The sequence below is a fragment of the Deltaproteobacteria bacterium RIFCSPHIGHO2_02_FULL_44_16 genome (assembly GCA_001798185.1).
Classification (GTDB): domain Bacteria; phylum UBA10199; class UBA10199; order 2-02-FULL-44-16; family 2-02-FULL-44-16; genus 2-02-FULL-44-16.
Genome location: MGRM01000005.1, coordinates 1 through 57671 on the forward strand (window position 1 = coordinate 1; position 57671 = coordinate 57671).

The window sequence follows — 57671 nt, forward strand, 5'->3', positions numbered from 1 at the left end:
CTCGGAATGAACACGAGGACGGGAAGTTTTAATTTGGCCACCCTTGGGGTGGCTCACAGCCGCCAAGCCTCCCTCGGAATGAACACGAGGACGGGAAGTTTTAATTTGGCCACCCTTGGGGTGGCTCACAGCCGCCAAGCCTCCCCCTTTGGGGGAGCGTTATGACGTTTAAGACATCAATAAATTGATCAAGGTAATCACAGCAAAAACAAGGACGAGGCTGCCAAGGCCGATCATGCCGATCTCTGTTGGAGTCATGGATCCAAAGGTTTTCGGAAGAGGGCGAGGTTCTGGATATTCCTGCGGTCCAACATTGCGCTCTACTTTTTCCCAATCACTCACCGCATCTGACGGTTCTTCCTCCACTTCTAATTTCTCTTCTGCTTCTTCTTCGAGAGGATTCGCGGTTGTCTCCACAAGGGGAATTTCCTCGGGTCGCACTTGAAGAGGCATGCGCTTTAAAGGCTCAGCTTCAAGCTGAGCGAGATTGATTTCTTGGGGATTACGAAACATCAGAACAATCGTTCCAAAAGCGATGCGATCTCCATCGTGAAGATATTCTTCTACGATACGTCGATTATTGAGAAAAGTTCCATTTTTGCTGTCAAGATCACGAACAATAATACCACCCCATCGCTTCGCGACTTTCGCATGTTGTCGTGACACGACATGTTCATGAATCGGGAAAGAACACTCTGGATCGCGTCCGATAATCAACTCTTGAATATCATCGGTGAGATGAATGCGTTTTCCTTCTTCTGAACCATTGAGCACTTCAAGACTCGGAACGGTTTCTCGATCAAGAGCTGCAAGCACGGTCTTCAGAAGTTTTACTTCCAACACATCACTTTCAGTGACCTCCTCTTCAACAAGCGCTGCCTCAGCATGTGCTGTTGTCGTAAATCGAAGATCATAGGTATCAATCGTAATCATATCGGAGTGCCGCAGAAGATGTTTTTCTTTGGAGGCAATTTTTCTTCCATTCAAAAGCGTTCCGTTTCCGCTTCCAAGATCAACGAGTAAAAAACGATCACCCTGAGCAACAACTTCGATGTGATGGCGTGAGATACCAGGGGAGAGCAAACGAATGATATTGTCATCATTGCGGCCAATCGTGATCCGAGGTTCGAGACACTCGTGGACTCGTTCTCCTTCTTTGCCTCGTTCGCTGATGATTAGTCGTGGCATGCGATATTTTCGCTCGCGATATAACGTCGAGCCACCTCTCGTTCGGTATTAAAACGGACATCGGCGACATTCAAAAAGCGACAAAAGGTTTTTCCCGCTTGCGAAGACTTTCCTTCCTGTTGATAGAGTGTTGCTAAATTATACAACGTCCGGGCATGTCGAGGATCAATGGTGATCGCTGTTTCCCAAACATCTTCTGCCTTGCTCTGCTCGTCTTGATAGAGATACGTGAGCCCCAGATTGAAATAAGCATCGACAAAATTGGGATTCATTTCTTTCGTTTTGGTAAAGGCCTGTTCTGCTTTTTCGTACGATTTTTTTTCTCCTTCTTCATCGCCACGCGCTTGCGCTTCTTCCGCAAGTTTGAACTCTACCATGCCAAGTTGAAACCATCCTGCTTCATGGAAATTGTTGAGGGTTGTCACACTTAAAAATTCAGTGCGCGCTTTTGGATATTCTTTTTCGTGAAGATAAAAAAGACCGAGTTGCATGTGAGCTTCAATCGAATTAGGATCAATTTCAATGGCTTTTTGAAAAGCATTTTGCGCTTTGTACGGTTCATTTTTTGCCAGATGGAGATTGCCGAGCTTTAACCATGGATCAAGAGCTTGCGGATCATCGCTAATCGCAAGGCGATATCGAATAATCGCATGCTCATAATCTCCGAGTTCTCGATAGAGATCAGCTAACTGAATATGGACATACGGAAGATTCGGATCGAGTTCGGTTGCTTTTTTGAGAGAACTTTCCGCAAACGGAATGTAACTTTTATCTTTACTCTCTTTTGTTTTTTGAATGTAGGCGAGTCCTAAGTTGTAGTGAGAGTCTGGACGGGTGCCATCTTTCTTGATTCCTTTTTGAATGATCTCAATGGCTTTATCTGTTTTCCCTTGCGCTAAGTAGACAGCGCCTAAGTGGCTGTAGGCTGCTGCATACTTTGAATCGAGGGCGATCGCATGTTGAAACTGTTTTTCAGCGTCGGTATAAGCGCCGCGTTGTTTAAACACCACGCCGAGATTGTTATACGCTTCCACATATTGAGAGGAGAGTTCGATTGCCGTTTTGAATTCGAATTCAGCTCGGTCTAAATCATTTTCTGCAAGCGCCACGATACCTTGGTTATTATGATATCCCGCCCGAGTGGAAGGAAGTGTGTTTTTTTTCCCACATGAGAGCGAAAGCAAGAAGAGTCCAATCATAAAAACACGTAACAAGAGTAATATCTTCCTGTCATTCCCGCATGTTGTTAGCGGGAATCTCATGGGATCCCCGCTTTCGCGGGGATGACAGCAGTTCATATTGTCGTTATGTTTCATTTTTCTGATCCTTGTGGTTCAAGGCATGAATCTAACTGAGTTGCTTTTCTCATGGCTTGTTTGGATAGAGCGCGCTTTTCACGCGCATTTGCCATCAGGGAGAGTTCATACCAGGAAAGAGCATCTTCGGGAATAAAAAGAGTTGCCTGTTCAAAGGCTGCTTCAGCTTTTTTTGTATTCCCCTCTTTTTTTGCCTGTATTCCTTCCACAAAGGCAGCATGGCCCTGTAAAAAACGATTTTCAAGAGGAAGATGGAGATCACTTTTCGCAAGAGCTTTCGGTTTTTTGGGAAGCGATCGCGGTGAAGGAGTTCGCTTGGCAAGATTTACCATGCGTGCCAGTTCTTCTTCTGCTTTTTGAACATGAAGGGCGAAATTGTCTTGATTCTGTTTTTTGTAAAGCCCCCAAAAAATATGAGTATCCACAACTCCCTGATACCCGAGAGGAGACTGATAGTCTGCACGCTTCGCTTCCTGAAACCATACGAGCGCTTGTTCAATTTTCTCAGGAGCATATGTTTCTAATGTTTCTCTTCCTTGAGTATAGTTTTCATAACATTCGGTGGAGATTGTGGCGTCACGAATACGATCAAATTGAAGAGCGTCATAAGGAGTATTGAAAAAAACGAATAATTTTTTTGCGCTGTCAGCAATGTGGGGAAAAAAATCTCGATGTTTGGGATAGGGAAATGTCAACGCATGTTGACTCGCAAGCTTCCCTCTTTTCTCTTTTACCGAAATGTACAAGCGTAAGACCCCTTGTTGAACTTGGAAAGAGCCATCAATGATAAAGTCAGGTTGCAGGGTTGATGAGAGACGGGCGGTGATTCCACTGAAAACTCTTATTTTTCCGCCGGTGCGGAGAAGATCAGCAAGAAAATTGCGAATCCCTAATGAAAGCCAGGCATCTTCCGGACGTTCGGTTTGATTCTTAAATTCCTGAACCAGAATGCTGGGCCCAGAGGGGAGAGATTGGAGTTCTTGCTCTGTCATGACCCGAGGCCAATCAATACAACGTGCATTGGCAAACGTTTGTCCCGGAGCAGAGAAGAGAAAGAAGAGGGAAAGAAGGAGGGTGACGATGAAAGAAAAAGGCATAGAAAAAACTATCTCTATTTCTTCAATGAAAATCAAGAGTTCACTTGCTCTTCCCTGGACCTTCATTCTTATCTATGCTATTTCCTTTTTTCATGGCTCAAGAAGAAAAGCCTCAAAAAGGGACTCCCCTTTCGGTGAATCCAGAAGATCGAACCGTTATTCGAAGAGATGGTGGTTCTGAAGAGACTCCTTCACGACCAAAAATCTATCTTCCTCCGTATGTTGTGGTGGTGGATGGTCCTCGTGTCGGGTCGCGATTTCCACTCCGAGATGACCCGAATATTATTGGCAGAGCTATTGGGGTGAGTGTTCGTTTGGATGATCAGAGTGTTTCCCGGCAGCATGCGGAGATCACCAAAGCAAAAGGGGGATGGATCGTCAAAGATTTGGGAAGTAAAAATGGGACTTCTGTCAATGGAGTCCTTCTCACAGATCCCGTGATCATTGGTCACAAGGATCTGGTAAAAACAGGTATTTATATTTTACGTCTTATTGCTCAGGAAACTCCTCTTCACGAAGAGATGACGCTCCCTCCTGAACTCGCTTCAGCCGATAAAACCTTGATGGGCAATGCGCCTCCAGAAGCCCCAACGGCAAGCGCGATTTCTCAGATGAAAAAAGAAAAAAAGAATGACATTGACGAAGAAAGTGTAGAAGTAAGACCGTCTTCGCGCATGAAAAAAATCCTGATGTGGGGTGGGGGAGCTGTGGTGATTGTGCTCCTTGCAACTTTTCTTTCAAAATCACTCTTTAAGTCCTCATCCAAAATAAAGGAAGGGCTGCAAACCCCTGCGATGGAAGAGCCCCTGGCATCGGAAGAGATTGCCTCATTGACTCCTCCTGAGGCAACAGCACCACCATCTCCGCCAGTATTACCGACAGAGCCTGCGACTCCGTCATTCCCAGAACCGCCGGGGATGACTCCGACTCCAGGACAAGAGATGCCTTCTGCTTCAGCTCCGGCAATGCCGCCTTCGGTATCAGTTCCGCAAACGGCGGAAGCCGCAAAAATTCCTCTTTTTCTCGATTTTGTTTCCAGTCCTCTTCCTGCAAAAATTCACTTTTTGGAAAAAGAGCTCGGGGTCACACCTCTTCGCGTCAATATGTCGCTTGAGCCAAACCGTACCTATGCGGTGCAAGCTGTTTTTGAAATGCCTGAAATAAAAGAAACGTACACACAACAAGTTGAGTTTACGGTCGATCCTGAAAAATCGATGGTTCCTCTTCTTTTTCGCGGACCGATCGGTATCATTCGCATTGATCAACTTCCGCGAGATGTAGAGCTCTATTTAGAAGGAAGTTTTGATCACGATCAATTTCGTCAACGTTCATTGAAATTCGATGACATTGTTTTGCAGAAACCGATGTATATTCCTTATGGCTCTTATCGCGTTGAACTTCGACGCGCGCGAAAGCTGAGCGAGACATCGCAAACGTTTGTGCAGGATATTATTCTTCGGCGAGATTTTATTCTTTCAAAAGAGAGTCCAACCTTTTTTGTCACGGTTCGAGATGAAGACCTTTCGGTCTTTCCTGTTGATATTCGATCCCTGCCGCTCAATGCTGATGTTTTTATTGATGGGAAAAAAGTCGGCAAAACTCCATTTCAAGGTATTTTCCCGCTTGGTGAACATCGCCTTTCGCTTCGTAAGGAAGGTTTTTTTGAACATACCGAAATTTTAAAAGTCGATATCAATACTCCTTATGCAACAGAAGTAGAGCTCAAAACTTCTCTTGCAGGGGCTCATGTGAATAATGCCCGCGCAGCGCTTCGACAAAATCTTTATCAAGAAGCGATTAATGAGTTAGCTGAAACGTTGAAAACGCAACCGACTCCATCAGAAGAAGCGCTTTCGAATTATCTTTTAGGGAAAGCCTATCTTGGCGTTGGAGATGCAACACGAGCGCTTGGCTATTTTCAAAAAGCCAAAGAATATGAAGATCAGAAATATCCAGCGTTGCTCGGCATGGTGAATGCCTATGCGGTGCAAGGTCAAACCAAAGACGCTCTTCCGCTTCTCGTCGAAGTTTTACTCAAAGCAGAAACAGAAGAGGTAAAGAAAGAAGCCAATGCTCTTTTTCAAAAAATTTCACCCTTTCGCTCAGTCATTTATATTTATTCTGAACCTGCGGGAGCAAAAGTGATTGTGAATGATAAACCGATCGAAAAGATAACGCCGGTCATACTTCATGAATTGCCACTTGGAAATTATCGTCTTCGTCTGGAGAAGGCGGGATACCAAGCAACGGATCTGAATTTAACCCTCTCGGTGAATGAGTTTAATCCTGTTATTGTGACTCTCAAACCCTTACCCCAATAAGATCTACGGTCAATAGTCTATATCCATGGTCTCAAAAGGGGGCTTGACCTTTTTCTCAGAAGGTTCCATCTCTTCAGCATGTCAGAACATGAACTGGATATGGAACGTAAAATTCTTCGCATTTTGAAAACTCGTTTCCGAGGAGAAGGAGGAGAGGAGTTTCAGAAACGCGCTCATCGTTTAGCGGAATCTCTGTTGGAGATGGGACTTCTTCAAGAAGCAAAAAAAGCTTTTGAACGCCTCTTGAAAATCAATCCGAGTGATAAAGCAGCACGAAGTGCTCTTACCGAGATTCGGGAATTTTTGAATTGAGGATCTTATGCTGCATCTCTTGAGAGTTTTTTCCTTTTTTCTTTTTGTTTTTTTGTTTACGGCTGCGTCAGCCGAGCTTCGTCAAGCTGATATGAAACTTCAAGCTCCTCCAACACAAGCTGCAGCGCTTCTTCAGCAAGTTGATATTTTAAGTCTTTATTTTTCTTCAACCCATATTGCGTATGCACCGCATCTTCTCCAAGAGAAACTTATTGAGATCGAAGCCACCGTGCTTGATCCTTCACTTCTTTTGGATCAAAAAAAGCTGGAAAATATTTTAATGCGGCAGATTCAAGTTTTTTTGAGAGAACTGAAAATTCGTCTTTCGCTCTATGCGCCGATGGTGGCAAAACACTTTGATGAAAACACCGATATTCGATTTGTGATCAACCAAGGAGTGCATCGGAAACCTCTCGGAAGTTGGAGAGAAGGGAAGCTTTCCCTCTATGGCCAACCTTTTCCTGTCGAAACGGTGGCATCGGCTCCTCCACAAAAAGAAACGGTTTTTCAGATCAACGAAGCTCGTGTGGTGCAGGATGAGGGGAAGTTAGAGCTGTGGCGCAGTTGTCCTGCCTATCGTGGAAAATAAAAATCATTCTGTGCTAAAAAGATGATGTCCCCAATCGCCGGTGAGAAAAACTTCCTTTCCATTGCTGAGTTTGGTGTATCCTTCAAGTTCAGAATAAAAGAGGAGACAACGAGTTTGTTCAATTGCGTTTTCAGCGTTATTCAAAGGGACCGCCTTATCGACATCGATTGAACTCAGACGCCAACCTTCCCACAAATTAATATTTTGGACCAAAATCATTTTTTGATTTTCATCGTTCCAGTGAATGTCCTGCACAAGCTGAGGAATCTCAAAACGATGAATAATGACTCCTGAATCTTCAATGTTATTTGCGGTTGAGAGGAGTGTGGGGTCCATAAGGAGAAGTTCATTCTTGCGATCAGTGGGATCATATTCTGCGGAAGCCACGTACCATATTCCATGATAGAAAACATATTCAGGTCTTGTTCCACGATGGTTGGAGGAAATTTCTTTGAGGAGTGCGCGATCCAGGATGCGATCTTCATAAAAAAGATTCCAATCAATGAGATACAACCAACCTCCTGTGCCGATAAACGTTGGAAAATCTTTGCGATAAGCAAGTCCTGTGGGATGAGGAATGAGATTTCTCTCTTGAACCGTCAATTGTCCAACCCATCCTGTCGGTTGCAATTCCATATCGAATTCTTGAACTGTTCCTGTAGCAGCATGACCATAGAGATAGACTGAATTCTCGATGACTTGGATTCCTTGTCCACTGCCAACTTGCGCTGAATCGTACGCTTTTAATGTCGGAAGTTCATATTGCATATTGGGCATACCATCGCAGGTGAGTGATTCGCATGCGGTAAGAAAGGAAAGCAAGAACAAGAAATATCGGAATACTGATGAAAAAGACATGTGCGCGCCCTGCAGGATTCGAACCTGCGACCACTTGATCCGAAGTCAAGTACTCTGATCCGCTGAGCTAAGGGCGCTCGCTTTTTTCCAAATCAAGAAGGAATTTTTTAATCTTCAATCCACCGCCAAATCCAGTAAGGCTTCCATCTTTTCCAATGACGCGATGGCAGGGGACGATGATCGAGAGAGGATTTCGTCCATTGGCCATGCCAACGGCGCGAGCTTTTTTTGAATCACCCAAGCGTTTCGCTTGTTCGCCGTATGAGATCGTTTCTCCATAAGGGATTTTTTGTAATTGTTTCCAAGCTTTCTTTTGAAAGACGGTCCCCTCTGGTGAAAGAGGAAGGTCAAATGTATTTCGCTTGTGTGAAAAATATTCTGTAAGCTGACGTTTTGCTTCTCCAAGGAGAGGATGACGTGCAGATTTTTTTGCATGCTGAAGTTTTGTGACAACCTCACTTTTTTTCAGATCGCTGGGCCATAAGATTTCTTTAAGACCGCTCTCTGTTGCCACAATTGTGATATTTCCAATCGGTGTCTTTAATTGGTCATAAAACATATAGGTCTCCTTTTTGTGAGCGGCCCGAGAATCGAACTCGGAACCCGCAGATTAAGAGTCTGCTGCTCTACCAATTGAGCTAGCCGCCCGAAACAAACCGTCGAAAATGCCCAGCTCCTTCGTTGTTTTCGTCAACACAAGCTGCGACGTACATCAAAGTACGTCTCGCTTGGCTTCCTCAAACTGCCTCGTAGTTGGATCATTTTGGACGGTTTGTCGATAATATTGTGAGCTCGTTTAGAGGCGAAGAGAGGAAAAAACAAGAGTTTTTTCGCGGGGAAATTTTCTATTGATACCATTGACACTGCATGTTACGAGCGATCGTTCACAACATGAATGGAGATCGGATACCGATGGAACCTGATGGAGCGCTCCACGCGGTCATTCTTGCAGGGGGGGAAGGGACGAGATTTCATCCTCTTTCAACTCGTGACCGACCGAAACAATTTCTCTCTTTTTTTGGGAAAGAGAGTTTTCTTCAGCAGACGTTTGAGCGAGTGAAGTGTGTTGTTCCGCCTGAACGTTGTTATGTCATGACTAATGTTCGTTATACTTCTCTTGTAAAAGAACAACTTCCTGAACTTTCTTCATTCCATATCGTAAGTGAATATGAAAAAAAGAATACAGCCCCTGCGATTGCGTATGTGACACGTTTGATTCAGGATCGTGATCCACATGCAGTGATCGCCATTTTTCCTTCAGATCATATGATTGATGATCCCGAGGTATTTCAGAAAACCATACGGAAAGCTGCTCTTGTGGCAAAAGAATATCAACGTATTGTCACGATTGGCATTGCTCCCACCTGGGCATCTCCCGAATATGGTTATATTCAGCGTGGGCATTTTCTGGAACCAGAGGTAAATACAGTGTGCGCTTTTCACGAAAAACCTGATCAAAAAACAGCCGAACAGTATCTTCACGAAAAAGAATATTTTTGGAATTCAGGGATGTTTCTTTTCCCGGCGAATCTGATGCTTCAAGAAATTCGCGCATTTCTTCCAGAACTTTATGCTTTGCTTTCAGTCTTTGAACTGAATCAACATTTTTTAGAGACGTACTTTAAAAAAGTTGAATCTCTTTCTCTTGATTATGGCGTCATTGAAAAAAGTTCTCATCTCGCCATGATAGAAGCCAATTTTTCATGGAGCGATATTGGAACATGGAAAGGTTTAAACGATTACGTGAGAAGAACGGGAAGAGTCCTGGATACTTCTCTTGAGCGGATGATGCTGGAACAACTTGCTCGCGAAGGGATTGCATGAGTCAATCTTGGTACATTCTTCAAACGAAGCCGGCAAATGAAGAACGCGTTCGTCAACATTGTCTTCTTGCAGATATTGAAGTTTTTTTGCCACGAGTGAAACGACTTTTTCGTGGTCGTCGTCGACCGACAGAACGATTGACTCCTCTTTTTCCCTCCTATCTTTTTATTTATGCTGATCTTCGCGATGGTGATATGTATCACAACCTTCGTTTCACACGCGGTGTCCGAAAAGTTTTGGGTGTGGGGCGGACTCCTCTTCCGGTAGATACGGCAATCGTGGATGTTATTCGCGAGAGGATCGATAAGAATGAAATTTTATTGGAGCAGGTAAGATATCAAAAAGGGGAAAAAATTCGTGTTCTCCAAGGACCATTGGCAGATCTCGTCGGAGTCTTGGAAAAACCGGTGTCGCCGGAGGGAAGGGTGCGTGTTCTTCTTCATGCCTATCAAAAATCGATTCGAGCTGAGCTTTCCTGCGCTGATATTGAATTAGCTTCATGATGTTCTTGACTCTTGACACCGAAGTAAAGTACTCAACGTTCACTCCGTGAACATTTCTTCTTTTCACCGTCATGGGGAAAATATCTCCTGTGATCGCTCTTTTTCTGCAGCGAAAGGGCGGTAGCCTGTCTTGAGTATCGTTATTCTATGCCACGAAAATCATCTTCATTCAATACGAGCGCTGAACTCAAAATTTTAGAACATCTGTCGGAGAAACCGCAGAATATTTCTCAACGAGAAATTGCTCGTCGGAGCGGTTTTTCTGTGGGTCTTATCAATGCGGTTATTCGGCGCCTTGTGACGACAGGATATGTAAAAACGTCTCGCCTGAATCGACGTTCGCTCGAATATTTATTGACCTCCGAAGGTTTTGCGCGCAAAGCGATGAAATCGTATCGTTATGTGCTCAAAACAGTACAAAATTATCATGCGATCCATCTTTTTCTCGTCGATCTCTTTCAAGATTTGCAACAAAAGAGGATCAAAAAATTTTACCTCTACGGAAATGGGGAAATGGCGACATTGGTCGAGAATTTTTTTTACGAAGCTCGGATTAAGGGGAAGCTTTCCCGATCTCTGCCACGAAAAAAGGAGAAAGAAGGAATTATTTTGAACGTGACTTCATCCCCGTATGCAAAAGGCGATGTTCTGGTCATTGATTTGATGTGCGAGCTTGAGCAGGCGATGAAGAACTGCAATCAGAAGGAACAATGGTTGCAAGAATTACCATGAAAAGAATAAAAGCATAAAAAGAGGAGATCATTTCATGAAAAAATTGTTGTGCTTTTTAATGGTAGGATGTGTGACTTTTTTACCCTCGTTTGCGGCCTTTGCTCAAGATGCCGGTTTTTCGGTGGGGGGACAAGGACAGGCGTTCGGTACTCGTCGACAGATGAATCGAAACATTCAATCCGGTGGAGTATCGTCATTTAATCGGAGTCAAACAAACGATGACAATGCGGAGTATGATTTTTCAAATCTCCGACGTATTCCGACAACAGCAGGAATGGGAGGCTATCAAGTTCATGTTCTTGGACAAATTCAAAATCCTGGGACCTATCGTTTTCCTCCGTCGACCAGGTTAGATGAAGCGGTGACCATGGCAGGAGGACTTCAAACGCGTGGATCAAAGCGAAATATTGAACTTCGGAGAAAAGATGGAGTTGCTCGCTATGATTTGTTTCGTTTTCAGACATTTGGAGATTTAAGCCAAAATCCTTTTTTACTCGATAATGACGTTATTTTTGTTCCGTATGGAGAGCACCATGTCATTTTGCAAGGTCCGGTGAAACAAACGGGGACCTTTGAGTTGTCTTCGCGTGATCAATCCATTTGGGATTTGCTCCAACTTGCAGGAGGATTTACAGCTGGTGTTTCAAAGTCAGGAGACGTGACTGTGATTCGTTATGTGGATACTGAAAAGCAGCTCTTCGAGATAAAAAATATAGAACCAGAATTGAAAGAATTTCTCCTTCAACACGGTGATATTGTCGTGATTCCCCATCTTTTAACGAAAGAAGCGAAGTTTGATTATGACATTAGTGCGCTCCCGGCGGATAATCTTTTTTATCCGTCATTTAATGATAATGTGTTTGTCCTTGGGAGCGTGGCGCTTCCGGGCGGTTATCCTTTTAATCCACACTATTCAGTCCGTGAATTTGTCTATCTTGCGGGCCCTCAAGTGAATGCAAATTTAAAACGCATGTATATTTTGACAGCGCAAGGCAAGCGAATCAAAAGGGATGATTTTGGAATGCATCGTTTAAGTCCCGGAGACACGATTGTTGTCCCATCGCGAGCATGGACCACGGACAATGTCGTGAAATGGTATACGACGGTGACGACAAGCGTTCTCGCAGGCGCTGCCGTTTATGGTATTGTCAAATAAAACATGACGATGCGTTCCAAAAAAGTTCTGGTGACAGGAGCCGATGGTTTTATCGGAAGCCATCTGGTGGAAACGCTTGTCAATGAAGGCTATGAAGTCCGTGCCTTTGTTTTTTATAATTCTTTTAATTCTTGGGGATGGCTTGATACGTTTCCCGCATCTCTGCTTCAAAATATTGAAATTGTGTGTGGAGATATTCGTGATCCCCATGGAGTAAGAAAAGCAGTAAAAGATATGGATATGGTCTTTCATCTTGCGGCGCTTGTTGCGATCCCTTTTTCGTATCATTCCCCTGATGCGTATGTAGATACGAATGTAAAAGGAACACTCAATATTTTACAAGCTTGCGTCGATATGAGTGTCGAGCGTGTCTTGATCACGTCGACATCAGAAGTGTACGGAACAGCGAAGCATGTCCCTATTGAAGAGACTCATCCTTTTCAAGGTCAGTCTCCGTATAGTGCGACGAAGATTGGGGCTGATCGACTTGCAGAATCTTTTTATCGGTCCTTTCAACTTCCTGTTACGATTGTTCGTCCTTTTAATACCTTTGGTCCGCGGCAATCGGCACGCGCTGTTATTCCCACGATTGTGACGCAATTAATGACGAACTCAGACACGATCAATCTTGGCTCATTGCTGCCCACGCGAGATTATACGTTTGTCAAAGATACCTGTAATGGTTTTATTTCCATTGCCAGTACTGAGAAAACTATTGGAGAGGAAATCAACATTGCCATGCAAGAGGAACGCTCCATTGGTGATATTGCGAAAATGATTTTCGAACGGATGAATGTCGAAGCAAAGATTATCTGCGACGATGCTCGACTGCGTCCGGAAAAAAGCGAAGTGATGCGTCTTTACGGAAGCAATCAAAAGTTAAAACAACTGACGACCTGGAAGCCGCAATATACGTTTGAACAAGGACTCGATGAAACTATCGCCTGGTTTCGAGAAAATATTCATCGTTATAAACCACATTTATATAATCTTTGAAAAGTCCGCAGGAGGCTCAACACGTCTCCGAGAGACTTTTCAATATTGTGTTAGATTGACTGCACATGATCAACCATCAAAAAAAGATACCACTTTCAGTTCCCTCTTTACGTGGCAATGAACTCAAATATGTGACGGAGTGTATTGAAACCGAATGGGTTTCTTCAGTGGGGAGTTATGTAAATCGTTTTGAAGAAGCGATTGCCTCTTTTCTGGGTATTTCTTCTGCAGTTGCGTGCGTCAATGGAACGGCTGCTCTGCATTTAGCGATGATCTTGTGTAATGTTCAGCAAAACGATGAAGTCATTGTTCCCACAATTACGTTTATTGCTCCGGCAAATGCGGTTCGTTATGTGGGCGCAGAGCCGGTGTTTCTGGATTGCGATGAGAAATTAAATATTGATCCTCAAAAATTAGAGGACTGTTTAAAAGAATGTTATACGAAAGCCCCGCAAGGGGCGACAGGCGTGATCAATAAAAAAACAGGACGATGTTTGAAAGCGATTGTCGTGGTGCATGTTTTCGGTCATCCGGTGGATATTGAGCCGATACGAAAACTCGCTGATCTTTATCAGCTGAAAATTATCGAAGATGCGACAGAATCGCTGGGATCTTTTTATTCCTCCCTTCAGGGTAAAAAATATATGGCGGGTACGGTGGGAGATGTTGCGTGTCTTTCCTTCAACGGAAATAAAATTATTACGACTGGTGGCGGTGGGATGCTGCTGACACATGACAAAACTCTTGCAGAAAAAGCGCGACATTTAAGCACCCAAGCCAAAAGTGATCCCCTTTATTATGATCACGATATGGTTGGATTTAATTATCGCCTGACCAATATTCAAGCCGCTTTGGGTGTTGCTCAGATGGAACAACTTGAAAGCTTTGTGCGAATCAAACGAGAGAATTTTTATAAATATCAAGAGCTTCTTCAAGATATCAAGGGACTCAGTCTCATTGAAGAACCTGCGTATGCAAAAAGTAATTACTGGCACTATGCGCTCATTGTTGATGACCCAGAAAGAGCGCAGCTCCGCGATCATCTTGTAAAAAGTTTACGTGTTCAAGGGATTGAAGTCCGACCTCTGTGGAGACCAAATCATCTTCAGAAACCATATCACCACTCTTTTGCCTACGAACCGACGCGAGCTCTTTGGTATGGAGATCGTGTCTTGAATCTTCCTTGTAGTGTCTCTCTCACCGATGATGATATTCATCATGTGGCAACCACCATACGAGGGCTTTATGGAAATGCTTGAATCGCTTTTGACTACACCCGATGTTTCCATCAAGACAGCGTGGAAAAAACTTAACGACAATGGATATAAAGTGCTCTTTGTTGTTAGTGACGAGCGACAGCTCATGGGCATTGTGACTGATGGAGATGTAAGACGGTGGGTGCTCGAAGAAAAATCGCTGCTTGAAAGTGTTCAGAAGGTCATGAACCCAAACCCTATTGCAGCACAGGAAACAGAAGATTTAGCAGAGATGAAAAAGAAGCTGCTTGACCATCGCATTGATTGCATTCCGGTTATTGATCTTGCTCGTTCACTCAAGCGCGTCATTTTTTGGAATGAAATTTTAGATCAGAAAGCTTCAATCACAGAAAAAATGGAGCTGCCTGTCGTCATTATGGCAGGGGGAAAGGGAGCGCGGCTCGATCCCTTCACGAAAATCCTTCCCAAACCTTTGGTCCCGATTGGAGATAAGCCCGTGATTGAAGTGATTATGGAGAGATTCGCCCGCTTTGGAGCAAAACACTTCTATATTTCCCTCAACTATAAAGCCAACATGATCAAAGCCTATTTTCAGGATTGTGTGCATAGTCATATCATTGAATATATACAAGAAGAAAAACCTTGTGGAACAGCAGGTTCTATCTCTCTTCTTCAAGGAAAACTTTCAACGCCTTTTATTGTCTGCAATGCCGATATTCTCATTGATGCAAACTACGCTGATATGGTCCGATTTCATGCAGAGCAGAAAAATAAGATTACCTTGGTCTGTTCCATGAAACATTTTCCAATTCCTTATGGTGTGGTGGAAATTGAAAATGGTGGCGAGCTCAAAACTATTACGGAAAAACCAGAGTTTGATCATTTGGTGCTCACTGGCCTTTATATTGTGGAGCCAGAACTCATTCGTCTTATTCCGCGGGATCAGGAATTTCACATGACCCATCTCATTGAAAAACTTCGCGCTGAAGGTGAAAAAATTGGTGTCTATCCTGTTTCTGAGAAAGCTTGGATGGACGTGGGTGAACTTGAAAGCTATCGAGAAACGCTTCGGAAATTTCAATGAGAAAAATTTGTGTTATCACAGGATCGCGTGCTGAATATGGACTTCTTCGTTGGACCATGGAAGAAATCAAAAAAGATTCGAACTGTACACTTCAGATTCTTGCCACGGGGACGCATTTTGCAAAGCGTTTTGGTGAGACGTATCATTTTATTGAAGAAGACGGTTTTTTTATCGATGAAAAAGTTCCACTTCCGAGTGAAGGTGATACGATTCCTGAAACTGCTGAGACTATCGGTGTTGCTATCCCCGCTCTTACGCACGCTCTTTTACGTCTTTCGCCAGACATTGTGGTGCTTTTGGGAGATCGTTTTGAGATTCTCGCAGCCGCAATTGCAGCGACTCTCCTCAAAATTCCGATTGCCCATATTCATGGGGGAGAATCTACGCTTGGTGCTTTTGATGATGTTTTTCGTCATGCCATTACAAAAATGTCGTTCTTTCATTTTGCAGCGGCTGAACCGTATCGACAGAAAATTATTCAGATGGGAGAAAGTCCTGATCGTGTTTTTTGTTTTGGCGCCCCCATGCTTGATAGTTTAGAACGCCTCACTTTTCTTTCTCGAGGAGAACTTCAAGAACGATTGCAATGTCAACTCAAGTCTCCAATTTTTTTAGTAACGTATCACCCCGTCACTCTCGAACATGAACGCTCTCTCCAAAAAATAAAAACTCTCTTAACATCGTTAGATCAATTTCCAGAAGCGAGTCTTATTTTTACACGTCCGAATGCTGATCCCGACAACAAAATTATTTATGAGATGTTGGATGCTTATGTTGAAAAAGAAAAAGAACGCGCCTTCGTTTTTACATCGCTGGGAACTCTTCTCTATTTAAGTCTTATGCAGCATGCTGACGTCGTCATTGGAAACTCTTCGAGTGGAATTATCGAAGCTCCAGCGTTGAAGAAGGCTTCAGTCAATATTGGAGATCGACAAAAAGGGCGTTTGATGTCTGATTCGATTGTGCAAGCAGTGGATGAACGAGAATCTATTTGTGAAGCGATCAAGAAAGCTCTCTCTCCGGATTTTCAAAAGAAACTTGTGAAAATTCAAAACCCTTATGGAGAGAAGGGTGAGGTTGCAAAAAATATGGTGAATATTTTGAGAACTGTTTCTCTTTCTGAAGACATGCTCAAGAAACCTTTTTATTCAGGAAATTTTCAACCAAATGCCAATTGTTCGTATCATTCCGAAACTTGAAATAAAGGGACCTAATTTAGTGAAAGGTATTCACCTCGAGGGGCTTCGTGTCCTGGGGAAACCGGAACATTTTGCTCGTTATTATTATGAACAAGGGGCAGATGAGCTTGTGTATCAAGATGTGGTTGCAAGTCTGTATGGACGAAACAGTTTGCTCGAAATGATCCGCAAAACCTCACAAGAAATTTTTATTCCCTTAACGGTTGGCGGTGGATTGAGGTCTCTTGAAGATATTCGCGAAGTATTGCGAGCTGGTGCAGATAAAGTCGCTTTGAATACCGCCGTGCTTCGAGAACCAAAGTTGATACAAAAAGCATCTCAAATGTTTGGATCATCCACTATTCTTGTTTCGATTGAAGCCATAAAAAAACACGATGGTTCCTATGAGGCGTATACAGATTGTGGCCGTGAAGAAACGGGTATCAATGCTATAGAGTGGGCAAAAGAAGTTGAAACATTAGGCGCAGGTGAAATTATGCTTACCTCAATTGATGGCGAAGGAACAGGGCGGGGTTATGATCTTGAGCTGACAAAAACAATTGCGCAAAGTGTTTCCATTCCGGTCATTGCTTGTGGTGGAGCGGGAAATTTTCATCATATTCGTTCTGTGATCAAAGAAGGTTTTGCCGATGCGGTGTGTCTTGCCTCGATGCTTCATTATAATTTCATCAAACATGCTCAGAGTCATAAAGAAAATTATTCAGTTGAGGGAAATACGAAATACTTAAATGCGAGTACGCCTTTTACATTAGTAGAAGAAACCACGCTTTCTGAAATAAAACGTCACCTTGAAGAGTGTGGAGTCCATTGCCGATTTCAGGAGAATTCCCATTTCTAATACTCCCACAACCGTCATTATCGACTATGGTATGGGTAATCTTTTCAGCGTCAAAAATGCGTGTGAAAAAGTAGGATTATCTGTGACCGTTACGGCATCGAGACAAGAAATACAAAAGGCTCAGGCGGTGATTCTTCCTGGGGTCGGCGCTTTTGGTGATGCGATGAAAGAGCTTCATCGTCTTGATCTCGGCTCTTTATTGAAAGAGATTGCTGCATCAGAGACACCTTTTTTTGGTATCTGTCTTGGAATGCAATTGCTCATGACACAGAGCCACGAATTTGGTCAGCATCGAGGACTCGACATTATTCCAGGTCATGTTGTTCGTTTTGAGCATCCTGTTGAGCCGGATGGTACGAAATTAAAAGTTCCAGAAGTTCAATGGAACCGAGTTCAGAAAATATCTTCAGAAAAAGATACGTGGAAGGGAACACTTTTGGATGGGATTTCGGATGGAGCTTTCTTTTACTTTGTGCATTCGTTTTACTCAGTCCCCGATGATGCTCGATATACTCTTTCCACTTCATCTTATGGACAACACACCTATTGCTCCACTCTGCGCCATAAAAATATCTTTGCTTGTCAATATCACCCAGAACGAAGTGGTGAGGTTGGTCTCAAAATGTATCACAACTTTGCGATGACAATTCGCCAACGTTTCAATGAAAGATAAGGAGAGTATTATGGAAGAAATGAAAACACTTCATGGTCTGCCAGCGAATGTTGTTTATTGTAAGCGCTGTGTCATGTCCAATCAGCGTCCAGCGTCTGTCCCTGAGTTCAAGCATACGAAAGATTGGAAAGCAGAAACTCGAAAGACGTTGCAGATCGATAACAACGGTATATGCGATGCATGTCATTATGCAGAACAAAAGGAACAGATTGACTGGAAAACGCGCGAGGAAAAACTTTTAAAGCTTCTGGATCAACATCGTCGTACCGATGGAGGATATGACTGCATTGTTCCGGGAAGTGGTGGTAAAGACAGCGTCTACGCTTCGCATGTTCTCAAGTACAAGTATGGCATGCATCCTTTGACAGTGACATGGCCACCGATTCTTTATACCGATTACGGGTATCAAAATTTCAAAAATTGGATTGAAATTGGCGGCTTCGATAATATTACCTTTAAGCAAAATGGAAGGGCGATGAGGTTGTTGACCAAACTGAGTATTGAAAATCTTTTTCACCCGTTCCAAACTTTTATTCTTGGGCAAAAGAACTTAGCTCCGAAAATTGCAGCCAAATATAAAATTCCGCTTATTTTTTATGGTGAAAATGAAGCTGAGTATGGAAACCCCATTGCTGATAACGCAAGTTCTTTGCGGGATAAATCCTACTATTCCATGAAGCATATCAATGAAATGTATTTGGGGGGCGTTTCTATTTCCCAGTTACAAGAAAAATATAAACTCACGTTGAACGATATTATGACATTTCTTCCCGCACCCTCGGAAGAACTTGATCATTCTCATATCGAGGTTCACTATTTAGGATACTATCTGAAGTGGACTCCTCAAGAGAGTTATTATTATGCAGTTGAAAATTCCGCATTTAAAGCTCGTCCGTTTAGAACACAAGGGACGTACAGTAAGTATAATAGTATCGATGATAAAATTGATGATCTTCATTACTACACGACGTTTTTGAAATTCGGTTTGGGACGCGCTACGTATGATGCTTCGCAAGAAATCAGAAATAAACATCTGACACGTGAAGAGGGTGTGGTATTGGTCCAACGTTTCGACGGCGAATTTCCTGACAAATATTTGGATGACGTTCTTGCCTATCTCGAGATTCCCAAGGAGCGTTTTTTTGCGCTGTGTGATGAAGCCAGGTCTCCCCATCTTTGGAAAAATGAAAATGGGATCTGGACATTAAAACATCAGGTTTCATGATGGAAAAAATTATTCTTCTTGGTGGTGGTGGACATGCACGAGTCGTTATCGATACGATTCTCGAACAGAAACGCTATGAGCTCGTCGGTGTGCTCGATGCAGCGATTACACTCGGATCTGAAGTCTTTCCAGGTGTGCGTGTGCTCGGATCTGATCAAGATCTGCAAAAATATTTTGCACAAGGCGTGCGTCATACGTTTGTGGCGTTTGCAGCCATGGAAAATATACAGGCGCGAGAAATGGCGGTGAGACGAGCCCGTGAGATTGGATTTTGGTTTCCTGTGCTTATTCATCCAAAGACAATCATTTCTCATCAGACAACGATCGGTGAAGGAACCTTCATCGCTGCCGGCGCGATTCTTCAACCGGGAACTTCAATTGGTGCACACAGCATCATCAATACGGGAGCGCAAGTAGATCACGACGGAAAGATCGGCGCTTATTGTCACATCGCACCGGGAGCGGTTTTAAGCGGCAATGTTACAGTTCACAATTACACTCATATTGGAACGGGAAGTTGTGTGATTGAATCACGCACGATTGGTGAGAGAACTTTTATTGGCGCTGGCAGTGTGGTAGTTGACGATATTCCAGCGAATTGCAAAGCATTTGGAAATCCTTGTCGCGTCAGAAAATAATGCCAGAAAAAATTTACATTATTGCGGAAGCAGGCGTGAACCATAATGGAGATATCGGTCTTGCATATCAGCTCATCGATGCTGCATCTGCGGCTAAGGCTGATGCCGTCAAGTTTCAGATGTTTCGTGCTGAAGCGCTGGTGACAACATACGCAGAACAAGCTGCTTATCAAAAGAGAAATCTTGCGGCGTCATCCCTGCGAAAGCAGGGATCTCATGCTGATCATGAGATTCCCGCTTTCGCGGGAATGACTTTACAATACGATATGCTGCGCAAACTGGAACTCTCGTTGAAAAACTTCCAAACGTTGAAAAAATATTGTGATAAAAAGAAGATCACGTTTTTAGTCACACCTTTTGATGAACTTTCGGCAGATCAGTTAGATCCTCTGGTTGAGCAATTTAAAATTTCTTCTGGTGATTGTACGAATATCCCTTTGCTCAAACATATTGCGAGCAAACGGAAGCCCATTATTCTCTCCACAGGCATGACAACACTTGAAGAGGTAAGAAGAGCGGTTGATATCTTTTCAAAAAAACAATTTACGCTTTTGCATTGCACGACCAACTATCCATGCCCGTTTCCAGAAGTGAATCTGGGTGCAATGAAAACACTCCGAGATGAGTTTCAGTGTCCCGTTGGACTTTCGGATCATACCGAGGGGATCGAAGTGGCAATAGCAGCTGCAGCCCTTGGTGCATCGGTGATCGAAAAACATTTTACGCTTGATCGAACACTTCCAGGTCCTGACCACAAAGCGTCTCTGGAACCAAATGAGTTAATATCCATGGTGCGAGCGATTCGCAACATTGAACAGGCGCTCGGAGATGGAGTGAAAAAGCCGCAAATTTCGGAAGTGGAGACAGCAAAAGTCGCCAGGCGCAGTCTTGTCTTTTCAAAAAATCTTCCGAAAGGGACCGTGCTTCATGAGACTCACTTTCTGGCAAAGCGTCCAGGAACAGGTCTCTCTCCAGAAAAAATTGAACAGATTGTGGGTCGAACATTAAAAAAAGCTGTTGTGAAAGATGAACTTGTCAGTTTTGAATCGCTAGAAACCAATTTTTTGGATATTGAGAACGCTCACCCTGAGCTTGTCGAAGGGTGATGCTTCGACAGGCTCAGCATGAACGGGATATTTTTGACTTAATAGGTATGAAGAAAAAAATAGTCATCATTGGACTTGGCTCGATTGGAAAACGGCACGCACGTCTTCTGTTGGAAGAGGGCTATGACGTCGTCGCCTTTCGATCAGGGACACAAAAAGGGAATGATCTGCAACTTCCTGAAATTTATTCCTGGGAAGAACTTTTTAAACTGAAACCAGACGCCTGTTTCATTACGAACCCAACCCATCTTCACTTGAAGACAGTTCAGCCGTGTCTTGAAGCAGGGATTCCTGTTTTTCTCGAAAAACCGATCGATATGTCGTGTGAAAACCTCGATGCTTGTTTATCCATGCTGAAAGAGCGCCAGCTCCCGACGTATGTGGCGTATGTGCTTCGGTTTCACCCTGTGGTGAAAGCGCTTCGAGAAGAGCTTCAGGGGAAAAAAGTTTTTCACGTACGAGGAGTCTGTACGTCATATCTCCCAAGCTGGCGAGCAGGAGAGGCGAAGCAATATTATTCAGCTCATGCTTCGCAAGGGGGAGGAGTGATCCTTGATGTGTCGCATGAGTTTGACCTTATGGATTATCTTTTAGGCCCTCTTGAAGAGATAAAGGGAAACTTTTCAAGATTGTCACATCTAACTGAAAATGCAGAGGATTTTGTTGATTGCTTCATGCGATCAAAGACAGGTGCCCAGATCAATCTCCATCTGAATTTTTTGAGTCACCACCGTGAACGTCGTTTGGTCATTGATACGGAAAAGGGATGCTATAAGGGCGATCTTCTTGCAGGGAAACTTTCGTTTCTTTCCGAAAAAGAAGAGAGCTGGGAAAAACAATATCATTTTCACTCTGACGATCTTTTCCGAGAGCAGATTCGATACTTTTTTGATCATCTGCATGATCCGACGATGATGAACAATCTTGTAGATGCGGCACCACTCTATCGAAAAATCATTGCGATGCGAGAGGGGAAATCTCTTTTATGAACATTCTAGTGACGATTGCTGCGCGCGGTGGTTCCAAAGGAGTGCCTGGAAAAAACATTCGTCCTCTTTGCGGGAAACCTTTGATAGCTCACACCATTGAACAAGCAAAAAGATGGGGAAGAGCTTCGCACAGTGTGGTGAGCACAGATTCTGACAAGATTGCTTCTGTTGCCCGTGATTACGGTGCGCTTGTTCCCTTTATGCGTCCCGCAGAGATGGCAACCGATACTGCGGATAAGTTTTCGGTTCTTCGCCATGCCACAAAAACTTCCGAAGAAATTTTTCAAACGACGTACGATATTATCGTGGATCTTGATGTAACATCTCCTTTTCGAACGGTGCAAGATTTGGAAAATTGTTTAGATATCTTTACCCAGAAAAGGCCGCAGGCCCTTTTTAGTGTGGTCAGGGCGCATAAGAGCCCGTACTTCAATATGGTGGAAGTGGATGAGAGGGGATTTGCTTCTCTTTCGAAACGACTTGCCACGAATATTCATCGTCGTCAGGACGCGCCGGTGGTGTATGCGATGAATGCTTCGATTTATTTTTATGATCGAGATTTTTTAATTGATCCCCAAAGCATGTCTCCCATTTCAGATCGCTCAGTGATTTATGAAATGGAAGAAATCTCGAGTTTCGATATCGATCGCGAAATCGATTTTCACTACGCAGAATTTCTTGTCACGGGAGGATATTTTTCATTATGAAAAATCTTTTCGATCTTACAGATCGTGTGGTAGTCGTTACGGGAGGAGCAGGGACGCTTGGGAGAAGTTTTGTTTCGGCATTTCTTCAAGCCGGGGCAAACGTTGTCATTGCTGAAAAGGATGTTGAATGCGCAAATGATTTTGTTTCTCAATTACAGTATAAAGATCGTGTACAGTCTGTAGCTCTCGATATCTCATCTGAATCTTCTCTTCTCTCTTGTATGACCGACATCGTAAAGCGCCAGGGACGTATCGATGTCTGGATCAACAACGCTTATCCACGCACGAGCGATTGGCATCTTCCCTTCGATAAAATTCCTTTTGCGTCATGGCAGAAAAATATCAATGATCATTTGAATGGCTATTGCTGGTGTGCCCGCGAGGTGGCCGAAGAAATGAAAAGCCACGGCAGTGGCTCGATCATTAATATTGCCTCTATTTATGGAATTGTTGGCCCCGATTTTTCGATTTACGAAGGAACACAGATGACGATGCCAGCAGCCTATGCAGCGATCAAAGGAGGCATTGTTCAGTTCACGCGCTATTTAGCCTCTTGGTACGGTTCTTCTGGAGTACGGGTGAATACGATCTCTCCTGGTGGTATTGAAGCGGATCAACCGAAAAGTTTTAAAGAAAAATATATCGCGCGAACACCGCTCCGCCGCATGGGGACGCCTGAAGATATTTCAGGTGCAGCCCTTTTTCTCGCTTCCGACGCTTCATCTTATATGACCGGCCACAATCTCGTGATTGATGGCGGTTGGAGTATTATATGAAAATTTTAAGTACCCTTGGTCCCGCCTCGTTGAAAAAAGAGATCATTCAAAAGTTAGATGTGCTTGGTGTTGACATTTTTCGTATTAATCTTTCCCATGTGGGTCTCGATGTTCTCGAGCAGATCATTTGCACCATCAAAGAAGCGACTTCAAAACAGATTTGTATTGATACGGAAGGGGCGCAAATCCGCAATCGATACATGGAAAAGAATGTGCAGGTGAAAGAAAATGCGCTCATTGAACTGACCTCTCAAGAAGTGCTTGGCAATGAACGTCTGCTTTCACTTTCACCGACCTTTGCGGTCGATCTCATTGAAGAGGGGAGTTTTGTCAGTATCGATTTTGATTCTGTCTTTTTACACGTGATTGAAAAAAAACCGGGGAAACTCATTGCCAAAGTTCTTTCGGGCGGCACGATCGGAAGTAATAAGGCTGTGACGGTCGATCATCCGGTAGCTCTCCCGGTGCTTTCAGAAAAAGATGAAAAAGCCATCGAGCTTGCAAAAAAATATGGCATTGATTGTTACGCACTTTCATTTGCTTCAAGCGCCAAAGCGGTGAAGTATGTTCGCGAACGTATAGGATCATCGGCATTTTTAATCTCAAAAATTGAAAGTCGGCAGGGTGTTCGCAATGTGGACGAAATTCTTGAGGTCACTGATGCAATTCTGATTGATCGCGGCGATCTTTCGCGTGAAGTGGCCATTGAAAAAATTCCCTTTCTTCAAAAACTTCTGATTCAAAAAGCGAATGAGAAAAAAGTGCCAGTGTTCGTTGCAACAAATCTTCTCGAATCAATGACTGATCGTCGGAAACCGACACGCGCTGAAATGAATGATGTCATGAATACACTTCTTGATGGAGCCGATGGCCTTGTTTTAGCGGCTGAGACTGCAGTGGGAAAACATCCGCGCGATTGTGTGGCTCTTGTCTCCTCGTGTATTCAGCACTTTCAGGAATGCACCAAGATAAAATCTTGTGATGATCTTCTGGCAGATCATTCCTTTTTTCTCACAGCACCACACGGTGGGACATTAGTAGAAGCGTTGTCGGAAAAGAGAGATCGAGAGGAACTTTCTGCTTTTCCAACTCTTTTTGTGGATGAAACCACCTTGATGGATGCAGAGCAGATTGCCATTGGAACCTTTTCTCCGCTTCGTGGATTTATGACGCGTGAAGAGGTGCAGCATGTTCTTTCTGACTATGCTTTGCCAACAGGAACACCTTGGCCTCTTCCTATTCTCTTTCAAGTATCACAGGAACAAGCTGCACGTTGTCGTGAAAACAAATGTGTTGCTCTTGCGTCGTCGCAAACAAAACAAGTTCATGCGCTTCTTCAGGTAACCGATGTTTATCCTTATGATCTTAAAAAGCTCGCTCGTGAGATGTATGGAGTTGACACTGAAGAGCATGCTGGAGTGAAGCGTCTTCTGAAAAATGAGGGATGGTTTGTGGGCGGAGAAATAACGCTCGTGAGCAGATTGCCGCGTCCTCTGAAACGTTATGAACTCACGCCTCGTCAGACGCGCATTATTTTTGAACATCAGGGATGGAGTCGTATCGTCGGTTTTCATACACGCAATGTGATTCATCGCGCGCATGAAGCGCTTCAACTCACGGCGCTCGAAAAATATGGATGCGATGCGCTTTTTGTGCATCCGGTGGTGGGCCCAAAAAAGAAGGATGACTATACATCTGAAGTGATTCTCAAAAGTTATGAACATATGGTGGAACATCATTATCCTTCGCAGGTGCTCTTAGCAGCCTTCTCTACGTTTTCGCGATATGCAGGTCCACGCGAAGCGGTCTTTACAGCGCTTTGCCGGAAAAATTTCGGATGCAGTCATTTCATTATGGGACGCGACCACACAGGTGTCGGAGAGTTTTATGCAGCCGATGCGTCCCAGAAGCTTTTTTCCGAAATGGGAGATTTAGGAATTCAACCTGTTTTCTTTGATCGTGTTTCCTATTGCGATAAATGTGGTCGTCATGTGGAAACATGCGAGCATGGAGAAGCAGCGCATCTTTTTATCAGTGGAACCAAAGCGCGAGAGATGTTGATGGCAGGAGAACGACCCCCGGAATGGTTTATGCGTTCGGATATCTCAGATCTTTTAATGAAAGCGATGAAGGAAGGAAAAGAAGTCTTTGTCTCCTAAACAAGCTCCTATTTTTTGGATGACCGGTTTGTCTGGCGCTGGCAAAACGACCCTCGTCAATGCGGCGATCCGTGAACTTTCAGCTGAAGGATATCGTATCAAAGTGCTCGATGGCGATGTGGTGCGACTGGAAGTCAATCCCCATTTAGGTTTTACGCCAGAGGATATCCGAGAGAATAATCGTATTATTGCAACCCTCTGTCTTGAGCATCGTCCTCATCACGATCTTCTTTTTGTTCCGGTGATTACCCCCTTTGAAGATATACGAAACGAAATTCGAAAACGAATTGGGGAAGGATTTTTTCTCATTTATCTCAAGACATCGTTACAGACGGTGATGCAACGAGATGTCAAAGGGCTCTATCAAAAGGCTTTAAAAAAAGAGATTGATCATGTGATCGGTTTTGATGAGCGCGTTCCGTTTCAGGAACCAACGCATCCAGATCTTGTGATTCATACAGAGAAAGAAATGTTAACTGAATCGACGGATTGCTTTTTGACGTTTATTCGAAAGGTTTTAGATTAAGCGATGGGTGAGCAGATATATACGGTGATTGGTTCAGGTCCGAGTGCGGTGCATGCGGCCCTCACGTTATTAGAGCGAGGAAAACGTGTTCGCCTTCTCGATGTGGGAGAAGAAGAAAAACCGATTCCATATCCTGAAGTCAATTTTTTGGAATTGAAATCAAAACTTTCTGATCCTTTTCGTTTTTTCCTCGGAGAACATGCAGAAGGGGTTCTTTCTCCAAATAGAGAAGAAATTTTTTCCTATCCTCCTGTACGAAATTTTCATGTTTCCTCTCACAATCCTTATTTTCGTGTTGAGGGAAAAGAATTTGTTCCGATTGTTTCGCACAATCGTGGCGGTCTCGGAGTAGCGTGGGGTGCGAACTGTCTGCCATACGATGCTGACGACATGAGAGATTTTCCGGTCTCTTCCCAGGAGTTTGCGAGTGCCTATGAGCGCGTGGGAAAACGCATTGCGATTTGCGGTGAACGTCAGGAGGAGGGGGGATCTTTTTTACCTCTTAATCGACATGATGCGCAGGTATGGAAAAAATATCTTGAGCACCAACATCTTCTGCAGAAAAAATTTCGCATCGTGATGGAACGCGCGCGAATGGCGGTGGATACAGATCCACATTCGCCAACCCGTTGTATTTCGTGCAATCGTTGTTTGTGGGGATGTGGAGTGGGAGCGATTTATAATCCGACAGCCACCCTTGAACTCTGTCGACGGTATGAACAATTTGAATATCGCTCCGGCATCTACGTTACCTCGTTTGGGATTGAACACGGAAAAGTGACGAAGATTCATTTTTTCGATATCCCTCGACAGCAATTCGATACTCTCTCAGCTGAAACTGTTTTGCTCGGTGCTGGTGCTCTCAGTAGTGCTGGCATCTTCTTACGAACGCTCAAAAATGACCCACAGTTCGCTCCTCAATGGAAAGAGCGTCAGCTCCGAACGCGGTCGGTGATGGATACGCAGGTCATCAAGCTCCCCTATCTTTTATGGCGTGCGCTTGGGAGTCAGGTTGATCCTCATGATTTTCAATTTAACAAGCTTATTCTCGGATATATGAATGAAACCTGTTCGCACTACCCTCGTTATGTTCATGCAGAAGTGCTTTCGCTTTCGAGTTTGCTCTATCATCCTCTCATCGAATCGCTCCCGTTTGGAAGTCGCGATTCAGCTCGAATCTTCGCACAGATTCGATCAGCGCTGGGTGTGGCGACTTATTTTCTTCCGGATCGACCGTATGGAGAGAATGGTATTTCCTTGGAACCTGATGGGGGAACCATTACCGGCGATCGTTTAAAAATTACGTATCAAACAGATCCTCAAAAAATGGCATTGGCTGAAGAAGCGTGTCAATATACCCGACGCGTTTTTCGTCGCCTTGGATGTTGGATGCCAAAAAAGAAGATGCTTCAGCCAAAACCGGGAAGCGGGATTCATTATGCCGGAACGATTCCGATGTCGAAAGAACGTGATATCCTCTGTATCGATTCGAAAGGTGCAAGTTTTGCCTATCCGAATTTGTATGTCATCGATGGTTCTGGCTTTCCAACGCTTCCTTCAAAAAGCATTACCTTTTCATTGATGGCAAATGCGACACGCATTGCGGAACATGTTTCCTGATGAAAATAAAAAAGATGTTTTTGTGACTGGTGCTCACCGATCTGGCTCGAGTTGGATTGGAAAGATGTTGGCTCTTGGAGAAAATATTTGTCTTCGAGATGAAGAAATTTTTCATCGTTATTGGGAGTTGGCAAAAGCTCCTTTTGAAAAAATGCATGCGTATATTTGTCAGGAGAATGAACATCACTATCTCCCTTATGTGAATCGTATGGTGAACAATCGTTTCCATTTAGCACGAGCGATGGCGCATATTCGTTCAGCGCGAGATGTAGGTCGTGTTGTGAAGCGTCAGGGAGTTTTTTGGAGGCGACAACTTCAATCAGCAGAACGCACGATTTACATTGAACCGATCGGACTGTTTTCTGCTGAATGGTTTTCTCAGAAATTTCATACCGATATGCTTCTCGTGATCAGGCATCCAGCTTCTTTTGTGAGTAGTTTGAAAAGTTTGAATTGGGGTTATAACTTCAATGATCTTCTTGAACAACCTCTTTTAATGGACCGCTATTTATCGCGATTTCGCCATGACATGGAGAGAGCTCCTCGTAAACCGGATGTGGTTGGTATCGGCATTCTTCTCTGGAAAATTTTGTATTCTGTAGTTCATCAGTATCAACAACAGCATCCTGACTGGATTTTTATTCGACATGAAGATTATGCGCAACATCCAGAAAAAAAGTTTCAAGAACTCTATCAGCGTTTACACTTTCCGTTTACAACAACAGTAGAGCAGACTATTTCCGATTATACTTCTCCCTCTAATCCAACGGAATTTTCTGGAAAAAGAGATGACTCTCGTCGCAATAGCCGTGAAACAATTCATATTTGGAAAACTCGTTTAACAGAAGAAGAGGTGAAGCGCATTCGTGATGGTGTGGAAGAAGTCTCTTCGTTTTTCTATGATGGAGCGAGTTGGGAATGAAACAGGAACTGACGCGGATAGTTCACTATCTTTTTGGTATGTCTGCCGGGAATGCTGCTTTTTCTTCCCTGTATGAAGAGAACGTGCATCGCATTTGTGCCGGTTCAAATCCAAGTCCTTTTTCGCATCTGGTATCGAAGGTTGCACTCAAACACCGATTTTTTTTAATGTTGCTCGATCCATGGACTCGTCTTTTTGATCCTAAAAGTCTTCTTCGATGTAAGCTTAATTTTGTAGTGGCATTAGCAGAATGTGATCCTCTCTTATGCTTGAAACTTCAAAGAAAAACACAAGGAGATATGATTTCTGTGATGATCATCGGTCTCTGGCTCGTCATTCGATGGGCAATGTTTCTGCTGGTGGGAACTCTTTTGGTAGCATTTTTAAAATGTATTTCGGTGGTGAAACGAAATGAAGCATTCCTTTTTTCACGATAAAAATATCCTTATCACGGGAGCGAGTCGCGGGCTTGGGCGTGAACTGGCGCTTCACTGTGCTTCGCAAGGTGCACGCGTGTTTGCCATTGCACGTGACGAAGAAAAACTTCGTCTCTTAGCGGCAACGTCATCGCATATTCATCCCTATGTTGCCGACATTACGCAAGCAGCATGGTCAGACCAACTTCGTCGCATTCTTCACGAATATCCCATCGACATTGCGATTCTGAATGCTGGCATCAAAGAACGATCAGAGCATCTCTTTTCACTTCCATCGGTAGAACGAACATTTGCCGTGAATGTTTTTGGTGCTTGTCGAACGGTTGAGGTTTTGCTTCCGCAGATGAGAGAGCAACAACATGGTCATCTTGTTTTTATTTCGAGTATGGGGGCTCATCACGGCATGGTTCAAGCTTCTGGATATAATGCTTCGAAGGCAGCGCTCCTGAACTTAGCCACCTCTTTACGTATGGATCTTGTTCGAGAAAAAATTCCGATCACCGTTACCGTGGTAGAGCCTGGATTATTTCGCACATCTATGATTTCATCCAAGGGACTCATGAATTGGTTGGCCATGGATGTGAGCGCTGTCTCCAAAAGAATTATAAAAGGGATTGTTCGTGGTGAAGAAAAAATTGTATGTCCAAAGTGGATGAGCTTTATGACCCAAGTGATTGCCCATGTTCCAGGACGATGGCAGAGAATGCTGCTGACGAGAGTGAAATCATGACTCATCTTTCCGTAATTATTCCGGTCTACAATGCTGAAGCGTTCGTGAAACAGAATGTCCAGAAGGTATTGGCGGAACTTGCAACACAATCTTTTGCTTGGGAAGTGATCGCTGTCGATGATGGCAGTCGTGATCGATCTCTTCTCTTTCTGCAAGAGCTCGCCAAAGAAAATCCAGAGCTTCGAGTCGTTGAAAGCAAGTGTAATCGAGGAAAGGGACACGCCGTTCGATTGGGGATCGAACATGCGCAAGGACATTATGTGGTCTTTAATGATGTCGATTTAGCCTATCCCGTCAGTGAAATCTTTCGGCTCTTAGCGGTGCTTGAAAAAGGGACCGATATTGCTATTGCTTGTCGGGTGTTACCTGAATCTCGCTATGAAATCAGCCCTGCCTTTTTTCGTTATCTGTATACGCGCCATGTGATGGGACGTTTTTTTAATCTCCTTGTTCGCAAGCTCTTGCTTCCTGGCCTTTTGGATACACAGGCAGGGCTTAAAGGTTTTCGGGCAGAAGTGGCGAAAACCGTTTTTGCGCGCCAAACTCTTTTTCGTTTTAGTTTTGATGTCGAAATTCTCTATATTGCGCAAAAATTCGGTTTCAAGATTGAACAGGTGCCAATTTTCTTTCGTTATTTCTTTGAGGAAACAACCGTCCGTTTTTTTGAGGATACGGTGAAGATGGTAAGTGATTTGTGTCGAATTAAATTGAATGATTGGAGAGGGCGATACAGTGCGACAACTCCTTGTAAATGCCGATGACTTCGGAATTTCCGAAGGCGTGAGTCGTGGCATTCTGTATTGCTATCAGAAGGGGATTGTTCGTTCTGCTTCGCTCATGGCAAATTTCCCTTCGTTTGAGACTGCGGTCTTGCTCGCACGACAAAATCCTGGACTGAAAATAGGAGTGCATCTCAATGCGACCTCTGGAGTTCCGCTTCTTTCTCCAAAAACGATTCCTTCACTTGTGAGCTCACAAGGGATGTTTTATGCTCTGCATCCCTTGATTTCGCGCATGGTGTTGGGAAAGCTTGAGATGCCTGAACTCGAACAGGAATGGGCGGCTCAGATCGAACGTGTTCTTGGAGCTGGTCTCCAGCCGACGCATTTGGATACGCATCAACACGTGCACGGTTTTCCTGTCATTCGAAAACTCGTCACCCATTTAGCAAAACGTTTTTCCATTCCTCGAACGCGTCAGATGACAAACCTTCTTCGTCGAGGATTATATCTTCGTTCTCAGATGCTGTGGGATCGACACACCTATAGTGGTTGTCTGAAGACGCTGTTGCTTTCGATGCTCTCTCCTTTTGGTTCGCATGAGAAGAGGAAGAGACATTTGCTCGGAGTAGGGTATGTCCCTCAAGGTCAGTATCAGTCAGCACTGTTGCACTATTTCAAACATCTTCCGGAGAGCGATTCAGAACTTGTGTGCCATCCTGGATTTGTCGATGCTGAGCTTTCGCGCTGGGATCAGTGGACGCACATGCGTGAGGAAGAATTAAAAGTGCTTTCTTCTTCGCAAACCTGGGACGCTCTTCAACATTATGGAGTTCATTTAGATGACACATCCTCTTCATTCCATTCGTGATCAAGTTCGTCACCTTTATTGGCGTGAAAGCATGGGGCCATTTTTTGATCGCCTCTTTACACGTTTACGACTGAAGGTACTTCCTCTCGAAGTTCTCAATACGGTAGTTCCTGCTCAGGGGAAAATAGTTGAGATCGGTTGCGGGCATGGACTCATTTGCAATTATCTCGGTTTAGCAAACCCAGAACGTGAAATCATTGGAGTCGATATCGATCCTCGTCGCATGACCATGGCAAAAACAACCTTGAATGGAAGGGAAAATGTTCATTTTCAAGAAGGACGTTTTGAACATTTTCATTTTATCAATCTCGACATGGTCATTCTTTTTGGAGTTCTCTGTGTCATTCCGATCCGATATTGGGATGAACTCTTCGCCAATATTCATCGCGCGCTCAAGCCTGGTGGAGAGTTGCTCCTTCACGATATCCGTGTTGATGATTCAATGCTCTTTCGTCTTCACACCTTCAAAGAAACACTTTTTCGTGTGGTTGGCATTACACGAGGTGAAGGAGTGAATGTGATGCCGCCAGATGTTTTGGAAAAGAGAATGATGCAATACGGTTTTACCGTTCGTGCACTTGGGCCCGAACTTGATGTCCCTTTTCACTCCTGTTTTACATGGCTTCTCACAAAACAATCACACTAAGTATCTTTGTGCTCATCCTCCTTCTTGCCTGCGGCTTAGGGTTCATGGCGGTTTTTGGAAACTTTGATACCAATGAAGGATGGTATGCCAACGATCTCTTTTTGGTCAGTCAAGGAATGCGACCTTACGAAGATTTTTTCTATCATCGGCTTCCGCTGTTTCTTTATAGTTTTGTCCCTTTTCAGTCATTCATCAGCATTGATTGGATCACGCTGCGAATTTTTTCAGCACTCTTTTTGTGGCTTGCTGCGTGTGGACTTGTTTGGCTGTTATGGGGACGTGTCCGACCTGCGCTGATCTGTTTGGCTATCGGACTTCTGTGCGTCAATATTCATGGCCTTCACATTTTTGCGACCGTGCAAGTCTATTCTATCGTGGCCTTTTTCTATATCGTGATACTTCTGGTTGTCGAAAAAGTTCGTACAGCATGGCTTTCTGTTCTTTTTTTTGCCTGTTTGTGTGTTGTTGCGCAGTGGATGCGTTATCCGATTGATTATCTCCCCTTTGTTTTTTTTCTTTATCTTTTCGTCGTCTTTTGGGGTCGCTGGTCGTTGATGTTGTTAGGCCTCGTTGTTTACGTGAGCTTGCACGCATTTCTTCTCTCACAGTTTGCTTCGGAGAAATTTTTTCATCACATCATTTTTGGTATGAATCCTTTTCAATATCTTCAGGGAGAACTTCCGAAGCTCGAGTTTGGATCGATGGCATGGTTGCGTTATAAGTCCGATTGGCTTCTCTCTGGCGTGCGTTGGTTTTTCCCTCTTTTGCTTTTGGGATTTCCCTTGCTTGTAGTTTTTTTCTCCCGGTACAAGTTTCGTTTTTGGTTGAATCGTTCTTTTCTTGCGAAACATCGTGGAGCTTGGCTCGCATTTCTTCTCGTTACCGGAAATACAAGTATGTATCTTCTTGCTCCGGAAGGTCACCCGGTTCAACTCTATTATATTTTCCCTGTGTTGCTGTATCTTCTGTGTCATCTTCTCGATTGGGGTTTCTCGTTTTCACCTCCAATGCCACGATATGCCTTTTCGACAATGACCTTTGTTCTTGTGTTGAGTGCCCCTTGGCTGCATGACCGCGATGTTCGTCTCTCTTCCACGGCTCGCGATACTGCAATTGTCGCTCAGATAGCGACAGAGTTAAAAAAACATTGCTCTGCTGGTGAAGAGCTGCTTACGTTTACTCCGCTCGTGGCCATGGAAAGCTCCATGCGAGTGACTCCTGGACTTGAGTTTGAAACCTTTAGTTATTTTGATTCATTATCGACGTCAGAAGCAGCACAATATGGATTGATGAATCGTGAATTGTTGGTGCAACGTGTTCAAGAAAAACAACCTTGTGCGATTCACTTGGATAACCGATTTCATCAAACTCAAGGAAATGCAGCTCGTTTACGTGCGATGCAAAAGGATTTTTTGCGCACCGTGACATTTCATTATCTTCCGCCTTCTTCCTTGGCTGAAACAGGATGGGAAGCGTTACGAGGACCAGTCTTCCTCTATTTTCGTCGTGAAAGTTAGAAAAAATTAACACTCTTAAAGGAGAAAAGTATGAAAAAAGGAAATTTTATTCAGAACTGGGATGTGAGTTACGAAGAATTAGCCACCACCTATAATGATGATCATATTCAATCGCGAGATGATCTGCTCCAACTGCTCGAGTATGAATATGTGTACGAAGACATTATAAAAAATATCAAAAAACCAATTCATGAAATCAAAACCTTGGAAATTGGCTGCGGTGGAGCTCGTGTTTCTGTCTATTTGGCAAAGAAGGGGATGCAGGTCACCTGTACGGATAATGCTCGCGAAGCCTTGCGTTTAGCAGAAGCCAATTTCAAAAAAGAAAATGCAAAAAATTATACGTTAGTCGAAGATGATCTTTTGCATTCTAAACTCATTCCCGAGTCCTATGATGTGGTCATGAGTTTCGGATTGTTAGAGCATTTTCGAGATCTTGATGAACTCTTTACAGCGATGTCTCGTTTTATTCGACCAGGTGGGATTCATATCCACGATATTATTACCAAACGATTTTCAATACGAAAGGTGACAGAAATTTGGAATACGATTGCTCGTTTTTTGAAAAGATTTTTTACATTTCAATGGAAGAAAATGTTTACAGAAAGCTATATTCCCTTTCCTCATTATGAAAATAGTTATTCGCTTGATCAATATGTCGAAGCTATGGATCGCAGTGGATGTAATCTTGTTTATCGTGGCGGTATGGTTTTCTGGACATTTTTTGCACTTCCACGTTCTTGGCAAAGAGCTCTTGTAAGCTGGGCAAAACGTCATCCCGATTTTTTCCGCAACCTCGATCGTTCAGGGAAAAAGTGGATGGAAGTTGTGGGAGCAACGTGGTGGCTTGTTGGAAAGAAAAGAGAAAAAATAGGCTCTTAAGTGAAAATCTATTTTCTTTTTGAAAGAAATAAAAAACTACTGCGTTCTTTTATCCAAGAGCATGCTCCAAAGCGACTCTTTGTGTCGCCGATGCTTCAAGAAGAATGTAGAGCGCAAGGAGTTGAGTGTACTTCTCTTGATGATCTTGGCGATTTCTCTCAAGGAGAAATGAGTTACGCTCTTCGTGCTCGAGCTTTTTTGGATGAACTTCTGGTGCTTCATCGGAAACATGGATTTTTAAGGCTGAAGCAAGTTTCGTTTTTGGAAATAAATACGGCGCCGCTGATTCTTTACTATCTTCAAAAAAGTTTTCGGCTTCTTGAAATTACAGAAAAATTTCTCAATACGTTGCAGCCGATACAGGTGATTCTTAGTTCCAGTGATCACGATGTGGCTCGAGTGGTTTACGAGGAGTGTCTCCAAAGAAAAATTGAAGTTGAAGTTTTAGATCACAAGAGAGGCAAAAAGATTTTTCCTTTTGCTCGTTCACTTGTATGGTTTTTGCGCGAGATCATGCTTTCATTTCGTTTTTTCGGAAAGCGTCAACCCATTTCTCCCTGTCATGTTTTAATGGTGTGTAATGTGAAGCGACAATTTGAATCTTTTATTCCGGTGATTGAACAATTATTGAAGAGAAAGAATCAGCGACTTTGCGTTCTCACGAAATTTCCCTTGGATCCTTCACAACGTATTGTGAATGAGCGTTTACAATACATCACGTGGGCATCTGTGCGATCATATGGATATATTCCTCATCTTCTTTTATCGTGTGTGCGTCTTCTGAATTGTGAGCGAAGAAATTCTTTTACGAATCTCATTCAAACTCATGGTTTTCTTCGATGGATGCTTCAGAAGTGGTTTTCAGTAATGTGTTTGCGATCCGTGCGTGCTCTGGAGCTTTCTGGACGTGTGCTTCAAAAAACAAAGCCTCAGGTTATTGTCGTCAGTGATGTTTCCGATTATGAAGCCAAAAGTATCACTGCTCTTGGGAAGTTCAAACAATGTAAAACCTTTTGTCTGCAGTATGGAATGCTTGCACCTCAAGATAGTGAATGGCATTATTTGCACCAGGATTACGTGGGAGCTTTTGATCACGAGAGCGCACATATCATGGCCGGTCATGGTATTGAACATCATCGTATTATTGTTACCGGAAATCCACGCTTTGATCTCTATCGTCAAAATAAAAGGATGAGAAATGAATTTCGTGAGATACGTAACATTCCAAAAAATGCGCGGCTCGTTGCATTTATGTCAGTCCCTGTTGCTTCTGAGGAAACTGGCGGGATTGAATCTGGTATGACCAAAAGCGAATATGAAACTATTCTGGAGACAATTTATGGACTTCTCAACGACATGGATGGAATTTTTCTGGTCGTCAAGCCGCATCCAGAAGAAGATATTTCAATTCATCAAAAATTTCGTGCTGCTTCTCAGGAAGATCACTTTAAATTTGTCACCAATTGCTCCGCGTATGAACTGCTCAACGCTGCAGATATTGTGATTACGCTTTATTCCACGACAGCACTTGAGGCGGTGTATCTCGACAAGCCGCTCTTTCTCCTGAATTTTCGACAAGGTGCAGATCTCGTCGATATTGCTGAGAGAGGTGCTGCCGTAAGCATTCGTTCGCGTGAAGAACTGGTGCAGGCTCTTCGCGATTATTTCCGGAATACAGAGATGGAAAAGAAATATGGTGAAGGAAGAAAACAATATCTCGCACAAATGGGAATAAAACCCGGAGAGAGTGCTTCGCGATGTGCGGAAGTGATCATGTCATTACATTAAGGAGCCTTTATGAATTATGCTGCACTTGAAAAATGTCGTATTTGTGGATCTCCCCATTTGACGCCAGTCATTGATTTGGGAGCTCAGATGCTTGCCACGGTGACAGTTACTGAGGAGAATAAAGATCGATATCCAAAAGAAAAGGTGCCGTTGGTCGTGGTGCGTTGCGATAAAGAAAAAAATCCAAAAGGATGTGGACTAGTACAGATGAAATATACGTATCCCAGCACAAATATTTATCGTGAATATTGGTACCGTTCGGGGGTCAATCAAACTATGCGCGATGTTCTCAAGGATGTGGTCGAATCTGCGATGCGTCGAGTTGACCTGCGTCCAGAAGATACGGTGCTTGATATCGGATGCAATGATGGAACTTTGCTCAGCAATTATGATCCAAAACTCAATCGTATTGGAATTGATCCTGTCGAAAATATTCGAGGAGAAAACGAAACATTTACGCGTGTCATCGGTTTTTTTAATGCGGCGAATTTCAATCGTGTTGCCAAAGGAAAAAAGGCAAAGATTATGACGAGTATTGCCATGTTCTATGACCTGGAAGACCCAAATGCGTTTGTCGCTGATATCGCAACGTGTTTAGCCGATGATGGCATCTGGATCGTGCAAATGGCAGATCTCCCGGAAATGCTTCAAAACAATATGTATGATCAAATTGTTCATGAACATCTGGAATACTATCATATCGAACCTTTTCGTTATCTCGTTGAGCAGCATGGACTGAAAATTGTCGATATTGAGAAAAACTTGGCAAATGGAAGTAGCTATCGATTCTCGGTGCGCAAAGAGGGGAGTGCGTCTCCTTCCCCAGAGGCGCACAAGCGAATGGAACAATGGATGAAGGAAGAAGAAGCCCTTCATTTAACAGGTGAAGCTATTTACGATCGTTTTCGAAAAGATGTTTTGAACACGAAAGAAGAGCTCATTCGCTTTGTTCGAAGTGAACGCGCAAAAGGGAAAACGATCTTTGGTTATGGAGCTTCGACGAAAGGGAATGTTATTTTACAGTATTGCGGTTTTACGTCTGAAGATATCTCCTGCATTGCAGATCGTAATCAATATAAATGGAATGGAGAAACAGTCGGGACGCATATTCCGATTATTTCAGAAGAAGAGGCGCGTCGCCAAAAACCGGACTACTTTCTCGTTCTTCCATATTACTTTGCGCAAGAAATGATGGTGAGAGAAAAAGAATATTTAAAGCATGGCGGGAAATTTGTGATTCCGCTTCCCCATGTCTCCTTGCTTGATGCGAGTGCCTTGCCCGCGTGAAAAAAAGAGCTCTTATTACTGGAGTCTTCGGCCAAGATGGAAGCTACGTTGCGGAGCTTCTTGCGAAAAAGGGATATGAAGTCCATGGCATTGCACGCCTGCCCCTTTCAAAAAATGCTCAACGCATTTGTGCTTTCCTCCAAAAAAATGGGATCGACATCATAACTCATGAATGTCTTCTGGAAAAATATACCGATGTTCTTGCACTGATCTCAGCCCTGCGACCGCATGAATGTTATCATTTGGCGGCAACACATTATTCTTCGCAGGCAACAGAAGCTGAGCGCCTCACGATTGCCCGAGAACTTTATCAAAATAATATTATTTCTGCGTCCAATCTTCTGCATGCCATTCATGTTTCTTCTCCTGAAACCAAAGTCGTGTTCGCAGGATCGAGCCTTATGTTTGATGCTACAAACGAATCACCGCAAGATGAAACCACTCCTTTTTCAACCGCATCCATTTATGGACTTTCCAAGGTTGCGGCAGCAGAACTCGCTCGTTTTTATCGTGCACAGCATGGGATGCATGTGACCAATGCCATTCTTTACAATCATGAATCTCCTCGAAGGTCATTTGATTTTGTGACACAAAAAATCGCGTGGAATGTGGCTCAGATCAAGATGGGGACATCGACCACAATGACACTTGGGAATCTTCATTCAGCAAAAGATTGGGGCTATGCTCAAGATTATGCGAATGGAATGTATCTCGCGGCACAGCAGGAGAAGAGTGACGATTATATTTTCGCAACCGGAGAACTTCATTCTGTAGAAGAATTTCTCTCGTATGCTTTTCGCGCGATTGGTGTTGAACAATGGCGTGACTATGTGACAATCGATGCAACCCTTGCCACAAAACTGGATACGCCGCTGAGAGGAAATGCACAGAAAGCTTATCAGCAATTGAATTGGAAACACACGCTGACCTTTTCAGAGCTTGCAGAAAAAATGGTCAACGCTGTTCTTGATGAAAAATCAAAATTATAACCACAAGGATGACGCATGAAAAAAGCATTTATTTCAGGAATCACAGGACAGGATGGAAGTTATCTCGCAGAATTTTTACTTTCAAAGGGTTACGAAGTGCATGGATTGGTGCGTCGCTCCAGTAGTTTTAATCGAGAGCGTATTGATCATCTTTATGTGGATCAGCATCATAGTGGCTGCAAGCTCTTTCTTCACTACGGCGACATTTCTGATTCAGGAAGTCTCACGAACTTGCTTCACAGTATTCGTCCTGATGAAGTGTACAATCTCGGAGCACAAAGTCATGTGAAGGTAAGTTTTGAAATGCCTGAATATACCTCCGACGTTGTTGGACTTGGAACCATTCGGATGTTGGAAGCTATTCGACGAGCAAATGTGGGATGTAAATTTTATCAAGCCTCGAGCAGTGAAATGTTTGGAAGTGCTCCACCTCCTCAACGTGAGACAACTCCTTTTGAGCCTCGTAGCCCCTATGCAGTTGCGAAAATTATGGGTTACTATTCGACTCAAAATTATCGTGAAGCTTATGGTCTTTTTGCTTCCAACGGCATTCTTTTTAATCATGAAAGTCCAAGGCGTGGCGAATCCTTTGTGACCAGAAAAATCACGATCAGTATCGCACGTATTTTGGCGGGGAAACAAAACAAACTCTATTTGGGAAATCTGAAAGCAAAAAGAGATTGGGGATATGCGCCCGATTATGTTGAAGCGATGTGGAAGATGCTGCAGTGTGAAACATCTGGTGATTTTGTGATTGGAACTGGTGAAACGCACTCGGTGGAAGAGTTTGTACAAGAGTCATTTGCCTATGCAGGTTTGAATTATCAAAAATATGTCGAGATTGATCCAAAGTATTTTCGTCCGCTTGAAGTCGATAATCTCCGTGCAGACATTACCAAAGTCAAAAAGAGTTTTGATTTTGAACCCCGTGTCAATTTTTCGGATCTCGTTAAAATTATGGTTGATGCTGATATCGAAAAAATAGGTCTTCCGTCAAAGGGCGAAGGAAGAAAGATACTTAAAGACAAAGACTTTTTCTGGCTTCGAAACATGTAAAGGGGAAATAATGATGATTCATATACCAGTGTCAGTAGGTGAGCTTCTGGACAAGATGACAATTTTGGAGATCAAAACAGAACGCATTGCCGATGCGAAGAAAAGAAAAAATTGTCAGAAGGAATACGATCTTCTGGAACATATCGCGAAGACTCACGGTATTCTTTTCATGGCTGAGCGTGCAGAGTTGAAGCGTGTGAATGAATGGCTTTGGGAGATTGAAGATTCTATGCGAAAGAAAGAAGCCAAAAAAGAATTTGATCAGGATTTTATTGAACTCACGCGAGATGAATACCGAGCAAATGATACGCGAGCGAAGATTAAAAAGGAAATTAATCTCGCGTCTGGATCAGAGCTTATCGAAGAAAAGGAATATGTTGCCTACGATCTGAATAAATGAAGAACTTTCTCTGCAAAGGAAAAAAAGGCGATCTCATCATGTCCCTCTATATCGTGAAAGCGATGGGGGGAGGGAATGTTTTGATTACCCCGGGAGAATTTGAAGAACCACTTGAGAGTGTTCTCGAATCGTGCGGCAAGCTTGTATTATCGCAACCCTATGTCCATTCTTTTCGGATCTACAAAGATGAGCCGATCGATATCGATCTCGATGCATTTCGACATCATAAGATGCTTTTTCGCACGACACTTCTTGATGTCATGTGTCATGCACAACATCTGCCCTCGCCACAAAATGTTCAAAGTTGGATCGATGTTCCCGGTGATACTTCATTTGCAGACAAAATTATTATTCATCGTCGAGCGGTCGTCAAAGCACGTGCGAATCCGCTTTTTGATTGGGATGCTCTTATCTCTCGGTTGGGAGCGAAAAATTTTCTCTTTGTGTCACGTCTTGAAGGAGAGTGGAAAGAATTTGGTCGCAAAGAAGTAGAATATTATAAACCTGCAGATAACTATGAACATGCTCGTGTGTTGAAAGGTTCGAAGCTCTATATTGGCAATCAATCCTTCCCTTCTGCCTTGGCTGATGCTCTCGGAGTACGACGCATTTTCGAAGTCATGACCGGCATCGACCGACGTCATTTCGCTATCGATTATGCGTCAAATGCCTGGTATTTTGCGACCCCTTGGGATTGCACCCTCAAACATTTTCGTTATCTCGCGAAAGACAATGGACATTATGATGATGTGGTGACGGGCGAGTCTGTTCACGTGCCTCTGGAATTTCACTACAATCGGATGCAAACATTACGTCATGAAGCTCACTATTATAAATCCCTCCTCAAACAATACGTGAAAGTTCTATGTCTTTAGTGAATAAATCTCTCAGCATTTTTAATCGAGAAATTGTGTTTACCTTTCTCCGGCTCGGTACCGGAGCCATCGTGGCACGAAAACTTGGCCCGACCGGCATGGGTATTTGGGCAGCGCTTGATTTGATTGTGAATTATTCTCGTGTTTTTGGAGCTCCTCGTCTCGAAATCGCGACGGTCTATTTTTGGAGCCAAAAACAATGGAACCGAGGAGAAATTCTTTTTACGGTCAATGTCGTCGGTTTTACGATGGGACTTTTACTCTGCTTTCTTCTTTCCTTTCAGCATGATTTGTTACGAACTTTTTTTGTAAAAACAAATATTGAACCTTTGCTCATGATCCTTGTTTTTGCGCATTTGCCTCTGCGTTTTGTAAAAAGGAATTATCATTACTTTCTTTTGGCCCAAGAGGATACGCAATCTTACAATCGTGTTTTGGTGATTGATGATGTCCTGAAAGCCATGATCACTATAACGCTTTTACTCTTTTTTGATCTCGGTCTTTGGTCCCTTGCGATTGCGATTCATATTTCAAGCGCATGCGCCTTTGTCTATGCTGCTGTAAAAGTCCGACGAACTCAGCGTATGGTCGTGCACCATAACGTGAAACTTTTTTTTACGATGCTCCGCTTTAGTATGAAAGTGTATGTCTCGGAAGCGAGCGGTTTTTTAACCATCTATATCTCCAATTTAATTACCGCTCTTTTCCTTGGTCCTGCTCAGCTTGCTTTTTTTTCCATGGGAAAGGGAAAGGCTGAATGGTTGAATCGTATCACCAATGCGATTGCGACAGTGCTCTATCCGAGAGTTTCACACCTGCAAGGGAGTGGACAGGATGCCTCGATAACCACAACCGATGCTTCACGCATCTCCCTTCTCATCTTATCCGTTGCTGCTTTTTTCTTATCCCTTTTCATTTATCCCGCCACGCTTCTTCTCTATGGTCGGGAATTTAGTCCTTTGGTGATTGTTTTCTTTCTTATTCTACCGGGTTTTATTTTTCATTCGGTCACGAGTCTGCAGCGACAGTATTTTCTTGGAATTGGAAGAGCTGATATTCCGATGAAAATCAATATGATACCTCTCATCTTGCAAGCAACACTTTGCTATCTTTTTATTCCCAAAATGGGATTTATGGGGGGAGCCATTGCTGTATCGCTGACTCATCTGATGATGTCTGCGATCACGGTTATCGTGTATCGTCGCATGACCGGAATTACCTTTTCACAGCTTTTACTCCCTACGCGAAGGGATAGAGATTATTTGGTCCAGCTCGTGATGACCAAGCTTCAGATTTTCTTCGACATGCTTCGACGAATGTTTGGAAGAGTTCTTCAGAGTCTTTATGAAAAAGTTTAAAAAAATACTTCGTTCTCTCAAACGTTCTTTTGTGACGGTCTCACGATTTCTCCGATTTGGAGATAGTCATAAGGTTGTTTTTTTTGAAACGCTCTCTTCCGAAAATAAAACGTTGCCTTCACGAAGAGATGTTCTGCGCTGGATTTCTCCCATTCTCAAAGAGATGGGGAGAACATTTGTGCGAGCTTACCGAGTTGGACTTGGAGAAGCGCATACGCTTCATCCCGATCCGCTTTCCACAGCAGGAGGGGAGAGTTATGGAAAATGTCGAATCGGTTTTACGTACAAAAACGCCTTTTCGCTTTCCCATGCTCCTCAAGGAAGTGTGTCGCTGAATCTTTCAGATGAGGCTGCCGAAGGAATATACTTTTGGGTCGGGAAAAAATTTATTGAAACCGGTGATGGACTTTTGGATCTTTTTCTTGAAGGAAAAGATTCCACAAAAATTTTTTCAAAAAAATTAAATGCGCTTCATCACGCATGGGATCTTTTTTATTTTCCTTTAGCCCAAAAGAGCGGCGAATATAAATTCACGTGGAGTACACAAGGGGAGAAGAAGGATCTTTTACTGACTCCCCCTCTGATCAAACGAAAACAGGAACGAACTGTTCTTCTTCTCATCGCTGATGCTGTGCGACCTCAAGACATCGGGCTTTATTCAGGAGCTGTTCATACACCGATGCTCGATGCCTATTTTTCATCAGGAGTTCTTTTTCAAAATAGTTTTGCTCAAAGTAATTGGACGCTTCCGGCCTTTGCTTCGATTGCCACTTCTCACTATGCATCAGAACATGGCGTGGTCGATCCTGATCGCTATTCGCGTCCCATGGATCGACACGTTCCAACCTTAGGGGAAGTGATGCGCGCTCACGGATTTTATACCTATGGCTCTGTATCTCATTTTCGCAGTAACCAAGCTTATGGGCATCATCGTGGTTTTGAACACTTTGACTATGCAAGTACGATGCAAGAAAAACCGGGAACCACAGGAGTGGCAGGACAGAATAATATGCATCGTCAACTTCGGGAACTTTGTGCGTATGTTGACAATCTTCGCGGAGTGAATTTTTTTGGAATGATCCACTTTTTTGATACGCATTTCCCCTATTTTTATAATCCCTATCAGCTCAACCAGCATGATCTTCTTTTTCAAAATTCTCTGGAATACTCTGTGCGAAAACCATTCACTCAGCAATTTACGGAGGAAGAGTATCGGTATATGCTTCATCAGTATTATACGCGTCTTGCAGAGTTGGATGCTGCACTCGCGCAGCTCTTTTATGTTCTTCGAAACAGAGAGAACGTCACCGTTCTTTTTATGTCCGATCATGGATATTGTTTTGAGAAATCCCTTGGGCATGATTTGTCCTCTGATGAGATTGCAACTCCTCTTTTCATAAGCTCCACTGAATTCAAGCTCGAAGGGGGGAAACATCAGCGCGTGACGCAGTCTTCGGTGGATATCCTGCCGACATTGACAACCCTTTTTGGGATTCATGATGTAACTGCGCGCGCGGGAACCTCTCTGTTTGATCGCTCAGGAAAAGTTCTCCAGAAAGAAGTGGCAGTGTCAGAGTTGATCTATCATGAACTCTATCAAGTACGTCTTATTGGAAAAAAAGGAGCAACACTTTTGTTTGAAACCAAACGTTCTCGTAAGAGTGGAACGATTGAAGTTGACCAACTTTTTATCAAGGACAATCGTTTTGACTCCCCCTCAGAAACATCTCTTGAAATGTTCCTTGCCTCTGTAGAAAGTTCAAAACTTTTTCCTTCACTCAAAAAGAAAATGTGTGAACTGATTCGTTCTGGAGAGAACTTGCAATGACCGATATTCCCCTGTGTGTCGATCTCGATGGGACACTTTTAAAGACTGATACCTTGGTCGAAGGTTTTCTTGCTTGTCTCAAAAAGAAACCGTTATCGTTGGTGCAAGCTCCATTTTGGTTGTTTAAAGGCAAAGCTGTCCTGAAACGAAAAATCTTTGAAACGATTGAGCTCAACCCCCATGTGCTTCCTTACCATCTCGATTTTTTAGACTATCTTCACGGAGAATATGAAAAGGGAAGGAAGCTCATTTTAGCAACTGCTGCGCATGAACGTATTGCAACTTCTATTGCGCAGCATCTCAATATTTTTTCCGAAGTATTTTCGACGAATCACACAAACTTAAAAGGTTCTTCTAAATGTGAAATATTGGAAAAAAGGTTTGGAAAGAAAAAGTTTGGATATGCAGGAAATGCTCACATTGATCTTTTGGTTTGGAAAGAAGCTGGAGAGGGTATTGTCGTCAACGCATCACCTCGGTTATTACAAAAGGCGGAAAAAATGACCTCTGTGGTTAAATTTTTTCCTCAAAAAAGAGGAACTTTTTTGAAAATCTTGAAGGCCATGCGTCTTTATCAATGGGTGAAAAACTTGCTTGTTTTCATTCCATTGATCTTGGCTCATCGCGTTACAGAGATTTCACTTTTTCAAGATGCTGTGGTTGCATTTTTTTCTTTTGGACTATGTGCCTCGAGTGTTTATCTTTTAAATGATTTGCTCGATTTGGAAGCAGACCGTCTTCATCCCCGAAAACGGCTTCGTCCTTTTGCTTCCGGAGAACTGAGCCCTTGGATCGGTATTTTCTTCATTCCGCTTCTTTTGATAACGAGTTTTCTCACTGCGCTCACACTTTCGATCTGGTTTGTCGTTACGCTTGGGATTTATTATGTGCTGACACTTTCTTATTCTCTCTATTTGAAACGCATTCCTCTGATCGATGTCGTGTTACTGGCGATGCTTTATACGCTTCGTTTGATTGCGGGGATTGCGTCAGTGCATGTTCCCATTTCGCCGTGGCTTTTTGCCTTTGCGCTCTTTTTCTTTTTAAGTTTAGCGCTTGTAAAACGATCTTCGGAATTAACGATGATGCAAAAAGAAAACCTGGAGAGTTCACTTGGTCGTGGCTATCGACCAGATGATTTAGAACTCCTGACCATGATGGGAATCTCCAGCGGATTTCTTTCGGTTTTGGTTTTGGCGCTCTACATTCACAGTGAAGATGTTTCAGTTTTATATGCGCAGCCAATGTTTCTCTGGCTTATCTGTCCTTTCTTCCTTTATTGGATCGGACGTATTTGGTTTTTGACGCGAAGAGGAGGAATTCCTGACGATCCCATTCTTTTCGCGGCGAAAGATAAAATAAGCTATGTGATTGGGAGTTTTATCTTTTTTATTCTCTATGTGGCATCATGAAAAATGATTCTGAAGTTCTTGAATCCTGGGGACGCAACCCACAGATTCAGCAATCATCGACTTCTCTTCATTGGAGAAGTGATATTCACTTTTCTTCAGAGAAGAAGATGTTGCCTTACGGAATGGGGCGAAGTTACGGTGATGTCTGTCTCCATGAAGGAGGACTTCTTCTGAAGACGAGAGGACTGAATCGTTTTTTAGAGTTCGATGCAGAAGAGGGGAGATTGATCTGCGAAGCAGGTGTCTCTTTTGAGGAGATTCTCGATTTTGCTGTTCCTCGAGGGTGGTTTCTTCCGGTAACTCCGGGAACAAAATATGTGACGGTCGGTGGTGCGATTGCAAATGATGTGCATGGCAAAAACCATCACCGTGCAGGATCATTTGGTTGTCATGTCGTTCGTTTTGAACTGTTGCGTTCTGATGGAACGCACCTTCTTTGTAGTCAGACTGAAAATACTGATTGGTTTCGGGCCACGGTGGGAGGTTTAGGTCTTACCGGTGTTATTACCTGGGCTGACATTCGTCTCAAAAAAGTTGTCAGTCCCTTTATTCGTCAAGAAACGGTTCCATTTCGTTGTGTCGATGATTTTTTTGCACTTTCTGCTTCGAGCAATCGCGATTTTGAATACACCGTCGCCTGGATCGATTGTTTGGCGAAGGGGAAAAATCTTGGACGAGGTATTTTTATTCGTGGAAATCATGCAGAAATGAACTCAACAAAAAAGAATCCAAAGAGAAAAAAACCGACATGGAGTATTCCATGTCAGATGCCTTCTTTTCTTTTGAATCCATTGACGATCAAAGTTTTCAATGGAATGTATTATTTTTCTCAATGCTGGCGAAAAGATTCAAGGCTTGTTCACTTTGATCCTTTCTTTTATCCGCTCGATGCCGTGAAATGTTGGAATCGTCTGTACGGCCATCGCGGCTTTTTTCAATACCAGTGTGTTGTCCCTCCGCAGACAGCGCCAGAAAATATACGGCGTCTTCTCGACAAAGTTTCTCATTCAAAGCAAGCATCCTTCCTTTCCGTGTTGAAACAATTCGGTTCGCTTCCTTCTCCGGGAATGATGTCCTTTCCCCGAAAAGGAGTGACTCTTGCTATGGATTTTCCCAATCGTGGTATCAAAACTTCTCAACTTCTTCATCAACTGGATGATATTGTGCAGAAAGTGGGAGGAGCTGTCTATCCGGCGAAAGATGCCTGTATGTCGCGTACCTCCTTTGCTGCTTATTATCCACGATGGAAAGAGTTTGCATCGTATATTGATCCCCAGTTCTCATCCAGTTTCTGGAAAAGAGTGAAAGGTGAATAAACTTTCGTCATCCCCGCTTACGCGGGGATCTCATGAGATTCCCGCTTCCTGCATGCGGGAATGACAACCATGCGAGTGCACATATGAAAAATGTTCTGATTCTTGGCGCAACCTCTGCAATCGCTCACGAAGTAGCGAAGCTCTATGCTGATGAGCAAGCTCATCTCTTTTTGGTCGCAAGAAATGAATTCAAACTGGAAACAATCGCAAAGGATTTAATAGTACGAGGAGCAAAAGTAACATCAGGTGTGGCGAACTTTCACGATTTTTCATCGCATCCAAGACTTCTTGAACAGATAAAAGAAAAACTTGGAAATATCGATGTGGTTCTTCTTGCCTATGGTTCTTTAGGGAATCAAGCGGAGAGTGAAAAGAATATCTCCGTTGCGCTTCAAGAAATAGAAACCAATTTTTTGACCGCATTTTCTCTGCTCTCTTTACTTGCTCATATCTTGGAAGCTCAGGGGAGTGGAACTCTTGCCGTGATCTCTTCTGTTGCTGGAGATCGTGGTCGTCAAAGTAATTATATCTATGGAACCGCAAAGGGGGCGCTCAATATTTTTTTACAGGGTTTGCGTAATCGTCTTTATAAAAAAGGAGTTCATGTGTTGACCATTAAACCCGGTTTTGTCGATACTCCTATGACAACGCATCTCAAAAAAGGATTTTTATTTTCTTCTTCTCAAAAAGTGGGAAATGATATTTATAAAGCGATAGAAGAAAAAGAAGACGTCCTGTATACTCCTCAATTTTGGAGAGCGATTATGTTTGTGATTCGAAATATTCCGGAAGCTCTTTTTAAAAGGCTCAACCTATGAAAAATTTTTTTCTCCTTCTCTTCGTTCTGATTTCTGCCTGCAAAATAAGTTGCGCCGCCAATTTTACAGATGAATCTCTTTCTGAAAATAGCCAATCTTCCAGCCAACCTTCTGAGGTCGATGGGCAAAAATGTTTTTATTATCGTGATCAGGACCTTGATAGGTATGGCGATCCCCTGTCTGTGCTTGAAAATTGTTTTCCTCCTTCGGGTTATGTTGAAAATGCGGATGACTGTGACGATAATGATGCTCAAGTGTTTCCAAAGCTTTGGTATTTAGATGCTGATGGCGATAGCTATGGAAATCCGTCACAAACGCTCAGAAGTTGTAATCCTCCCTTAAAGTATGTGCAAAATGCTACGGACTGCGATGATGCCGATGCTGCTATATCACCCAAAACTATTTGGTACGCTGATAAAGATGCGGATGGATTTCTGGGAAGAACGATTTCGTGCGCAAAACCAGAATCTTTTGTCCCTCAACTTGTTTTCATTCCAGAAGAGAGTATTGACTGTGATGATACGAAGAATGCAGTTTATCCGGGAGCGTTTGAATATATCGATCACATTGACCAAAACTGTGACGGAAAAATAAGAACTCTTTATTTAAAAGATATTTCTCCTGACCATGTTTTTCATGGTGCTGAAAGAGGAGATAATACAGGTTTTGATCTTGCAGCAGGAGATTTTGATGGAGATGGATACGATGATATGTTGATCAGCGCTGTCTTTGCGGGATCTGACCTGAAAGGAAAAATTTATCTCATCTATGGAAAGCCTTCTCTGATACTTGATCAAGCTGATGCAACCCTTGTCGGAGAATTTTCAAATGATCATGCCGGTCAGTTTCTCTCCACATCTGGCGATGTGAATGCCGATGGTTGTGTCGATTTTCTGATTGGTGTTCCTGAATATTCAGATACCATTCTGCAACGAGGGAAAACGTATCTCATTTATGGAAGTGGAGCCCGTTGTGCTTTTCCCCAACGATTAACAGGAACGAATAGTCTGACGTCTGTGGGCGCCGTCGGTGGAATTTCGGGCGCTACTTTTCTTGGAGTCAACAGAGAAGATTACAGCGGAGCAGATATTGCATCAGCGGGAGATATTGATGGAGATGGAAAGGACGATCTCCTTATTGGCGCGTATGGAGCAGATGCAACGGCGAATGCTTCCGGAAAGGTCTATCTTGTTTATGGAAAAGCGTTAAACGATGTGACCTGTATGGATGGAACAAATCCCCATCAGATGAATCTGTCGATCCTGGAAACAGCGGCTGATGCACATTGTGGCCATGAGATTCTTGGCGAGGGAGGAGGAAGTCTCTTTGGAATTACATTAGCAGGAGTAGGGGATGTGAATCAAAATGGAACCGATGATCTCTTTATCGGTGCTTATGGTTTTAATCCGGATCCAAATCAGACCCAACCCGCGTACCAATATCAAGGAAAAGCTTACCTTTTTGATTTTGGAATCCTCGGAACGCCTGCAGGACAAAATATTCCGAGACGAATTTTTGCGAGCACCGATACGAAGGCTTATTTTGGTGGATTTGCTTTGACTGGCTTAGATGATTGGCGTTCCTGTGCGAGTACTATTTCTGCTTTAGGAGATACGGATGGGGACAGCGCCAATGACTTTATGCTGGGATGCTATGCGCTTGATAATCGAACCATTCAGATGCCGGATTCAGGCGGTGTGTATGTGATGTATGGTGGTGAGTACACGGGTGATATAGCGTCCGATGCTCTTTTTCTTCTTGGCACAGAGGATAATGGACAGCTTGCCCAGGAAAATCTTGCCTCTGGAGGAAATGTCAATCGTGATGCTTTCGCTGATATTCTCATTGGTGCTTCGAGAGTGAACGGAGGGACATGGCCTGGAAAGTATGAAGCGGGAAAAACCTATTTGATCCTTGGCCGGAGCCGTGTTGATTTCGCAGCCGCGTATACGAATCAATTTTTAGATAATGTTGATCTCACCTTCAGAGAAGTCGGAGGGTTCGAATTTCTTGGGGAAGAGAGATATGACGAAAGTGGTGCTGGTTTGGCAAGCGGTGATTTTGATGGCGATGGAGATACAGATATTCTCATCGGTGCTCCTGGGGATGAAGTGAATAAACTGTATAAACATCAGAATTTTGAATCTCAGGCAAATCCACCGCGACCTGGAAAGGTTTATTTTGTTGAATCCAGGTATGAATAAACCTTCAGTGTTAGTCTCCATTCTGGCTTATAATCATTTCGATGATTTAATAGAAACGATTCGATGCTTGAAGGCTCAATCCTACAAAGATTTTCATCTTCAGGTGATTGATAACGCATCCACTGATAATATCGTCCCGAGATTAAAAGAAATCTATTCTGATATTGATGTGATTCAACTGACAAAAAACAGAGGATATACCGGTGGAAACAATGTTGCGCTCGAAAAAGGTTTTCAACAAGGATATGAATATACCTTCATTCTCAACGATGATATTTCGGTTGAAGTCAATTTTCTCGCGCATCTTATAGAGACGGCAAAAAGCGATGTTGATTGTGGAGTTGTGGGCGTTATTGAAGAAGATTTTTATACAGGAAAAATAAGAACAATCGGGGGAAGTTCATTTCATTTTCGAAGGGCGCGAGGGCAATGGTTGAAAGATATTCCAAAATTAGCATCGAACTCTTTACAGGTGGATTATGTTCAAGGCGCTGCTCTTCTGTTTACTGCACGTGCTTTAGCGCAAGGAATTCGATTTGATGAAAAACTTTTTATGTACTGTGAAGAGATCGATTTGGGATTTCAACTGCGTGAAAAGAAACTCAAAGCTCTTGTGGATCTGAGAACTCGAGTACGACATAAATCAGTTCCCGGGAAATGGAATTCTTTTCAAGCGTATTATCTTCAACGCAATCGGCTCTATTTATGTCGCAAGTATGGTTCGCGTGCGATTTTTTTTCAGGCCTGTTGTTATATGTGCTTTATTGAGTTGCCGCTAAAGATGGTGTTGAGAACGCTTCAGGGTCATCCTCGTTTTGCGTGGGCTTGCGTTCGAGGATGTAAAGCCGCTGTAGAAAATAATATATGATGAAGACACAACATGCAATTCGGATACATCCTGCGGTATTTGTTTATGTATTAGCGTTTGTTTCTCCATTTGCGATTTATGGAATTGGTATCGGTGAAGTTGGTTTTACGCCGATCAATTTTTTGAGTATTCTTTTTTTTCCTGCTTTTCTGATGTTCTTTTTATTTAAGAATTGGTCATTAAAAAATTTAACTCTCGTGGGAGTTCTTCATCTTGCATATTTTGTTTTTGCATTTCTTGCTTCTGCATTTGCGACGAAACATATGGCAGCTGTCAGAGGGTCCGTTGGATATCTAATTGATTTTTTTCTCTGTTACCTTTTTGCCGTTTATTTTATTCAAGAAGAAAAACAGATTCGAACGGTTCTGAAAATATTTATTTTTGTAGGCGCTGTGAATGCCGTCATGGGACTCGTACAATTTGGTGGATTTTTCTTTTTTGGAGAAATGATTGCTCCTCCTTTTGTTCATTTCTTTCATGAAGAAGTCTCTACGAAAAATTTTGGCTATGGAACAGGCCTCTTCTCTATTGCTGGATTTATGAAGATGTATGGATTTTTAGGAGCAGGCTCTGATGCTTTTGGGGGATACACGCTCATTTCTCTCGCTTTTTCGATGTACTTTTTCCAAAGAAAAAAGAATTTTTTCTACGCTTTTCTTATCGTATTTTTTGGAATCACTTTATTGCTCAGTTGTGCGCGTAACGCGTATGTGGGAACACTTTTCTTTTTTCTTTTCCTCTATTTTTTTTACCGTCCTCTCAAGGAAAAAATATTTCAACGCATCTTCAAGGTCTTTAGCCTCGTTTTCATTGTTATTTTTCTTGTGGGGGGGGGTTATATCACACAGAACATGAAGGCCTTTGAAAGCGCAGAAATTCAGGTTTCAGCCACTTCTGCATATAAAACGCCAATTTTTTTACTTCAAAGAGTGAATCCTTTTGCTTCTGCGAGCTTTCAAATCTCTCTGGTCGATTTTTTTTGGGGACATCTCAAATATGCACTTGTTCATGGTTTTGATAATTTTGGTTTAGGGATGGGATTGCAAAATTTTGATGACTATGTCTCTGCAATCTATGGAGTGAAATATGGATCTCATTCAGACTTTATTTTGACGCTTGGAGGAAGTGGTTATATTGGGCTCCTGATTCAAATGTTGATCATTTTTTGTACCATACGCTATGGTCTTAAGGCCTACTATCAACAGCCTCGTGAAAATATAGATTCTCTTCCACTCTTTTTAACAGCATTATTTGTGGGAATGGTAGCGATTGGAATCGTCAGAACGTTTTACTTCGTTCCCTATAATTTTCTTATCATCGGATTGATTGTCAGATTGTATACGATAAAAGCGAATGAGTATCGAGAAGCTGGCGCTATACAATCCTACAACAAAAAGAAAAACGGAAAATGATGCCATGTTTGTCGAGAGTGGGATATGGTGAAATAAAAAAGGAAGCCAGATGACAAGACAATGAATTGTCAGAAGAGATATTTTTTCTTTTTTCCCAAAACGTAAAGAAGGAGCCAGTAAAAAAGGAAGAGCGATCCAAAAAAGAGGCCAACCATAGGCCATGAGGCGAAAACCTCCGGGTCCCAAAACAGGACCAAGAATGAATGAAAAGAATCCGTAGAAAAAAAGAATAAAAAATCCAAGAGGCATTTTTCGAAGGGCGTGAGAACGTAAGAAAAAAAGAAGAAAAAGCGGCCCAATACCAAAAACTGTCAGCAATGATATCAATGTGTGCAGAGGTTGCGAAAAATCAAAACCACAAAAACCGATGTTTTGAATTTTTCCAAAAGTGAGCCAAGCAGGAAGAGTTTTTGTAAAAGAAGGTGAACAGTAATCGAGTGTATTGGTCCAGATATTGAGTCCTAAAAAATTACCGCAAAAATTAAAAATCATTTTTGCAGGGATATAAAAGAGATTTGAAAGCTGGTGTTTGTTCGGAAGTCCATGATGGCTCAAATATCCCGAGAGCAGCATGCTTCCGAGCGAAATAAAAATGGTGGTTGCAGCTAAAGTCCACCGCTTGTGAAAGAAAAAACAAGCTGTCAAAACCAACGAAAGAAGAAGTGTTGCTTCTCGTGTGAGAAAGAGAGGGATGAGAAGCAAGAGCGCAAGAGAGTACTTTTTCTTTACGAGCAAGAAAGAAAAAAAAGCAACTTCAACGCCGTAAAAAAGATCATGCAATTCGTAATCATAAAACATTTGACTGAGAGCCGGTGTCAGGAGGAGAGGGATGGCCGTCCATGCCGGCAAATCTGCTTGCTTTATGAAGTAGGTCAGAAGAAAACAAAAGAAAAAGAGGTTGATCAAAGCAATAAAAAAAAATGATTTCCAAAGCTCAAGGGAAGTCAGTGCTGAAAATGCTTTTACGAAATAGGGATGAAGAATTCTTTTATTAAAAGGTTGGGGAACATCTGATATTTCCCCCTTTGCGATATGCGTATAATATTTTCCGTCAGGCATTTTATAGATTGGATTGATGTGAGGAAGTTTATTCCATGAAACAAGAAACGTCGCCAAAAATAGAGTGAAAGAGATGAATCCTATTGATGCAAGCCTTTTCATGTGGTTGATTTAATTCCTTCATTCCCTTTCGTCAATCGGATGTCGACTAAAGAAAGATCGTCAAGAAAGATCAAAGAGAAGATTTATGAAAATACTCCTCCTTACTTCTGGTATTCTCCCCGACACGCACAGTGGTATTGCAAAAGTCGCCTATTATACAGGACGAGAATTGTGTGAGAGTGGCCATCAGGTGGTTGTTTTAACACGGCGTTATAAGGAGCATCATGCAGTCACTGAGGAAATCAACGGAATGCATTATTATCGTATTCCTTATCCCGATCGATGGGGAGTTTTTCATGTGACGTGGCCTCTGGTTGCTGCCGTCAAATCATGGATATGGCAAAAGCGGATTCACCGCATTCATCCGGATGTGGATGCGGTCTGGATTTTGAACCCATGGTGGACGTTGTTGCTCAACCCTCGTAAACTTTGGCCCCGTGCAAAGCTTATCTGTCAATTTTATGGGAATCCGTATGATGAAATCACCGCAAATAATGGCAAGACGTTCAAAGCTCGTCTTTTTGCACGACTCTACATGGCGGTTTCAAAACAGTGTATGCGTCTCTCTCATTATGTGGCGATGCCAAGTCAATTTGCCTATGATGACGCTGTTGCCATGATGGGGGCAAATGCCCAAAAAAAATTAGTTCTTATTCCGCATGGTGTGGACGTTGATTGTTATCGGACTGCATCGTCAGAGGAAAAACAGGATTTAAAGAAAAAACTTCAGTTGCCACATGACAGGCCCATCTTTATAACAGCTCGAGGGCTTAAACGTCGAACGGGAGTGGATAAACTCATTACCGCTGCATCTCTTTTAAAAAAAGAGGGATTCCTCTTTTATCTTGTGGTGATTGGAAAGGGCCCCATGAAAGAAGCCATTCAACAACAGATTCAGGCTCTGCGTCTCGACGATTCCGTAACATTGTTAAGTGATCTTTCCGAAGAAAAACTTGCAGCGTATTATCGAGCGAGTGATGTTTTTGTCCTTCCCACACAAGCAGCTGAGGCTTTCGGGCTTGCAACGATTGAAGCCATTGCAGCAGGGCTTGTTGCGTTTGGCACGAACAATGGCGCAACTCCAGAAATCCTCAACCGTTATCAGCCGGAATGGATTATTCCGGGAAGTGATGAAAAAAGTATTTATCATAAAATGAAAGAATTTTGTCGGGATCCGCAAAAGTTTACGATCCCTTATGAGGATATGAAAGCGATCACGGCCAAACATTATAGTTGGACAAGTGCAGCAAAGAAATTTGCTCATACTTGTTCCCATTGAAATAAACAAAATGTATTATTTCTTTCAGAAAAAATGGAGATGGTTCAAAAAGCACCTTATCGGTTGTTATCGATTACTCCGATATGGATCTTTCGAAAAAGTTGCATTTTTTGAGATCACGACTCCTGAAAATATTTTTGGACCTTCATTTTTTGACTTTATTGCTTGTATCCCCCGTGTTCTTCAAGAGATGGCATGGACCTTGGTTCGGACATATCAAACAACATTTTGGGAATCCTGCGTTCTGAAGCCCGATCATCTCTCTCGTCCTTTTGAAGGAGATTATGGAAAGTTTCGAGTGAGAAGCATTTATAGGAATGCTTTTTCCCTTTTTCACTCACGTTGCGGGAAAATACATCTCGATCTTGCAAATGATTCGGATGCGGAAGGTTTTTATTTTTCTATTGGAAAACAATTTATCACAATGAAAAAAGGCGTTTTGGAAATTTTTCTTGAAAGCGATGGAAATTCAACCAAAATATTTTCGAAACCCTTACAAATGCTTCGTCATAATTGGAACTGGTTCTATTTTTCTTTGGATACTTTGAAGAACATCTCCAAGCACTCTCATTATATTGGCGCAAAATATGATTTTAGGTGGAATCTTAGCGAGAAAAAGAGAAAGGTATTTATTTCTACGCTTATAATCAAAAGAAAAAAACAAGAAAGAATTTTCCTTCTTCTTGTTGCTGATGCTGTGCGTCCATCAGATATAGGACTGTATGGTCAATCCTCTTTGACCCCTCATCTCGATACATTTTTTTCTTCGGGTGCAGTTTTCCGAAATAGTTTTGCGCAAAGCAATTGGACTCTTCCTGTCTTTGCCTCTCTAGCAACGTCTCAATATGCTTCACAGCACGGGGTTGTTGATCCAGACATCTACTTGCGATGTCTTCCACCTCATGTTCCGACATTAGCGGAACTTATGCGTGCAAATGGTTTTTTTACATATGCTTCTGTGGCACACCATCGTTGCAATCATTCCATTGGTCACCATCGAGGTTATGAATATTTTGATTATTCGCAAACAGTAGAGGTGAAATATAACTCCATGGGAATCCCTGGAAAAAATAATATGTACCGGCAACTTCAAAACCTTTGTGCGCGATTGGATAATTTCCGTGGCGCTGATTTTTTTGGAATGGTTCATTTTTTTGATACACATATTCCTTATCTTTATAATCGTAATGAACTTAATACACGTCATCTTCTTTTTCAGAAATCAGTGGACCAATGTGTCATGGAATCCCTTTCTCATAAATTGAAAGGAGAAGAATATCACTATCTTCTTTATAGATATCAGATGCGATTAGCTGAGCTGGATCAAGCTCTTCTCAAAGTATTTAGGATCCTTAAAAAAAGAGAGAAAGTAACTGTCATTTTTATGTCGGATCATGGTTTTTCTTTTGAAAATCCGCTTGCTTGGGATTTGTCTTTTGATAAAATCGAAACTCCCTTTTTAATCCGCTCCAATGAGTTTGATCTTCAACGAGGAATACAGAATCGTATGGTTGAGTCTTCGCTTGATGTTCTTCCAACAATAACAAACCTTTATAATATCCAAGATTCTGTTCTGCGATCTGGAACTCCTTTATTTGATCATGTGGGGAAAATAATATTAAAAGAATATGCAATTTCAGAGCACGTCTATGACGACATTTATCAGTTGCGTCTCATCGGAAAAGAAAAACTCTCCCTTCTTTTTGAAACAAGCCGACATCGAAAGACAGGATCAATTGATATTGATGGAATGAGGTTGAAAAACTGTTGTTATCAAGGACTTTCACCGAGTATCGGGAACCATCTCTTTTTAAGTTTTCTTGAAAAAGCCAAGCTTCCATTTTCTTTAAAAAAGAAATTACAACAACTGATCAGTCAAAATGCACTTCAAGATCAACCTGAAGTTGCAAGTGAAGGAGCTCTATGAATTTTACTGAATTTTGCGCGAAATCTTATCCTGAAAAATCAGTGTTTGATCGAAAACAATTTGACCCGTTTACGAATTTCGTCAAATGGTTTGCGATGCGTTTTGGGTATTTTCTTTTTCAAGGTGGTGTCACCGCAAATACGCTCGATGTTCTTGCTCTTTTACTTTCTTTCCTCGGTTTTTTCTTTTTCTCGACGGCAAGAGATGGACATATCGTGCTTCCTTTTCTTGGGATTGCACTGCTTTATTTTCATATTTTTGTTGATTTTGTGGATGGCACCCTTGCCAAAGCTTCAGGAACGACGAGCCTTTTAGGACATTATCTGGACGAAATTGGTTGTGATATCGATCGTATGCTTTTGCTCGTTTTATTTGGTGTGTATACGGGGAAAATATTTTTTATTCTTGGTAATTGTTTTGCGGTTGGTATTCTCATTCGTTTAGCCCCCTTAACAAAAAAAGAACTTCCGACCACAGGAAAAATCGGGGCGTTATGTCGTTTGTATGTCTACAAATACTCCTTTCTTTCAGTACGGTTTATGTTAGCGATTCTTCCCCTTTTATTGGGACTTGTTCTCTTGATGAGATGGGATCTTCAGTTGCTTTCAACGCTCCTCTCTCTTTTTTATGAGATCGCTGCAGTCGTTTGGCTTTTTTTATGTATTCCTCAATTTAAAGAGAAAGCGAAGGTGGTGTGATGACAATCAAAGTAGGTATCAATGGTCTGGGCCGGATCGGGCGTGCCATTGTACGCATTCTTCTTGAGCGCGCTGATATTGAGATCGTGGCTGTCAATGATATCAATCCCGATATCGAAAATATGGCATATCTTCTGAAATATGATTCCACCTATGGGAAACTCCCGTTTTCTGTAACAACTGGCGAACATGAAATCATTATCGGAAATGAAAAGCGGATGCATATTTTTCATCATCATCTGATTACAGATGTTCCATGGGAGAAGTATGGAGTAGAAGTAGTCGTCGATTCCTCCGGGGTACGAAAAAATCTTTTGGAAGCGCGAAACCTCAAAGGGAGAGTCAAACGGTGTATTGTGACTCATTCACCTCCATCTACCGACGTTGATCGAACGATTATTCTTGGAGCAAATGAGCAGGAATGGGATCCCAAAAAGGATTTTCTTCTCTCTAGTAGCATTTGTGATGCAAATGCTTTTGCTCCCGTTGCAAAAGTTCTAGATAATAGCTTCGGAATTACACACGGTTTTTTAACGACACTTCATCCGTGGCTCAACTATCAGAATCTTTTGGATGGACCTTCGATTTCTTATGCAACGCCAGGAGAAATTCATGATTATTA

Annotated in this window: 54 protein-coding genes and 2 tRNA genes (1 of these 56 running past the window's edge); 49 read left to right on the forward strand and 7 right to left on the reverse strand. The window is 42.8% G+C overall.

Features of this window, described 5'->3' with window-relative positions; translation table 11 throughout:
* Positions 1-168: 168 nt before the first annotated feature.
* The 3 genes from A3C46_05650 to A3C46_05660 all read right to left on the reverse strand — a co-directional run bounded on the left by A3C46_05650 (position 169) and on the right by A3C46_05660 (position 3667).
* Positions 169-1188, reverse strand: a complete 1020-nt coding sequence (locus A3C46_05650; protein ID OGQ23281.1) for a hypothetical protein — start codon at positions 1186-1188, stop codon at positions 169-171.
* Entirely contained in the window at positions 1176-2387 is a 1212-nt protein-coding gene (locus A3C46_05655) for a hypothetical protein (protein OGQ23282.1), read from the reverse strand. Before A3C46_05655 ends, A3C46_05650 begins: the two co-directional genes overlap by 13 nt.
* Positions 2388-2500: 113 nt before the next feature.
* A complete protein-coding gene (locus A3C46_05660; protein OGQ23283.1) occupies positions 2501-3667 on the reverse strand; it encodes a hypothetical protein in 1167 nt (388 codons plus the stop codon).
* 8 nt (positions 3668-3675) lie between these two features.
* On the opposite strand from A3C46_05660, the gene A3C46_05665 reads away from it, so the two are divergent.
* The 3 genes from A3C46_05665 to A3C46_05675 all read left to right on the forward strand — a co-directional run bounded on the left by A3C46_05665 (position 3676) and on the right by A3C46_05675 (position 6823).
* The gene (locus tag A3C46_05665; GenBank protein ID OGQ23284.1) at positions 3676-5922 is read left to right on the forward strand and encodes a hypothetical protein; all 2247 of its coding nucleotides are present in this window, start codon (positions 3676-3678) and stop codon (positions 5920-5922) included.
* 78 nt (positions 5923-6000) lie between these two features.
* Complete coding sequence (locus A3C46_05670; protein OGQ23285.1) at positions 6001-6234, forward strand: hypothetical protein; 234 nt, start codon at positions 6001-6003, stop codon at positions 6232-6234.
* A 7-nt stretch (positions 6235-6241) separates the two neighbouring features.
* Positions 6242-6823 carry a hypothetical protein gene (locus A3C46_05675; GenBank protein OGQ23286.1) on the forward strand — a complete coding sequence of 194 codons (582 nt, stop codon included), beginning with the start codon at positions 6242-6244 and terminating at the stop codon, positions 6821-6823.
* 3 nt (positions 6824-6826) lie between these two features.
* Here the strand turns inward: A3C46_05675 and A3C46_05680 are convergent, their stop codons facing one another.
* The 4 genes from A3C46_05680 to A3C46_05695 all read right to left on the reverse strand — a co-directional run bounded on the left by A3C46_05680 (position 6827) and on the right by A3C46_05695 (position 8329).
* Positions 6827-7591: a hypothetical protein gene (locus tag A3C46_05680; GenBank protein OGQ23287.1), complete on the reverse strand. Its 765-nt coding sequence runs from the start codon at positions 7589-7591 to the stop codon at positions 6827-6829.
* A 93-nt stretch (positions 7592-7684) separates the two neighbouring features.
* Positions 7685-7758 (reverse strand) — tRNA-Arg (locus A3C46_05685).
* Entirely contained in the window at positions 7749-8240 is a 492-nt protein-coding gene (locus A3C46_05690; protein OGQ23288.1) for a hypothetical protein, read from the reverse strand. The genes A3C46_05685 and A3C46_05690 overlap by 10 nt, the downstream gene beginning before the upstream one ends.
* A 13-nt stretch (positions 8241-8253) precedes the next feature.
* Positions 8254-8329 (reverse strand) — tRNA-Lys (locus A3C46_05695).
* Positions 8330-8548: 219 nt separating this feature from the next.
* Between A3C46_05695 and A3C46_05700 the strand changes: the two genes are divergently transcribed.
* The 46 genes from A3C46_05700 to A3C46_05925 all read left to right on the forward strand — a co-directional run.
* A complete protein-coding gene (locus A3C46_05700; GenBank protein OGQ23289.1) occupies positions 8549-9505 on the forward strand; it encodes a hypothetical protein in 957 nt (318 codons plus the stop codon).
* The gene (locus tag A3C46_05705; protein ID OGQ23290.1) at positions 9502-10008 is read left to right on the forward strand and encodes a hypothetical protein; all 507 of its coding nucleotides are present in this window, start codon (positions 9502-9504) and stop codon (positions 10006-10008) included. The genes A3C46_05700 and A3C46_05705 overlap by 4 nt, the downstream gene beginning before the upstream one ends.
* A gap of 147 nt (positions 10009-10155) precedes the next feature.
* Positions 10156-10740, forward strand: a complete 585-nt coding sequence (locus tag A3C46_05710; GenBank protein ID OGQ23291.1) for a hypothetical protein — start codon at positions 10156-10158, stop codon at positions 10738-10740.
* Between the two features lie 34 nt (positions 10741-10774).
* Positions 10775-11896 carry a hypothetical protein gene (locus tag A3C46_05715; GenBank protein OGQ23292.1) on the forward strand — a complete coding sequence of 374 codons (1122 nt, stop codon included), beginning with the start codon at positions 10775-10777 and terminating at the stop codon, positions 11894-11896.
* Between the two features lie 9 nt (positions 11897-11905).
* Entirely contained in the window at positions 11906-12892 is a 987-nt protein-coding gene (locus tag A3C46_05720) for an NAD-dependent dehydratase (protein ID OGQ23293.1), read from the forward strand.
* 65 nt (positions 12893-12957) lie between these two features.
* Positions 12958-14151, forward strand: coding sequence for a hypothetical protein (locus tag A3C46_05725; GenBank protein OGQ23294.1), 1194 nt, complete (start codon positions 12958-12960; stop codon positions 14149-14151).
* Positions 14138-15193, forward strand: a complete 1056-nt coding sequence (locus A3C46_05730; protein ID OGQ23295.1) for a hypothetical protein — start codon at positions 14138-14140, stop codon at positions 15191-15193. The genes A3C46_05725 and A3C46_05730 overlap by 14 nt, the downstream gene beginning before the upstream one ends.
* A complete protein-coding gene (locus A3C46_05735; protein OGQ23296.1) occupies positions 15190-16392 on the forward strand; it encodes a UDP-N-acetyl-D-glucosamine 2-epimerase, UDP-hydrolysing in 1203 nt (400 codons plus the stop codon). The genes A3C46_05730 and A3C46_05735 overlap by 4 nt, the downstream gene beginning before the upstream one ends.
* Complete coding sequence (locus A3C46_05740; protein OGQ23297.1) at positions 16361-17230, forward strand: imidazole glycerol phosphate synthase subunit HisF; 870 nt, start codon at positions 16361-16363, stop codon at positions 17228-17230. The genes A3C46_05735 and A3C46_05740 overlap by 32 nt, the downstream gene beginning before the upstream one ends.
* A 31-nt stretch (positions 17231-17261) precedes the next feature.
* Positions 17262-17903, forward strand: coding sequence for an imidazole glycerol phosphate synthase, glutamine amidotransferase subunit (locus tag A3C46_05745; protein OGQ23415.1), 642 nt, complete (start codon positions 17262-17264; stop codon positions 17901-17903).
* A complete protein-coding gene (locus A3C46_05750) occupies positions 17893-19128 on the forward strand; it encodes an LPS biosynthesis protein (GenBank protein OGQ23298.1) in 1236 nt (411 codons plus the stop codon). Before A3C46_05745 ends, A3C46_05750 begins: the two co-directional genes overlap by 11 nt.
* A complete protein-coding gene (locus A3C46_05755) occupies positions 19128-19766 on the forward strand; it encodes a hypothetical protein (protein ID OGQ23416.1) in 639 nt (212 codons plus the stop codon). Before A3C46_05750 ends, A3C46_05755 begins: the two co-directional genes overlap by 1 nt.
* Complete coding sequence (locus tag A3C46_05760; protein OGQ23299.1) at positions 19766-20872, forward strand: N-acetylneuraminate synthase; 1107 nt, start codon at positions 19766-19768, stop codon at positions 20870-20872. The genes A3C46_05755 and A3C46_05760 overlap by 1 nt, the downstream gene beginning before the upstream one ends.
* Positions 20872-21861, forward strand: coding sequence for a hypothetical protein (locus A3C46_05765; GenBank protein OGQ23300.1), 990 nt, complete (start codon positions 20872-20874; stop codon positions 21859-21861). The genes A3C46_05760 and A3C46_05765 overlap by 1 nt, the downstream gene beginning before the upstream one ends.
* Positions 21858-22568 carry a hypothetical protein gene (locus tag A3C46_05770; GenBank protein OGQ23301.1) on the forward strand — a complete coding sequence of 237 codons (711 nt, stop codon included), beginning with the start codon at positions 21858-21860 and terminating at the stop codon, positions 22566-22568. Before A3C46_05765 ends, A3C46_05770 begins: the two co-directional genes overlap by 4 nt.
* A complete protein-coding gene (locus tag A3C46_05775) occupies positions 22565-23344 on the forward strand; it encodes a hypothetical protein (GenBank protein OGQ23302.1) in 780 nt (259 codons plus the stop codon). Before A3C46_05770 ends, A3C46_05775 begins: the two co-directional genes overlap by 4 nt.
* Positions 23341-25503, forward strand: a complete 2163-nt coding sequence (locus A3C46_05780) for a hypothetical protein (protein ID OGQ23303.1) — start codon at positions 23341-23343, stop codon at positions 25501-25503. The genes A3C46_05775 and A3C46_05780 overlap by 4 nt, the downstream gene beginning before the upstream one ends.
* A gap of 19 nt (positions 25504-25522) precedes the next feature.
* Complete coding sequence (locus tag A3C46_05785; GenBank protein ID OGQ23417.1) at positions 25523-26029, forward strand: adenylyl-sulfate kinase; 507 nt, start codon at positions 25523-25525, stop codon at positions 26027-26029.
* A 24-nt stretch (positions 26030-26053) separates the two neighbouring features.
* Positions 26054-27649 (forward strand): hypothetical protein, encoded by a 1596-nt coding sequence (locus A3C46_05790; GenBank protein ID OGQ23304.1) that lies wholly within the window; start codon positions 26054-26056, stop codon positions 27647-27649.
* Positions 27639-28571, forward strand: coding sequence for a hypothetical protein (locus tag A3C46_05795; GenBank protein ID OGQ23305.1), 933 nt, complete (start codon positions 27639-27641; stop codon positions 28569-28571). The genes A3C46_05790 and A3C46_05795 overlap by 11 nt, the downstream gene beginning before the upstream one ends.
* Complete coding sequence (locus A3C46_05800) at positions 28568-29008, forward strand: hypothetical protein (protein ID OGQ23306.1); 441 nt, start codon at positions 28568-28570, stop codon at positions 29006-29008. Before A3C46_05795 ends, A3C46_05800 begins: the two co-directional genes overlap by 4 nt.
* Positions 28983-29738: a hypothetical protein gene (locus A3C46_05805; protein OGQ23307.1), complete on the forward strand. Its 756-nt coding sequence runs from the start codon at positions 28983-28985 to the stop codon at positions 29736-29738. Before A3C46_05800 ends, A3C46_05805 begins: the two co-directional genes overlap by 26 nt.
* Positions 29735-30499, forward strand: a complete 765-nt coding sequence (locus A3C46_05810) for a hypothetical protein (protein OGQ23418.1) — start codon at positions 29735-29737, stop codon at positions 30497-30499. The genes A3C46_05805 and A3C46_05810 overlap by 4 nt, the downstream gene beginning before the upstream one ends.
* Positions 30450-31328, forward strand: coding sequence for a hypothetical protein (locus A3C46_05815; protein ID OGQ23308.1), 879 nt, complete (start codon positions 30450-30452; stop codon positions 31326-31328). The genes A3C46_05810 and A3C46_05815 overlap by 50 nt, the downstream gene beginning before the upstream one ends.
* The gene (locus tag A3C46_05820) at positions 31300-31974 is read left to right on the forward strand and encodes a hypothetical protein (protein ID OGQ23309.1); all 675 of its coding nucleotides are present in this window, start codon (positions 31300-31302) and stop codon (positions 31972-31974) included. The genes A3C46_05815 and A3C46_05820 overlap by 29 nt, the downstream gene beginning before the upstream one ends.
* A gap of 44 nt (positions 31975-32018) precedes the next feature.
* Entirely contained in the window at positions 32019-33491 is a 1473-nt protein-coding gene (locus tag A3C46_05825; GenBank protein ID OGQ23310.1) for a hypothetical protein, read from the forward strand.
* Between the two features lie 30 nt (positions 33492-33521).
* Positions 33522-34373, forward strand: a complete 852-nt coding sequence (locus A3C46_05830) for a hypothetical protein (GenBank protein ID OGQ23311.1) — start codon at positions 33522-33524, stop codon at positions 34371-34373.
* The gene (locus A3C46_05835) at positions 34374-36161 is read left to right on the forward strand and encodes a hypothetical protein (GenBank protein ID OGQ23312.1); all 1788 of its coding nucleotides are present in this window, start codon (positions 34374-34376) and stop codon (positions 36159-36161) included.
* A gap of 9 nt (positions 36162-36170) precedes the next feature.
* A complete protein-coding gene (locus A3C46_05840) occupies positions 36171-37448 on the forward strand; it encodes a hypothetical protein (protein ID OGQ23313.1) in 1278 nt (425 codons plus the stop codon).
* Complete coding sequence (locus tag A3C46_05845; GenBank protein OGQ23314.1) at positions 37445-38437, forward strand: hypothetical protein; 993 nt, start codon at positions 37445-37447, stop codon at positions 38435-38437. Before A3C46_05840 ends, A3C46_05845 begins: the two co-directional genes overlap by 4 nt.
* Before the next feature lie 15 nt (positions 38438-38452).
* The gene (locus A3C46_05850) at positions 38453-39493 is read left to right on the forward strand and encodes a GDP-mannose 4,6-dehydratase (protein OGQ23315.1); all 1041 of its coding nucleotides are present in this window, start codon (positions 38453-38455) and stop codon (positions 39491-39493) included.
* Positions 39494-39503: 10 nt separating this feature from the next.
* The gene (locus A3C46_05855; GenBank protein ID OGQ23316.1) at positions 39504-39893 is read left to right on the forward strand and encodes a hypothetical protein; all 390 of its coding nucleotides are present in this window, start codon (positions 39504-39506) and stop codon (positions 39891-39893) included.
* Positions 39890-40768, forward strand: coding sequence for a hypothetical protein (locus A3C46_05860; protein ID OGQ23317.1), 879 nt, complete (start codon positions 39890-39892; stop codon positions 40766-40768). Before A3C46_05855 ends, A3C46_05860 begins: the two co-directional genes overlap by 4 nt.
* Complete coding sequence (locus A3C46_05865) at positions 40759-42126, forward strand: hypothetical protein (protein ID OGQ23318.1); 1368 nt, start codon at positions 40759-40761, stop codon at positions 42124-42126. The genes A3C46_05860 and A3C46_05865 overlap by 10 nt, the downstream gene beginning before the upstream one ends.
* Complete coding sequence (locus tag A3C46_05870) at positions 42113-43954, forward strand: hypothetical protein (protein OGQ23319.1); 1842 nt, start codon at positions 42113-42115, stop codon at positions 43952-43954. The genes A3C46_05865 and A3C46_05870 overlap by 14 nt, the downstream gene beginning before the upstream one ends.
* Positions 43951-45366, forward strand: a complete 1416-nt coding sequence (locus A3C46_05875) for a hypothetical protein (GenBank protein OGQ23320.1) — start codon at positions 43951-43953, stop codon at positions 45364-45366. Before A3C46_05870 ends, A3C46_05875 begins: the two co-directional genes overlap by 4 nt.
* Positions 45363-46682, forward strand: coding sequence for an FAD-linked oxidase (locus A3C46_05880; GenBank protein ID OGQ23321.1), 1320 nt, complete (start codon positions 45363-45365; stop codon positions 46680-46682). Before A3C46_05875 ends, A3C46_05880 begins: the two co-directional genes overlap by 4 nt.
* An 83-nt stretch (positions 46683-46765) precedes the next feature.
* Positions 46766-47500, forward strand: coding sequence for a short-chain dehydrogenase (locus A3C46_05885; GenBank protein ID OGQ23419.1), 735 nt, complete (start codon positions 46766-46768; stop codon positions 47498-47500).
* Positions 47497-49704, forward strand: coding sequence for a hypothetical protein (locus tag A3C46_05890; protein ID OGQ23322.1), 2208 nt, complete (start codon positions 47497-47499; stop codon positions 49702-49704). The genes A3C46_05885 and A3C46_05890 overlap by 4 nt, the downstream gene beginning before the upstream one ends.
* On the forward strand, positions 49697-50572 hold the full coding sequence (locus A3C46_05895) for a hypothetical protein (protein OGQ23323.1): 876 nt from the start codon (positions 49697-49699) through the stop codon (positions 50570-50572). The genes A3C46_05890 and A3C46_05895 overlap by 8 nt, the downstream gene beginning before the upstream one ends.
* Positions 50569-51984, forward strand: a complete 1416-nt coding sequence (locus A3C46_05900) for a hypothetical protein (GenBank protein OGQ23324.1) — start codon at positions 50569-50571, stop codon at positions 51982-51984. Before A3C46_05895 ends, A3C46_05900 begins: the two co-directional genes overlap by 4 nt.
* A 621-nt stretch (positions 51985-52605) precedes the next feature.
* A complete protein-coding gene (locus A3C46_05905) occupies positions 52606-52908 on the forward strand; it encodes a hypothetical protein (GenBank protein ID OGQ23325.1) in 303 nt (100 codons plus the stop codon).
* Between the two features lie 322 nt (positions 52909-53230).
* Positions 53231-54424 carry a hypothetical protein gene (locus tag A3C46_05910; protein OGQ23326.1) on the forward strand — a complete coding sequence of 398 codons (1194 nt, stop codon included), beginning with the start codon at positions 53231-53233 and terminating at the stop codon, positions 54422-54424.
* Between the two features lie 10 nt (positions 54425-54434).
* Positions 54435-56351 carry a hypothetical protein gene (locus tag A3C46_05915; protein ID OGQ23327.1) on the forward strand — a complete coding sequence of 639 codons (1917 nt, stop codon included), beginning with the start codon at positions 54435-54437 and terminating at the stop codon, positions 56349-56351.
* Positions 56348-57049: a hypothetical protein gene (locus A3C46_05920; protein ID OGQ23328.1), complete on the forward strand. Its 702-nt coding sequence runs from the start codon at positions 56348-56350 to the stop codon at positions 57047-57049. The genes A3C46_05915 and A3C46_05920 overlap by 4 nt, the downstream gene beginning before the upstream one ends.
* Positions 57049-57671, forward strand: partial view of a hypothetical protein gene (locus tag A3C46_05925; protein ID OGQ23329.1) — the 5' portion only. 415 nt of this gene lie beyond the right edge of the window; the window shows 623 of its 1038 coding nt (coding positions 1-623); its start codon is at positions 57049-57051; its stop codon lies beyond the right edge, outside the window. Before A3C46_05920 ends, A3C46_05925 begins: the two co-directional genes overlap by 1 nt.

Bases quoted from the DNA above. Each gene is read 5' to 3' on its own strand.
- A3C46_05650 (OGQ23281.1), bottom strand. From the start codon at position 1,188: ATGCCACGACTAATCATCAGCGAACGAGGCAAAGAAGGAGAACGAGTC.
- A3C46_05655 (OGQ23282.1), bottom strand. From the start codon at position 2,387: ATGATTGGACTCTTCTTGCTTTCGCTCTCATGTGGGAAAAAAAACACA.
- A3C46_05660 (OGQ23283.1), bottom strand. From the start codon at position 3,667: ATGAAGGTCCAGGGAAGAGCAAGTGAACTCTTGATTTTCATTGAAGAA.
- A3C46_05665 (OGQ23284.1), top strand. From the start codon at position 3,676: ATGCTATTTCCTTTTTTCATGGCTCAAGAAGAAAAGCCTCAAAAAGGG.
- A3C46_05670 (OGQ23285.1), top strand. From the start codon at position 6,001: ATGTCAGAACATGAACTGGATATGGAACGTAAAATTCTTCGCATTTTG.
- A3C46_05675 (OGQ23286.1), top strand. From the start codon at position 6,242: ATGCTGCATCTCTTGAGAGTTTTTTCCTTTTTTCTTTTTGTTTTTTTG.
- A3C46_05680 (OGQ23287.1), bottom strand. From the start codon at position 7,591: ATGCAATATGAACTTCCGACATTAAAAGCGTACGATTCAGCGCAAGTT.
- A3C46_05690 (OGQ23288.1), bottom strand. From the start codon at position 8,240: ATGTTTTATGACCAATTAAAGACACCGATTGGAAATATCACAATTGTG.
- A3C46_05700 (OGQ23289.1), top strand. From the start codon at position 8,549: ATGTTACGAGCGATCGTTCACAACATGAATGGAGATCGGATACCGATG.
- A3C46_05705 (OGQ23290.1), top strand. From the start codon at position 9,502: ATGAGTCAATCTTGGTACATTCTTCAAACGAAGCCGGCAAATGAAGAA.
- A3C46_05710 (OGQ23291.1), top strand. From the start codon at position 10,156: ATGCCACGAAAATCATCTTCATTCAATACGAGCGCTGAACTCAAAATT.
- A3C46_05715 (OGQ23292.1), top strand. From the start codon at position 10,775: ATGAAAAAATTGTTGTGCTTTTTAATGGTAGGATGTGTGACTTTTTTA.
- A3C46_05720 (OGQ23293.1), top strand. From the start codon at position 11,906: ATGCGTTCCAAAAAAGTTCTGGTGACAGGAGCCGATGGTTTTATCGGA.
- A3C46_05725 (OGQ23294.1), top strand. From the start codon at position 12,958: ATGATCAACCATCAAAAAAAGATACCACTTTCAGTTCCCTCTTTACGT.
- A3C46_05730 (OGQ23295.1), top strand. From the start codon at position 14,138: ATGGAAATGCTTGAATCGCTTTTGACTACACCCGATGTTTCCATCAAG.
- A3C46_05735 (OGQ23296.1), top strand. From the start codon at position 15,190: ATGAGAAAAATTTGTGTTATCACAGGATCGCGTGCTGAATATGGACTT.
- A3C46_05740 (OGQ23297.1), top strand. From the start codon at position 16,361: ATGCCAATTGTTCGTATCATTCCGAAACTTGAAATAAAGGGACCTAAT.
- A3C46_05745 (OGQ23415.1), top strand. From the start codon at position 17,262: ATGGGTAATCTTTTCAGCGTCAAAAATGCGTGTGAAAAAGTAGGATTA.
- A3C46_05750 (OGQ23298.1), top strand. From the start codon at position 17,893: ATGAAAGATAAGGAGAGTATTATGGAAGAAATGAAAACACTTCATGGT.
- A3C46_05755 (OGQ23416.1), top strand. From the start codon at position 19,128: ATGGAAAAAATTATTCTTCTTGGTGGTGGTGGACATGCACGAGTCGTT.
- A3C46_05760 (OGQ23299.1), top strand. From the start codon at position 19,766: ATGCCAGAAAAAATTTACATTATTGCGGAAGCAGGCGTGAACCATAAT.
- A3C46_05765 (OGQ23300.1), top strand. From the start codon at position 20,872: ATGCTTCGACAGGCTCAGCATGAACGGGATATTTTTGACTTAATAGGT.
- A3C46_05770 (OGQ23301.1), top strand. From the start codon at position 21,858: ATGAACATTCTAGTGACGATTGCTGCGCGCGGTGGTTCCAAAGGAGTG.
- A3C46_05775 (OGQ23302.1), top strand. From the start codon at position 22,565: ATGAAAAATCTTTTCGATCTTACAGATCGTGTGGTAGTCGTTACGGGA.
- A3C46_05780 (OGQ23303.1), top strand. From the start codon at position 23,341: ATGAAAATTTTAAGTACCCTTGGTCCCGCCTCGTTGAAAAAAGAGATC.
- A3C46_05785 (OGQ23417.1), top strand. From the start codon at position 25,523: ATGACCGGTTTGTCTGGCGCTGGCAAAACGACCCTCGTCAATGCGGCG.
- A3C46_05795 (OGQ23305.1), top strand. From the start codon at position 27,639: ATGTTTCCTGATGAAAATAAAAAAGATGTTTTTGTGACTGGTGCTCAC.
- A3C46_05800 (OGQ23306.1), top strand. From the start codon at position 28,568: ATGAAACAGGAACTGACGCGGATAGTTCACTATCTTTTTGGTATGTCT.
- A3C46_05805 (OGQ23307.1), top strand. From the start codon at position 28,983: ATGAAGCATTCCTTTTTTCACGATAAAAATATCCTTATCACGGGAGCG.
- A3C46_05810 (OGQ23418.1), top strand. From the start codon at position 29,735: ATGACTCATCTTTCCGTAATTATTCCGGTCTACAATGCTGAAGCGTTC.
- A3C46_05815 (OGQ23308.1), top strand. From the start codon at position 30,450: ATGATTGGAGAGGGCGATACAGTGCGACAACTCCTTGTAAATGCCGAT.
- A3C46_05820 (OGQ23309.1), top strand. From the start codon at position 31,300: ATGACACATCCTCTTCATTCCATTCGTGATCAAGTTCGTCACCTTTAT.
- A3C46_05825 (OGQ23310.1), top strand. From the start codon at position 32,019: ATGGCGGTTTTTGGAAACTTTGATACCAATGAAGGATGGTATGCCAAC.
- A3C46_05830 (OGQ23311.1), top strand. From the start codon at position 33,522: ATGAAAAAAGGAAATTTTATTCAGAACTGGGATGTGAGTTACGAAGAA.
- A3C46_05840 (OGQ23313.1), top strand. From the start codon at position 36,171: ATGAATTATGCTGCACTTGAAAAATGTCGTATTTGTGGATCTCCCCAT.
- A3C46_05850 (OGQ23315.1), top strand. From the start codon at position 38,453: ATGAAAAAAGCATTTATTTCAGGAATCACAGGACAGGATGGAAGTTAT.
- A3C46_05855 (OGQ23316.1), top strand. From the start codon at position 39,504: ATGATGATTCATATACCAGTGTCAGTAGGTGAGCTTCTGGACAAGATG.
- A3C46_05860 (OGQ23317.1), top strand. From the start codon at position 39,890: ATGAAGAACTTTCTCTGCAAAGGAAAAAAAGGCGATCTCATCATGTCC.
- A3C46_05865 (OGQ23318.1), top strand. From the start codon at position 40,759: ATGTCTTTAGTGAATAAATCTCTCAGCATTTTTAATCGAGAAATTGTG.
- A3C46_05870 (OGQ23319.1), top strand. From the start codon at position 42,113: ATGAAAAAGTTTAAAAAAATACTTCGTTCTCTCAAACGTTCTTTTGTG.
- A3C46_05875 (OGQ23320.1), top strand. From the start codon at position 43,951: ATGACCGATATTCCCCTGTGTGTCGATCTCGATGGGACACTTTTAAAG.
- A3C46_05880 (OGQ23321.1), top strand. From the start codon at position 45,363: ATGAAAAATGATTCTGAAGTTCTTGAATCCTGGGGACGCAACCCACAG.
- A3C46_05885 (OGQ23419.1), top strand. From the start codon at position 46,766: ATGAAAAATGTTCTGATTCTTGGCGCAACCTCTGCAATCGCTCACGAA.
- A3C46_05890 (OGQ23322.1), top strand. From the start codon at position 47,497: ATGAAAAATTTTTTTCTCCTTCTCTTCGTTCTGATTTCTGCCTGCAAA.
- A3C46_05895 (OGQ23323.1), top strand. From the start codon at position 49,697: ATGAATAAACCTTCAGTGTTAGTCTCCATTCTGGCTTATAATCATTTC.
- A3C46_05900 (OGQ23324.1), top strand. From the start codon at position 50,569: ATGATGAAGACACAACATGCAATTCGGATACATCCTGCGGTATTTGTT.
- A3C46_05910 (OGQ23326.1), top strand. From the start codon at position 53,231: ATGAAAATACTCCTCCTTACTTCTGGTATTCTCCCCGACACGCACAGT.
- A3C46_05915 (OGQ23327.1), top strand. From the start codon at position 54,435: ATGTATTATTTCTTTCAGAAAAAATGGAGATGGTTCAAAAAGCACCTT.
- A3C46_05920 (OGQ23328.1), top strand. From the start codon at position 56,348: ATGAATTTTACTGAATTTTGCGCGAAATCTTATCCTGAAAAATCAGTG.